Source organism: Herbaspirillum sp. Sphag64 (assembly GCF_014192645.1).
Taxonomy (GTDB): domain Bacteria; phylum Pseudomonadota; class Gammaproteobacteria; order Burkholderiales; family Burkholderiaceae_D; genus Herbaspirillum.
The window spans coordinates 1-56,709 of the sequence record NZ_JACHYE010000016.1 but is presented as its reverse complement, the minus strand read 5'-3'; the positions used below and the strand labels follow the sequence as shown (position 1 = coordinate 56,709).

Below are 56,709 nucleotides of genomic sequence, written 5' to 3'. Positions count from 1 at the left end.
TGCAGAGACAGAGCGGCAGGTCGAACAGCACCTGATTGGGCATCTGGAGAAGTTGCCTGCGCAGGATGCTAAATCACGGGCCATTGTGGATCAGATGCGCAGGGATGAGATCGAGCACGCCGAAGCGGCTGTCGAGCTTGGTGCGGCCGACATGCCTTTGCCTCTGCGTGGCCTGATGCAGGCAATGTCGAAAGTCATGACCACTGTGGCATATCGTATTTGAGCAGGTATGTATCTGCAGGCCGGCGGCCTGCAAAGACTATTGTTGCTGCGCGACGACGTCTGCGAGATCATCAATGATCTCGAAGGAGTGTGTTATCTCTGCAGTTTTCTCCAGCATGATGGAGGCCGAGCAATATTTGTCGTGTGACAATTTGATCGCACGTTCTACAACATTTTGTTTGAGGTTGCGGCCGCGCACCGTGAAGTGGAAGTGAATCTTGGTAAATACCTTGGGATCTTGTTCTGCGCGTTCCGACTTTAACGTTACTTCGCAACCGCGAATGTCTTGTCCGCTCTTGCGCAAAATCACCACAACATCATAAGCGGTGCAGCCGCCAGTACCTAGTAGTACCACTTCCATCGGACGTGGCGCCAGGTTGCGGCCTCCACCATCGGGGGCGCCATCCATTGCGATGACGTGGCCTGAGCCGGTTTCAGCCAAAAAAGTCATGCCGGACAGACCAGTCCAGCGCACTGTGCATTCCATATTGCATTCTCATTGGGTAAGTGGGACGAAGCAGCTATTGTAGCTTTTTCGCCAAACTGATTAGTGATTGTCTGTACAAGGAACTGACGATGGGCGATCAAATTGGCAAAAAATTTCATATTGCATAGCAGCAAACTGTAGGTGTTTTGAGGCAATTTTCCTCTAATCCAATAGGGGTAAATAAAATCTTGCATCGCACAATTTCGTTTGCTATATTGGTTCCAAGGACTTCTTACGCCAACGCGGCGGTCCACCAATGTCTCCTCCACCCTCCTCCTTTGGTGTGGATTTAAGCCCGAAACGTCTGTTTCGGGTTTTTTTTGCCTATTTTGTTTGTGGATTTCAGGGTTGCAAGAAGGAAAGGTGTATTGATCGTCACAGGGCGCTACTCATGGACATAAATAAATTGACCGTAAGTCCTTGAAAAGGCTATACTAATCGGCTTTTCCGTGCGCTCTGGAAAAGATAACAAGGAAGAGTCTGCATTTTTGCCAGGTAAAGTGGGTTGTTAACGCTGCGCCAGCAAAAGCCGGCAAGCACATCCGGATTGGTTTTCGGGCTGTCTTGAATGGGTTTGACTGCGGCAGAACCGCCAAATTGAGCGTTTATATTTACTTAGGAAGTCAACATGAAAACCTTTTCCGCTAAAGCCCATGAGGTAAAGCGCGAGTGGTTCGTGATTGACGCGACGGACAAAGTCCTCGGACGTGTTGCCAGCGAAGTGGCACTCCGACTGCGCGGCAAGCACAAACCAGAATTTACTCCGCACGTCGACACCGGCGATTTCATCGTCGTGATCAATGCAGGCAAGCTGCGCGTGACTGGTACCAAAGCTACTGAAAAGACGTACTACCGTCACAGCGGCTATCCAGGCGGTATCTACGAAACCAATTTCCTGAAAATGCAACAGCGTTTTCCAGGTCGCGCACTCGAGAAGGCGGTCAAGGGCATGTTGCCTAAGGGCCCACTCGGCTACGCGATGATCAAGAAGCTGAAGGTGTATGCAGATGGCAACCATCCGCACGCAGCTCAGCAACCTAAAGCCCTCGAACTCTAAGGAACAGACATGATCGGTAACTACAATTACGGAACCGGCCGTCGCAAGAGTGCTGTGGCCCGTGTTTTCATCAAGTCCGGTTCGGGCAAGATCGTCGTCAACGGCAAGCCAGCGGCTGAATACTTTTCCCGCGAAACTGGCCTGATGGTGATTCGTCAGCCGCTGGAACTGACCAACAACGTTGAGCGCTTTGACATTATGGTCAATGTTCACGGTGGCGGTGAATCTGGTCAGGCTGGTGCTGTTCGTCATGGCATCACACGTGCTCTGATCGACTACGATGCAACACTGAAGTCGGAACTGTCCAAGGCAGGCTTCGTCACACGTGATGCACGTGAAGTCGAGCGTAAGAAGGTTGGTCTGCGCAAGGCACGTCGCGCAAAGCAATTCTCGAAGCGTTAATCTGTACTTTCAGAAGTCCGAAAAAGCCGCCAGCTTCTGCTTGGCGGCTTTTTTGCATTTTGCATTCTCTCGTCCGATCTCACAGTGAGCAGAATCTGTTATCTACGGGTAATGTGATGGCAATATTCTCCTGTTAAAATTGGCCGCTCTCGGATACGTTTTTCAGCAAGGAATAAACATGATCAAGGTAGGCATTGTCGGCGGCACCGGTTACACCGGGGTGGAATTGCTGCGTCTTTTTGCATCGCATCCAGAAGTGCAACTGCAGGCGGTAACGTCACGCAAGGAAGATGGCATGCCCGTCGCCGAGATGTACCCCTCGCTACGTGGACGTGTCGATATTGCTTTTTCCTCGCCGGACAAGGCTAGGCTGACAGATTGTGATGTGGTGTTCTTTGCGACCCCACATGGCGTGGCAATGGCGCAGGCTGCTGAGTTGCTGGCTGCCGGTGTGAAGGTCATTGACCTGGCTGCGGATTTCCGTTTGCAGGACGTTGCCGTTTTTGAAAAATGGTACAAACTGCCGCACAGCTGCCCTGATCTGCTCAAGGAAGCAGCCTACGGTCTGGTCGAGCTCAATCGTGATGCGATTCGCAAGGCGCGCATCGTTGGCAACCCTGGCTGCTATCCGACCACCATGCAACTGGGCTATGCGCCACTGCTCAAGGCTGGCGTGATCGATGCATCGCACCTAATTGCGGATTGCAAGTCAGGCGTCTCTGGTGCGGGCCGTAAGGCAGAGTTGCCTTTGCTGTTCTCTGAAGCGTCTGACAATTTCAAGGCATACGGTGTATCAGGTCACCGCCATTTGCCCGAGACGCTCGAGCAGCTTGGCAAGTTGACTGACGACAAACTTGGCTTGTTATTCACCCCGCATCTGGTTCCAATGATTCGCGGCATGCACTCGACCTTGTACGCGCGTCTGACAAAAGAGATCGACAATGCAGCATTGCAGGCGCTGTTTGAAGATGCTTACAAGAATGAGCCATTCGTTGATGTAATGCCGTTTGGATCTCATCCGGAGACGCGCACAACACGTGCATCGAACATGTTACGCATCGCGTTGCATCGTCCGGGCGATGGTGACACTGTCGTTGTACTGGTGGTACAGGACAATCTGGTCAAGGGCGCCGCAGGACAGGCCGTGCAGTGTATGAATCTGATGTTTGGTCTGGAAGAGACAATGGGACTGTTGCACGTCCCTGTACTGCCGTGAAATACCGACTCTGGGTTCGGCGCATGTCGATTTCTGCGCCGAAGATGACGATCAAGACACATCTGCCATGGCCGCTGCGCGCCATGTTTTTAGTGCTTGTGATTGGTCTCGGCGGTGCGCTGGCAATGTGGGCTTACGATCTCGGGCGAAATTTCGCAGGTCTGAATCCGAATGCCGGTCGTGATCAGGTTGCCAGCTTGTCTGACGAAGTCAAGAAACTGAGCAGCGAGCGAGACAAGTTCTCCAGTACTGCCATGGCTGCCGAAAGCCAGCTCAACATTGAGCGCTCGGCGCAGACACAGCTAGGAAACCAGATTAAGACATTGGAGGCAGAAAATGCTAAATTGAAGGAAGACCTGTCTTTCTTTCAAAGTTTGCTGCCTACCAACATTGGGGCACAAGGAATTACAATTCAGCGGCTGAAGGCGGAAATCGTTCAGCCCAATCAGGTGCATTATCAATTGCTGGCAATGCAGGGTGAGAAAGTGCCTCGCGAGTTTGTCGGCAATTTGCAGTTGAGTATCACAGTGTTGCAGGGCGGCAAAAGTGTTATCATCAACTTCCCCGAGCAAAACGCGACCGATCTAGCGCGTTACAGACTGTCTTTCAAGTACTATCAGCGGGTGGAGGGGGTGGTAACTTTGCCTGAGGGCGCCATTATCAAGGCCATTCAGGCGCGCGTACTTGACCGCGGTCAAATGCGTGCTCAGCAGTCAGTGAATTTGTGAGGTGAAATCATGTTGGGACGTAAATCAAAAAGCACTATTGACAGCCTTATCGGCGCCTCCACGAATATCCAGGGTGATGTCAATTTCAAGGGTGGTCTGCGTATTGATGGTCAGATCAAGGGCAACATCAATGCAGAGCAGGGGCAACCGAGTGTGCTGGTGATTTCCGAGCATGCCAAAATCATTGGTGAGATTCGCGCAGTGCACGTTATTGTCAATGGTGAAATCGTCGGCGATGTGCATTCTGTGGAGTTGCTGGAATTGCAGCCCAAAGCTCGAATTACTGGCAATGTTTATTACAAGGCGCTCGAAATGCATGGTGGTGCCTTGGTCTCAGGCAAACTCAGTCACGATCAAAACGAAGAGCTGCCATTGCTCAAGCTGGCAGTTTCGAGTGGCGATGCATGAATTTTCCAGACCCCTTATAATGTGGGCATTGTCCGCTGATGCAGGAGCTCCAAAATGAACGCCGTTGCCGAAATTCAAGAAACAACCATTCCCGTACCTATCAATTTTTCTGACAGCGCAGCTGCAAAAGTTGCGCAACTGATCGAGGAAGAAGGTAATCCTGATCTGAAGCTGCGCGTCTTTGTTCAAGGCGGTGGCTGCTCAGGCTTCCAGTACGGTTTTACCTTCGATGAAATTGTCAACGAAGACGACACGACCATGACTAAAAATGGTGTGCATTTGTTGATCGACTCGATGAGTTATCAGTATCTGGTTGGTGCTGAGATTGATTATAAAGATGACCTCGAAGGCGCACAGTTCGTCATCAAGAATCCTAATGCGACTACGACATGTGGCTGCGGTTCTTCTTTTTCAGTTTGACCCGATCCGTATAGTCTGCCCAATAAAAAAGGACGCTTTAGCGTCCTTTTTTATTGACTAATACATTTTTCAATACACGCAGTATAGTTAAGCGCCACCCCATACAGTTTGCAGTCGCCGCGAAACCGGCAACTGCGTGACGGGTCTTCTCAAGCAATGGTGGCAAAGGCCTTCTTCGCTACCTCGAGCGTTTCTGCAATCACGTTGTCATCATGTTGTGCAGAGACAAAGCCTGCCTCAAATGCCGACGGTGCCAGGTAGACGCCGTTGCTCAGCATTGCATGGAAAAAACGATTGAAGCAGTCTTTGTCTGCTTGCATGACTTCGGCATAGCTGTCTGGAACAATTGGGGCGAAATACAAGCCAAACATGCCGCCCAGGCTGTCGGCAGCAAATGTCATGTTCGCTGCGCTGGCCGCTGCGCGCAGTCCAGCAACCAGTTTTGCGGTTTGTTCGCTTAAGTTTGTATAGAAATTGGGCTCTTGAATCAGTTTCAAGGTGGTCAATCCAGCCGCAACGGCAATAGGATTGCCTGAAAGCGTCCCTGCCTGGTAAACCCCGCCAAGTGGTGCAAGATGTTTCATGATGTCTGCGCGTCCACCGAAGGCTGCCACTGGCAAGCCGCCACCAATGACTTTGCCCAGTGCGGTGAGGTCGGGAATGATGCCATACAAAGACTGAGCACCACCGAGTGCCACCCGGAAACCGGACATGACTTCATCAAAAATCAGGATTGTGCCGTATTCGGTACAGAGTCGGCGCATGGTCTGCAAGAACTCTGGCGTTGCGCGCACCAGATTCATATTGCCGGCCACAGGTTCAACGATGACGCAGGCAATTTCATGTCCCGCAGCCTTGAACGCCTCTTCCAGCTGCTGCGTATTGTTGTAATCCAGTACCAAGGTATGTTTGACGAAATCCTCGGGGACGCCGGACGAGGTTGGGTTGCCAAAGGTCAGCAGGCCACTGCCAGCCTTCACCAGCAACGAATCTGCGTGGCCGTGGTAGCAGCCTTCAAACTTTACAATCTTGTCTCGTTTGGTCGCTCCCCGCGCTAACCGCAGTGCGCTCATGGTTGCTTCCGTACCGCTTGATACCAGTCGCACCTGTTCAATGGATGGCACCAGTTTGCAGATTTCTTCTGCCATCTCGATTTCGCCTTCGGTCGGTGCACCAAAGCTCAGACCGCGGGTAGCCGCTTCCTGTACTGCGTGGACTACCTTGGGATGCGCGTGGCCGACAATCGCTGGGCCCCAGGAGCCGATGTAGTCGATGTAGCGACGCTCTTCTGCGTCCCAGAAATAAGGGCCTTGAGCACGGGTAATGAAGCGCGGTGTGCCGCCAACGGAGCGAAAGGCGCGGACCGGCGAGTTGACGCCACCAGGTGTCGTCCGTTGCGCACGGGCAAACAAGGAGTCATTGGAGGGCGCGGATTGGTCAGAGTGTTGTGCAGTCATGAAGGTAAGAACAGTGTTGTTGAAAGGAGCGCTATAACGGCAATGATGATGATAAGGATGGCGATAGCGGCTACTTAGCTACTTAATTGGGTTCGTCGTTTTCGCGTGCCCAGAAATAGCGGTCAGGAATGAGCTTGCCCATGCCTAGGCGTTGCGCATGAGCCAGTGCCGCCAGCGTAAACTCTTGTGCCTCGGATACTGCTTCTGGAATTTCAAGGCCATTGGCGAGCATGGCGCAAATAGCCGCCGAGAGGGTTGTGCCTGCGCCGGTAAATGAGCCCGGCAGACGTTGCCAGGCATCGCGCCGCAACAGGCCGGATTCATTGAACAGGCTGTTGGCGACTTCATGCCCGTCGGCCGGGGTGCCAGTAACAAACAGATATTCGCATCCCATCTCAATGATGCGCATGGCGTCCAGCTGGAGGGTGTCCGCCAGCACAGGCTCACGCCAGGTTTCTGCGAGCCGGTTAAGTTCTACTGCCGAAGCCAGCATCAGCGTGGTCTGAGGTATCAGCAGCTCACGTACGGCGATCAAATTATCATCGTCGTCACCTTCCTGATTCGGCATGGCGGTAATGAAAGGATCAAGAATCAGCGGGATGTCTGGATAATCTGACACGATTTCGGCAATCGCAGAGACATTTTCGATGCTGCCCACGACACCAACCTTAAAGGCTGCTACTGGCATATCTTCAAGAATCACGCGTGCCTGATCAGCCATCCAGTCGACATCAATGATTTGCACGTCTTCGATGCGCGCGGTATCACTGACCAGAATGGAAGTGATGATGGACAAGCCATGACAGCCCATGGCGGCAAATGTGGCCAGGTCAGCCTGAACGCCTGTTGCTCCGACAGGGTCCGCAGCGCCGAAGGTCAAGATGAGGGGGGGAGTTTGGTTTTGCACGTCGAGTAGATTAGAATAGCTGGCTTACCATTCTACTTGATTGAATTGAGGGATAGTCAGCCGTGAGCGATAGCAAACAAGATTACAAGACCTGGATGTGCCTGATCTGTGGTTGGGTTTATGACGAAAAGGATGGCTTGCCGGATGAAGGTATTCCAGCAGGTACCCGCTGGGATGATGTGCCAATGAACTGGACCTGTCCGGAATGTGGCGCGCGCAAGGAAGATTTTGAGATGGTTACCATCTAAATAGCGTTGATCAATTTGATTTCAACTGTTCATCAGTTGTTATCGACGCGTTAATACCGCAGTACCCGGCACGCGCTGGCGGCTACTAGCAATTCTGGTGGTCGGTGTTGCACTTTTGCCCTCCTGTAATTTGGGAGGGCTGCCACTCATCAGAACTCTGCTCTCATGTTTGTGAGCTTGGTGACATCGCGGTAGTGCAAAACAGCAAGTTTCTGTTGTTCTTCAGTGCAATCCAACCCTCGTTTTCCTCCACGCTAGCTGCGCTAAGACTAGTACGCGATATGCGTTTTTTGGCATTGCTGCAAGCAACTGCCGGCTTGCCCTCGGACTCCAATACGAGTTTTGTTCAACAATAACTCGTCGTGCACTCTCCAAGACATCTACAACAATCGCTACCGCGACCTGACATTCCTGCATCTACAGCAATCATGCGTAGGGCTGTTGCATGAAGAGCCGGCCGCATATCGAATTGCCATCAGGACAGGGCAAGTCGTATCCGCAGGCGCGGCAGTGGAGCGTCTTCCAGATTGAGTTGCAATGTTTCATTGACGATATCAGCATGGTGGCCGTGCATCTTCATCACAGCTTCCGCAATCCAGCATCACTGCAACGCTTGCTCCGCCAGCTACAAGTATTCGAAGAGGTTTGCGCATCGTTGCAGCTGCATTGCAGCAGCGCTGAAGTTGCCATGTTGCAGCACTGGTTGCACCACTCGGCGACCGAAAACAATCAGGGAATGCAAAATCCGCTACCCATTGTGACCAGAATCGAGCGCGATCTACGTCTCTGGTTTGAGAAGCAACAGGAGCGCTTTCATCTGACACAGGCTGAAAATACGCCGGATTGTATGCTGCAAGACATTTTCCTGAGGGAGGCAGGAGAATTGTTATCGCAACTGGCAGCTACGCTGGTGCAACTGCATCAGCAGCCGGACAACTCCGACATGCTGCATAGTCATTTGCGCGCAATGCATACCTTGAAGGGTAGTGCCGGGATGGCGGATGCGCTGATGTTGGCGCATCATCTGCATGATGTAGAAGCGCAGATTGCTGAGATGCGAAGTCTGGGCATGGCGGCATCGGAGATAGTCTCGGAAATCGCAGTACGTCATGATTTCACACGCCGACTGATCGAGGCACTCTCTGTGGCGCTGCCGCTCACTTGGGAGCAAGCAAATTCGACAGTCACATCGACGTCGGGTCGGCAAAGCGGCAAGCGAGATACTAGTCTGACGAAAAAAATGCTTGAGTTGACTGCGTGTTTTCCGACTTCGCAGCATTTAATGGGGCAAGGAATTGCGGCGTTTCAGTCTTACTTGCAAACTCTGGTAAAAGAAGTTTCCGTACTTTCATTGTTATTGGAAGCCGGAAGCCCGCCATCAGGTCTTGGTCTGCCCGTATCCGGTGATCATGCACGGGATAGCTCAGCCGGGCGCCGCGATCAAAGCATGTGTCTGGTGCACAAGCAATCTGTTGAATCCTTGCGGAGTCTGCGTTGCAAGCTGCTCAATTCGGCAAGGCAAATTGAGCAGAATCTAACGACCCAGGCTGGTTTGGTTCATCAACTGGAGCGTGAGTTGGTGTTGTCTGGCATGGTGTGTTTCGTCGAGATAGAGTCGCGATTACAGCAACTTGTTCAGCATCTGGCGCGGGCAACCGGCAAGCCGCTGGTACTTCACCTTTCTGGAGGAGCGACGGCTGTCGAGCGCGGTCTGCTGGAACAGTTGGTAGCACCGCTGGAGCACCTGTTGCGCAATGCGGCAGTACACGGTATTGAGTCATGCCATCAGCGATCTACACGGGGTAAACCATTGATTGGGCAGTTGCATCTCGATATTCAACAGTACGGCTGTGAGCTCAGAATTACTCTGTCTGACGATGGGCGCGGCTTGGACTTGGAGCGTATCCGTGCAGTTTCCATCGAAAAAGGCTGGTTCGACCAAGCGCAGCGCATGTCGTCAGAGGCACTTGCTGAACTGATCTTTCATCCTGGCTTTTCTACTAGTGCAGAGCCGACGGTCTTGGCTGGTCGTGGTGTTGGCCTTGATGTTGTGCGCACCGAGGTACGTGCTCTTGATGGCGAGATTAGTGTCGCAAGCAGCTGCGGAGTGGGTACTACTTTCTGTATGCGCCTGCCTCAATCTGCTGCGCTTGCCTCGGTGCTGCTAATACAGCTGGCAGGACAGTCCTACGCCATTGATGTTGCCCTGGTTGAGCAAATACTACCGGTGGCGGAGGAAGATCGGGAGCGCTTGCTGCAGCGTGGTAGCCTGCTTTGGCGTGATTCCACTCTGGAGTTGCACAGTTTGTCGACACTCCTTGATGTATCGTCGTCCCTACCCAAGGGGGAGATGAATATTCTCGTGCTCAGGGACACACCAGTCTCGCGTGCCATTGTCGTCGAGCACATTGTGGCGTGCCATGAAATTGTCGTCAGAAAATGCCATCTACCATGGCGGCAATGCCTTGGTTTTACAGGTACTACCTTGTTGGCAGATGGCACGGTGACGTTCATCGTCGATCCCGTTCAACTCATCTCGCAAGTATCTGGATCAGGGCAGGGGACCAGTTGCGACAGGACGTGAAGGTTCTGCGCACCACTCACTCCAGGATCCGGGGTACAGTTTTGCTCCTGACAAGCCGGCAATCTCCAATGCCAGCAGATTATGGCAAGCCGTAACGCCTGAGCCGCACTGCATGATGGCCTGTTGCGGATGCTCCAGCAGGGTATTCCATTCGGAGCGTAATGCGGCAGCCGGCTTGAAGCGGCCATCGCTTTCCAGATTGTCCAGGAAGAATCGGTTTTTGGCACCGGGGATATGCCCGCCAACCGGATCAATCGTTTCATTCTCGCCGCGATAGCGATCTGCAGAGCGGGCATCAACCAGCGTCATTTTCTTCTCGCTGATGTTATTCAGCACAATCGCCGCATCAACCGACTCAACCAGTGGTGGATGCGCTTCCAGATTGCCGGTAGCCACTTCGGGGATGCTGGTGTCGATCGCACCTCCGTGTGTCTGCCAGGCCTGCAGGCCACCGTCGAGAACCGCGATCTGCGCATGACCGACCCAGCGCAGCAGCCACCACAAGCGCGCCGCGTATCTGCCGTCGACGGCATCATAGGCAATCACCTGAGTATCGTTATTGATCCCAAGAGATTGCATGGCGGCGATAAAGTCCTGGCGTTGCGGCAACGGATGGCGACCCTTGAATTGGCCATCGATACCGATTTTTGTCCCGGAGAGCAGCTTGTCCAGGTGGGCAAAGCGGGCGCCGGCAATGTGGCCTGCGCTATATGCTGCAGGTCCGACGTCCGGGTTGAGCAAATCGTGGCGACAATCAACGATCACAAAGCGGGAATCATTGCTGTGGGTTGCCAGTTCTGCCGCAGATATCAGCGTTGTATAGGCCATGGGTTCTCCTCAAGATCGATGGTGGCGGGATGGGAATCGGATAGTTTTTGTGACTCGCTCGGCGGTATTGGATCATTGGCCGGCTGTAACGCGGATTCAGTTGCCTGATGATAGAAAGTGGATGCAACGCCACTGAGCAAGATGATGGCCAGGCCAGTCCAGCCCATCCAGCCTAATGCGTCGTGCCAGATGACCAGCCCCAGCAGACTGGAGAAGACAATGCCGCTGTATTGCAGATTGGCGGTTACCAGCGTATTACCAAGCCGGTAGGCGCGCGTCATTGCGATTTGTGCGAGCGTTGCCGTTAGCCCGATGGTGATGACTAGAGCCAGACCTTGTGCCGAAACCGGGTGATAGAAAGGTATTTCACCGCTGCTCAGGCAGCCACCCAGGCCCGCCAGAAAACCCGTCAGCGAGAAATAGAAGACCACACGATATTCAGGCTCACCAAGCAACCCGAGCTTGCGCACTTGCAGATAAACGATGGCAGACAGCACGCCGGACACCAGTGCGACAATGCCGCCCGCAATCTGGCTGGCATCAATGGAGGGGCGCAGCAATAGCGCCACGCCGATAAAGCTAAAGATGACGGCCGCTGCCAGACCCCATTCGAAGCGTTTCTTTCCTTGCCACCATGCAGCACAAAACAGAATCGCCGCCATCCAGATCGAGGACATGTAGTTCAGTGTCGTCGCAGTCGCCACTGGCAGTAGTCGAAATGAATAAAACCACATCCAGAGAGAAATGACGCCAATGCCACCGCGGATCAGATGATCGCGCGGGAAGGCTGTACGCAATGTGCCGCCACGGATTTTGATAAGGCCGATGATGAAAATGACGCCGACCAATCCCCGGCAGAGAACGACTTCGGAAGTGGAGAAATGGCTGGCGCTGAGTTTGACGCATACGCCCATGATGGAAAACAGCAGTGAGGCAACGAGCATCCAGAGCGATTGCATGGCGAATGAAATGGGTGGGCTGGACAAAAAAACAGGCAGTGCTTCCGGTGGGAGGCACTGCCTGCTCGCGATTCATGTTATCGACAACATGCGCATACATGGGTTTTTTGTTGCATCACAGCGCAATCTGCGATCGATACCATTCATGGAAATGTTGCATACCGTCTTCCATTGGTGATTGATAGGGGCCGACTTCGCTGGTGCCGCGGTCCATCAGAATGCGGCGTCCGGCATCCATGCGCAAGGCGATCTCGTCATCTTCGATGCAGGTTTCCATATAGGCAGCCCGCTCGGCTTCGACCAGTTCGCGTTCAAAAAGCGCGATCTCTTCCGGATAATAGAATTCGACCACATTGGTCGTCTTTTGTGGACCATTGGGCCACAAGGTCGATACCACCAGCACATGTGGATACCACTCCACCATGATGTTGGGATACAGCGTGAGCCAGATGGCGCCGAATGCGGGCGGCTTGCCATTGCCCATGCGCAATACCTGCTCCTGCCATTTCTTGTAGGCCGGTGAGCCAGACTTGGCCAGGCCATGATTGACCCCTACAGTTTGCACGCTGTAATTGGCGCCAAACTCCCAGCGCAGGTCGTCGCAGCTGACAAAGCTGCCTAGGCCGGGATGGAAAGGCTCGACATGATAATCCTCCAGATAGACTTCAATGAAAGTCTTCCAGTTGTAATTACACTCGTGCACTTCCACGTGATCGAACAGATAGCCAGAAAAATCCAGTTCCCTGGTCACGCCAAGCTGTTTCAGTTGCGCAGCAACATCGACACCGTTTTGTTCAAACAGCAAGCCATTCCAGCGCTGCAATTCAGTCTTGGACAGGTTCATGCAGGGCGTTTCGCCAAAATGCGGCGCACCGACCAGTTCGCCTTTGAGGTCGTAGGTCCAGCGATGCAACGGGCACACAATATTGCGCGCATTACCACGCCCGTCGAGCATTTTGGCTTGACGATGACGACAGACGTTAGAAAGCAACTCGATGCCCTGCGCATTGCGCACCAGCATACGGCCTTCGTTTTCCCATGGCAGCGTTGCATAGTCGCCGACATTGGGAACCATCAATTCATGACCGACATAACGTGGGCCATGTTGGAATAATTGGTGGAATTCGCGCTTGCAAAGCGCTTCGTCAAAATAGACGTTTACTGGAAGTTGCGCGTTAGAGCGCGCCAGTTTGGCAAAAGTAGCAAGATCGGACATCCCCGCCCCCAAATTAATTTGCACCAACCTAAGAGAGAAAGAATCCGCAAAAACCTATGTTCAAATAATATGAAGAGGAAATTTTGGACAGAACGTCAAATTATGCCACAAATAGTCTTCTTGCGGGCGGTTTGCGTGGATCAATCTACCCTTTGCCAGTGCTTTGAGGCCCTATTGCGGCCAACTGTGGCGCGCTTTGTTCTAAAATAACGGGCTATATTCAGAAATAATCACTATGCCCAAGAATCCTGTCAAAGCCAGTCAGCCAGCCTCGTTCGAAGAGGCGATGCAAGAGCTGGAACAACTGGTAATCCAGATGGAAGCCGGTGAGTTGCCATTGGAAGCCTCGGTTGAGGCCTACAAGCGTGGTGCCGAACTGGTCAAGTTCTGCTCAGTGCAGCTGGACAAGGTCGACGTCCAGGTCAAGGTGCTTGATGGCGACATGCTCAAGCCGCTGGTAGCTGAGCGTCCGGAGGATCTGGCATGAATGCGCGTGCTCAGGAAGACCTGTCATTTATTGATTGGATGCAAACCATCCAGTTGGAGTTGGAAGTCGTGCTGGACCGCTTTCTGCCGTCTGCCAGCGAGATGCCGACGCGCCTGCATGAGGCCATGCGCTACACGGCGCTCGACGGCGGCAAGCGTGTGCGTCCTTTGCTGGTCTATGCTGCCGGAGCACTATTTGATGCGCCTGCGGAACTGTTGGCGCGTGCTGCTGCTGCCGTGGAAATGATCCACGTCTATTCACTGGTGCATGATGACATGCCCTGTATGGATGATGATGCTTTGCGACGTGGTAAGCCAACGGTCCATGTCAAGTATGACGAACCGACGGCACTGCTGGTTGGCGATGCGTTGCAGACGCAGGCCTTTGCGGTCCTGTCGGGAGTGGATGATCCTGCCTGTCTGCCACGCCAGATGGCAATGGTGCAGTTGTTGGCACAGGCGGCTGGCTCAGTGGGCATGTGTGGTGGACAGGCAATTGATCTTGCCAGTGTTGGCATGACGTTATCACTGGCCGAGCTGGAGCAAATGCACCGCCTGAAAACAGGGGCACTGCTGCGAGCGGCAATTCTATTGGGCGCAGGTGCCGGTCAAGAGCTGTCCGAGGCACAGAGCAGTGCCTTGCATGCGTATGCTGATGCTATCGGTCTGGCCTTTCAGGTGGTCGATGACATTCTCGATGCGACCGCCGACTCAGTCACATTGGGCAAGACTGCAGGCAAGGATGCGGCCGACAACAAACCAACCTATGTCTCTATTCTCGGTTTGTCGCAGTCTCAGGCACTGGCAGAAAAATTGCGGGCCGATGCGCATCTGGCGTTAGAGCAGTTTGGTTCTTCGGCACGTCGTCTGCGTGAGCTGGCGGATTTGATTGTGCGCCGCAAGGCATAGACTTACTTTAGTGAAGACATGGCAACGACCAGATAAACGGCGTAAATTTCAATGAAATCGTGCAACAGGAAAGGGTAGCGATGTGCGCCTTGATTGATTGCATCGGCTGCAATGCAGCAAATAAACGGTAACTAGATCCAGCATGCTTAACACGATAAACAGCCCGGCCGATTTGCGGCAACTTCCTCGTACCCAGCTCAAGCCGCTGGCAGACGAATTGCGTGCATTTGTGATCGACTCAGTGGCGCAAACCGGCGGCCATCTCTCGTCCAATCTTGGGACAGTTGAGCTTACGCTGGCGCTACACTATGTTTTCAATACACCGGAAGATCGTATCGTCTGGGACGTTGGTCATCAGACATATCCGCACAAGATACTCACAGGTCGACGTGATCTGATGAGCACGCTACGCCAGTTCAATGGCATTTCCGGTTTCCCGCGTCGCGCTGAAAGTGATTACGACACCTTTGGTACCGCGCACTCATCGACCTCGATTTCTGCTGCGCTCGGGATGGCACTCGCCGCCAAAACACAGGGTGAAGACCGGCATGCGATAGCGGTCATCGGTGATGGCGCCATGACCGCCGGAATGGCATTTGAAGCGCTCAACAATGCCGGGATTTGCGAAGACATCAATCTGCTGGTGATTCTCAACGATAACGACATGTCGATTTCGCCGCCGGTCGGCGCGCTCAACCGTTATCTGGCCCGCCTGATGTCAGGACAGTTCTATGCCAAGGCCAAGAATGTCGGCAAGTCGATGTTGCCAGCGCCGATGCTTGAGCTGGCCAAACGTCTGGAAGAGCATGCCAAGGGCATGGTCGTGCCAGCGACCATGTTTGAGGAATTCGGCTTCAACTATATTGGCCCGATCGATGGCCATGATCTGGATTCGCTGATTCCAACGCTGCAAAATCTGAAGAATCTCAAGGGGCCGCAGTTCCTGCATGTGGTTACCAAGAAAGGTCAAGGCTATAAGCTGGCCGAAGCTGATCCGGTGTTGTATCACGGTCCGGGCAAGTTCAATCCGGCCGAAGGCATCAAGCCGGTTAAATCAAGCAAGCAAACCTACACCCAAGTGTTCGGCGACTGGTTGTGTGATATGGCGCGCGAGGATAAGGCGCTGGTTGGTATTACACCAGCCATGCGCGAAGGGTCCGGTATGGTGCAGTTTGAGCAACAGTTTCCGGGGCGTTACTATGATGTCGGTATCGCAGAGCAGCACGCCGTGACGTTTGCGGCGGGGATGGCCTGTGAGGGTATGAAGCCTGTGGTAGCGATTTATTCGACGTTCCTGCAGCGCGCCTACGACCAGCTCATTCATGACGTGGCGCTGCAAAATCTCGACGTCACCTTTGCCCTGGACCGCGCCGGTCTGGTGGGAGCCGATGGTGCCACGCATGCGGGTAACTACGATTTAGCGTTTTTACGCTGCATTCCCAACATGGTCGTGATGGCGGCTTCGGACGAAAACGAATGTCGTCAGATGCTCTCAACTGCCTACGCGTACCAAGGCCCGGCTGCGGTGCGGTATCCACGTGGCGCCGGTACTGGCGTGGCAGTACAAAAGACACTGGACACACTGCCGCTGGGCAAAGGCGAGGTGCGGCGTGAAGGTAAGGGCATCGCGATTCTGGCTTTCGGCACCATGGTCGCGCCAAGTCTGGCTGCGGCCGAGAAGCTCAATGCCAGCGTTGCCAACATGCGCTTCATCAAGCCACTGGATGTGGAACTGGTCAAGCAACTGGCCGCCAGTCATGACGCGTTGGTGACGGTGGAAGAGGGGTGTGTCATGGGCGGTGCTGGTTCAGCCGTGGCCGAGGCGCTGGCGGCTGCCGGTATCGTCAAGCCCCTGCTGCAACTGGGCTTGCCAGACCGGTTCATTGATCACGGTGAAGTTGGTCACTTGCTGGCTGCTTGCGGTCTGGATGGTGACGGCATTGCGGCTTCCATCGTTCAACGTTTCGGCAATGAGCAACCACGACTGGTCGTCAACAACAGTTGAGGTTTGCTTGCAGTATGCAGAAACTAAAAAAGCGGCTGAGGCCGCTTTTTTCTTGTCCGGAATGTTGCGGGCTCACTGATCGCGCTGACGACCTTTTTGCCACAAGACGTCGCTGCCACCGGCGTAACGGTTAAGGACGCGGGATAGCACAAAGCACAGGTCCGACAGTCGATTCAGATACTGCCGTGGTTGCGCATTAATCACCTCGATCTGAGACAAGCTGACAACACTGCGCTCAGCGCGCCTGCATACCGTGCGACATACATGCATCAAAGCTGCCGAGCGCGCACCGCCGGGCAGGATGAACTCCTTCAGTGGTGGCAACTCGGCATTGTATTTTTCCAGCAACCCGTCAAGCCGTGCAATCTGGGCATCGGTGATCATGGTGTAGCCGGGAATGCACAGTTCACCACCAAGATCAAACAGGTCGTGTTGCACAGACAGCAATTCTTCACGTAGTGTCGACGGCAGTTCTTCACAGAGCAGCACCCCGAAATGTGAGTTCAATTCATCGATGTCGCCCAAGGCGTGAATACGCAGGCTGTCTTTGCCAGTGCGGCTGCCATCACCCAGGCCGGTCGTACCGTCGTCACCGGTGCGGGTGGTAATTTTTGAAAGTCGGTTCCCCATGGAAATAGTTTTCTCTGTCTGAATGCGAAGTGTGAAGCATAGGCTAAAAAGCGGATACGCGTTGTTGGTGCCAAAGTCTGCATTGCCTTGCGAAGGCGATATGAGTCTGTCACAAGGGAGTAAAATTCAGCAACAAGCCGATGCGACGCGCCCGCGCCCGCATCAGGACAATTCAATCCAAGAGACAAACATAGCAAAGATTAACGAAAGAGAATCGCAATGAATCACATCGTGGATGCCCAGAAGCTGCGCAAGCCTCTGCCTGAAGAACTCAAAATCGCGTTGCAGTCTATATTGGCAGAACGTTTTTCCACCAGTCAGGCGATGCGCGAGCACCATGGTCGCGATGAATCCTCCTACGATCCGATGTTGCCGGATGCGGTCGTCTTCGCTCACACCACGGCAGAAGTTGCGAGCGTCATCAAGCTATGCAGTCAATATCAGGTGCCTGTCATCCCTTACGGTTCGGGCACTTCGCTGGAAGGGCATGTGCTGGCACTGCAAGGTGGGATTACGATTGATCTATCGCAGATGAACCATATGCTAGCCGTTAATCCGGAAGACCTGACTGCCACCGTTCAGGCGGGTGTTACGCGCAAGCAGCTGAATCAGGAAATCAAGGACAGTGGTTTGTTTTTCCCGATTGATCCGGGCGCTGATGCCTCCATCGGTGGCATGGTGTCGACCCGCGCTTCAGGAACCAATGCGGTACGCTACGGTACCATGCGCGAAAACACGCTGGCACTGACGGTGGTCACCGCGGACGGTAACATCATCAAGACCGGTACCCGTGCCAAGAAGTCCTCGGCTGGCTACGATCTGACTCGCTTGTTTGTCGGCAGCGAAGGTACGCTAGGGATCATCACCGAAATTACGGTAAGGCTGTACCCGCAGCCAGAAGCCGTATCCGCAGCCATTTGTTCCTTTCCGACGGTCGGTGATGCGGTCAAGACCGTGATCCAGACGATTCAGGTTGGCGTACCGCTGGCGCGCGTGGAATTGCTCGATGAGAACGGGGTCAAGGCCATCAATGCCTACGACAAAATGACGTTGCCTGAGAATCCATTGCTGCTGTTTGAATTCCACGGTAGCGAGAGCAGCGTCAAGGAACAGGCTGAGATTGTGCAGGAAATTGCCGGTGATAATCAGGCGCGCGGATTTGAATGGGCCACCCGGCCAGAGGATCGTACTCGTCTGTGGGCGGCGCGTCACAATGCCTATTTTGCCACGCTGCAATTGCGGCCTGGATCGCGGGCGATTTCAACCGACTGTTGCGTACCCATTTCGCGTCTCGCCGAATGTGTACTGGAAACCAAGGCCGACTGCGAAGCGAATGGTTTGATTCACGCCATTATCGGTCATGTCGGAGATGGAAATTTCCATGTGCAAATGCTGGTTGACCCTAACGATCCGGCCGATGTGGCGCGGGCTGAGGCAGTCAATGCCCGGATGGTGGCGCGGGCGCTTGCGATGGATGGTACTTGCACCGGTGAGCATGGGGTGGGATTGCACAAGATGGATTTTCTGGTGCAAGAGCACGGTGAAGGTGCCATCGATGTCATGCGGTCCATCAAGCATGCGCTGGATCCGGGCAATATCATGAACCCGGGAAAAATCGTTCGCTGGCAATAAGCTGTGGTGACTGCGCTCACCAGGTAATGTGCCAATAACAGTAAAACAACAGCAAAACAATAACCGTAACGGTAACGATTTAATTATGGCCACACGCCTTCCTCCGGTACATGCCTTGTCGGCCTTTGAGGCCGCAGCGCGGCTCAATTCTTTCGCCGTTGCTGCGGAAGAGCTTTGCATCACGCCGTCAGCCTTGTCGCACCGGATCCGACTGCTCGAAGAATTTGTTGGTGAACGCTTGTTCTATCGCGACGGACGTTCTATCGTCCTCTCCGAGTTTGGGCGCCGGTATCTGGATGTCGTGCGTGCAGCCTTGCGCACCTTGATGGATTTTCCCATGCCACATCGTCAGGCGACGGTGCAGCCGAGAATCAAGGTCATGCTGCCGCCGACTTTTGCACGTCACCTGCTGATGCCAAGGATTACTGAATTTACCGAGCGCTATCCCGACATCACTGTGGAGATGTATCTATCGGTGCCTCTGTATGACTTGAGCCTGTCTGAAAGTGATGTGGAAATTCGCTTTGGTGCCGGTAACTATCCCAATATCGTTACCGAAAAGCTGTTCGAAGAACCTGCCTTTGCGGTTGCCAGTCCGGCCTATCTGAAGACCATTCCTGCACTCAAGAAGCCTCAGGACCTGCAGCACGCCAATTTGCTGCGCTCCGCACTCGAACCCTGGCAGCCATGGTTCGAAGCAGCCGGGCTGCCTGACTGGAGTGAGCCATCGACAGGACTGCGCGTCGATGATCTGGGTTTGTTGCTGGAGGCGGTACGTCACGGTTATGGCATTGGGCTCACGCGCCAGCATTTTGCAGAAGAATTGCTGGCCCGGGGCGAGATTGTCGAATTGTTTGATATACGCCTGCGTACTCCACCGCATGCCTACTACGTTGTTTTTGAACAGCAGGTGCGTGAGCGCCCCGAGGTCGATCTGTTTATCAACTGGATGCATGAAACATTTGATAAAAGCTACGCCGAGGTTGTGGCGCAGCGCTGAAAATTATTCAATCAAGGGCGTGAATTCTTTTCAGTGTGGTTTTGCCATGCTTTTCGCCCTGAAGAGTTGAAATTCGCTACACTGCAAAGATTGCGGAGACAGCGGCCAGCACCGACGTGCGGTCGCACCCACCCAGCCAAAGCCCAAGCGAGGTCTAGCATGAATGCCCCAGTAGCCCCTTTGTTCGCACCTGCACGTCAGCGCGAGGTCGTCGCTGCGCTCGCTGCGGTCGTGCCTTCTCATTGCATCCTGTTTGATACCGAAGACACCCGGCCCTACGAATGTGATGGTCTGGCTGCCTATCGCCAGCTACCGATGGTCGTGGTGCTGCCGGAGAATGAGCAACAGGTAGTGGCGATTCTCAAGGTCTGCCAGGCGCTACAAGTGCAGATTGTTCCGCGTGGCGCTGGTACGGGTTTGTCTGGCGGCGCCATGCCGATTGCGGATGGGGTAGTGCTTTCAACGGCCAAACTCAACCGGATTGTCAGTCTCGACAAATATTCCCGTACCGCAGTGGTTCAGCCCGGGGTGCGCAATTTAGCCATTTCCGAGGCTGCCGCGCCGCATGGTCTGTATTACGCACCCGATCCCTCGTCCCAGATCGCCTGCAGCATTGGCGGCAATGTCGCAGAGAACTCCGGTGGTGTGCATTGCCTGAAATATGGGTTGACTGTCCATAATGTGCTGCGTGTGCGCATGGTCACCATCGAGGGCGATGTCGTCGAATTGGGCGGTACTGCACTGGATGCCCCGGGGCTGGACTTGCTGTCGGTATTCATTGGGTCCGAAGGCATGCTGGGAGTGGTCACTGAAGTCACCGTCAAGCTGATTCCTAAACCACAGCAGGCGCGCGTGATCATGGCGTCCTTCGATGATGTGGTCAAAGGTGGCAATGCCGTTGCCAATGTGATCGCTGCGGGGATTATTCCTGCCGGGCTGGAAATGATGGATCAGACCAGTTCGCGCATGGTTGAGCCATTTGTGAAGGCGGGTTACGACGTCGATGCCGCTGCGATTCTGCTGTGCGAGTCGGATGGCACGATCGAAGAGGTGGAAGAAGAAATTGGTCGCATGCGCGATGTGCTCAATGCCAGTGGAGCCACTGCTATCACCGTCTCGCAGTCGGAGGCCGAGCGTCTGCGTTTCTGGTCAGGACGCAAGAATGCATTCCCGGCAGCGGGGCGTATTTCGCCGGATTACTACTGCATGGATGGCACCATTCCGCGCAAGAAACTGGCGCAGGTATTGCTCGGGATTGCCGAGATGGAAAGTAAATATGGCCTGCGCTGTGCGAACGTGTTCCACGCCGGCGACGGCAATCTGCACCCGTTGATTCTGTTCGATGCCAACCTGGCCGATGAATTTCACCGCGCCGAGTTGTTTGGCGCCGAGATTCTTGAGCTCTGCGTGGAAGTGGGTGGCACCATTACCGGTGAGCATGGGGTAGGCATCGAAAAGATCAACTCCATGTGCGTACAGTTTTCGCCAGAGGAGCGAGACGCCTTCTTCAAGGTCAAGCGTGCCTTCGATACGGCCTTTCTGCTCAATCCCGACAAGGCGATTCCGACCCTGCACCGCTGTGCCGAGTACGGCAAGATGCACGTGCAGCGCGGTGCCATCAAATTCCCTGATTTACCAAGGTTTTAATCAATACATGGAACAGACACTGCAATCATTCCGGGACCGTATTCTCGCCGCCGGTCAGCAAGCGCGCCCGCTGCAAATTCGTGGAGCTGGTACCAAGCAATGGTATGGTCAGGCGGCACAAGGTGATGTACTGGAAACGCTGGTCTACAGTGGGATCGTCGACTATGAACCGACCGAACTGGTAATCACCGCACGTTGCGGCACGCCATTGGCGGAGATTGACGCCGCACTGGCTGCCAATGGCCAGATGCTGGCTTTCGAGCCTCCCCGTTTTGGCGGAGCGGCGACGGTTGGCGGTATGGTCGCAACTGGCTTGTCCGGTCCCGGGCGTCAGTGGTTTGGTGCAGCGCGTGATTTCGTATTGGGTGCTGACCTGATGGATGCGCAGGGCCAGATACTGCATTTCGGTGGTCAGGTCATGAAGAATGTCGCCGGTTACGACGTCTCGCGGTTGCTGACAGGATCGCTCGGTACGCTGGGTTTGATCTTGCAGGTCTCTTTGAAAATACTGCCGGTGCCATTTGCGTCGAGTACCAGAGTGTTCGAAGCCGGGCAGGCCGATGCCATCCGTCTGCTCAATGAATGGGGTGGTCAGCCATTGCCTTTGTCGGCTAGCGCCTGGGTCAATAATGTACTGACGATCCGCTTGTCCGGGGCACAAGCCGCGGTCGATGCCGCGGTAAAGAAGCTGGGCGGTAGTGAGTTGAGCAATGGCGACGATTTCTGGCGCGACCTGCGCGAGCAACAGCATGCTTTTTTTGCACAGACTGCCGATGCCGATACGCCGTTGTGGCGTTTGTCATTGCCTTCGGTGACGCCACCGGTCGCGCTGGATGGTCAGCAGTTGATCGAATGGGGTGGGGCACAACGCTGGTATCGCGGAACCGCTGACTGCAACACCATTCGTGCGGTAGCGCAGGCAGCTGGTGGTCATGCCAGCCTCTATCGCGGTGGCGACAAAAGTGTTGGTGTATTCCAGCCACTGGCACCGGCTCTGGCGAAAATTCACCACAATCTGAAAGCTGCTTTCGATCCTTCCGGCATTTTTAATCCGGGCCGACTCTACCCGGACTTCTGAGCACATCATGCAAACCAATCTGGCCGATTTTATTCGTGACACCAATGAAGGCAAAGAAGCCGAGTCAATCCTGCGTGCCTGTGTGCACTGCGGCTTTTGTACGGCTACCTGTCCTACTTACCAGCTGCTGGGCGACGAACTGGATGGTCCGCGAGGACGTATTTATCTGATCAAGCAAGTCCTTGAGGGAAAACCAGCAACCGCTGCAACACAGTCCCATCTTGATCGTTGCCTCACTTGCCGTAATTGCGAATCCACCTGCCCATCGGGTGTGCATTACAGCAGACTCGTCGATATCGGTCGTAAGGTGGTCGAAGATCAGGTGCCAAGGCCATTGGCACAACGCATGGTACGCACCACACTGAAGACACTCCTGCCCAACAAGTGGCTATTTAACCCGGCAATGCGGGCGGGGCAGATGGTACGGCCCTTACTGCCGCAAAAGCTCAAGAACAAGGTGCCGCTGAAGCAGTCTGCCGGGCTGTGGCCCGTTGCGACGCAGGCGCGCAAGATGCTGCTACTTGAGGGTTGCGTGCAGCCAGCCATGTCGCCCAATATCAACAGTGCCACCGCACGCGTGCTTGATGCACTCGGCGTGGAATTGCTCACGCCGCCAAAGGCAGGCTGCTGCGGTGCGATTCGCTATCACCTCAATGATCATGATGGTGGTCGGGATGATATGCGGCGCAACATTGATGCCTGGTGGCCGTATGTCGATGGATCAGCCGGATTCAAGGTTGAAGCGATCGTCATGAATGCTTCCGGCTGTGGCGCTACCGTCAAGGAATATGGTCATCTGTTGCAGCACGACACGGCCTATGCGGAGAAGGCTGCGACCATTTCTGCACTCACCCGCGATATCAGCGAAATACTCCCGGACTTCGAGGCCGAACTGCAGCAAAAGCTGCAAGGCAAGGTCAAGAAGCGGGTTGCCTATCATCCGCCGTGCACTTTGCAACACGGACAGAAAATTCGTGGCAAGGTAGAGCAGATTCTTGCCAGCGCTGGCGTTGACGTCAAACTATGTACCGATAGCCATCTGTGCTGTGGCTCTGCAGGTACTTACTCGGTGTTGCAGCCGGAACTGTCGTACCGCTTGCGTGACAACAAGCTGCGGCAGTTGCAGGAGAGTGAGCCGGAGATGATTGTCTCAGGCAACATTGGCTGTCTGACGCATTTGCAATCGGGTACCGATACGCCGGTCAGACATTGGGTCGAGTTGCTCGACGACGCTTTGCAGACCTGAGCAACCGACATGAATAGGTACTAATGTTTGCTGGTTTGCAGCACCTTGATTGGCTGCCACTTCAGATTGCTGACCTGATAAACAGTAAACGTGGGCGACAACAGGTCGCCCGTTTCATCAAAGCTGATATTCCCGCTGACGCCCTTGTATTTGATGTTGTGCAACTGTTCGACGATCTTTTTACGGTCTGTTGAGTTGGCTTCCCGAACGGCCTCAATAAGCAAGTTGGTCGCATCGTAACTACAGACGGTAAATGGGTTGATGCCGTCCGCATAGGCCGTATTGAAGCTGCTGTAAAATTTTTTCCAGCCTGTCATTTTGTCAGGTGGCACGCCGTATTCCAGCGCAATGACGCCTTCGCTGGCAGTGCCGGCAACCTTGAGAAAATTGTCCCCCGCCGTACCAGCCATGGCACTGATCAAACGGGCAGTGACGCCTTTGCGTTGCATACTGCGTGCGAGCATGGCAGCTTGCTCCGCGTTGCCGCCAAAGAAGAGATAATCGACGCCAGCTTCCTGAATATGATCTAGTACTGCATTGAAATCATAGGTGCGCCCGCTGATGTTTTCCCGCATGAATGCCGGCTTCTGGAAGTCCTGCAGCGCCTTCTCAAACTTGCCACTGATGCCCATGCCAAACAGTGTCTCGTTGCTGATAATGGCGATTTTCTTGGCGTGCATGTCGCCGAGCAAATAGGGGACCAGGCTGTAAATTGCCTGTTCGTCGTGTCCAACCACGCGAAATGCACTGCGATGTCCCATGCGGGTGTAGTTTCGACCCGAGCTTGCTGGTGAGATATGGGCGAGATGCGCTTCATCAAATATTGCCGAGGTCGCCAGGCTATTGGTTGTATTGGTGTTGCCAATGACACCGACCACCCCAGACTGCACAAAATATTTGGCGACCAGAATCGACATGTTCATATCTTGTTTGTCATCCAGCGCGGCGAGCACAAACCGAACGCTCTTGCCATCGATCACATTGAGTGGCGCATTTGCCGGACTGTTGGCCTGGTCAACCGCCAGTTGTGCTGCATGAAACAAGCTTCGGCCGTAGGCCTCCGACATGCCACTCAATGGGCCACTGAAACCTATCTGCACCACCACGCTGTCCTCAGCCTTGGATAACGGTGCGGCCAGTGCAAGCGCGAGAGATAGCACCTTCAGGTAGCATCTGGCCCGATTCATACAATCTCTCCGGCAGCGTAGATGGATTGGATTGGTGCAACAACGTAATGATGGCGCATCAATTCGCTTTGGTGCATCAAGTATATCGCCGTTGCCAGTATGGAAAGTGTGTTCCGCTTGGGCTGTGTGTAAGCTGCGACAGCGTCTGTGCGGTCTGTTTTTGGACTTGTGTCAATTTCATGAATCTCGGCATTTTTGGCTCGTGGTTGTGCTGTATTGAAAATAAATCATCAAAGAGCGCTGGCGATATCTTGTCGGACAGCTGGGTTATCGCTCAGAATGTGCGTTCAACGCTGTGCTTATGGTCAGACTGGTCATATTCACAGTACAACAACACTCTGGAGACAAGCAGATGGGACACCCAGCTGGTAATATTTCACGCCGTCATTTCTTGAAAACCGTGTCAGTCGCCTCTGCGGCGGCAGCAACAGGTATGCTCAGCAGCGAAGCGCTGGCAGCCCCCGAATTCACGTTGAAATTCGCCAATAACCTGCCGCTGACGCATCCCATGAATGTGCGCGCCAAGGAAATGGCCGCCAAAATTGCCGCCGAATCCAAGGGCCGTATCGACTTTCAGCTCTATCCCAACAACCAGCTCGGTAACGATACCGATACCCTGGGTCAGGTCCGTTCGGGCGCGGTCGACTTCTTCAGCCTGTCACCATTGATTTTGGGGACGCTGGTTCCGGCTGCACAGATCAGCGGCATTGGTTTCGCTTTCAAGGATTACAACCAGGTCTGGGCCGCGATGGACGGCGACCTTGGTGCTCATGTGCGCAAGCAGATTCAGGACAAGACCTCGGTCTTTGCCTTCGACAAGATCTGGGATAACGGCTACCGTCAGGTCACCAGTAGTACGCGCGCCATCATCAAGCCTGAAGACCTCAAGGGAATGAAGCTGCGGGTGCCGCCAAGTCCGTTGTGGACCTCCATGTTCCGCGCCTTCGATGCAGCCCCGGCCAGTATTAATTTTGCCGAGACCTATTCTGCACTGCAAACCAAGATCGTCGAAGCGCAGGAAAACCCACTGGTTGTCATTTCCACCGCCAAACTCTATGAAGTGCAGAAATTCTGCTCGATGACTAACCACATGTGGGATGGCTTCTGGATTCTTGGCAACAAGAAGTCTTTTGAGCGTCTGCCCAAGGATCTGCAGGACATCGTGAGCCGGAACATCAATGAAGCTGCGACCAAACAGCGCATTGACGTCAAGCAACTCAATGACTCACTGGTCGCCGAGATGAAGAGCAAAGGTCTGCAATTCAACGATACCGATAATGAATTGTTCCGCGCCAAGCTGCGCAGCGCTGGCTTTTACGCCGACTGGCACAAGAAATTCGGCGATGACGCCTGGGCCATACTGGAAAAATACACCGGGAAGCTGGCCTGAATGAAAGCGGTAATGACTTATTCACCGGTCAAGGCCAGCAATCCGCTGGCCCGCCTTCTGATCGGACTTAATCGCGCGGTCATGCATGTTGTTGCTGCACTGGCAGCGTCGCTGGTCGTGATCGAAACGGGTGTGTTGCTGGCTGGCGTCATCAGTCGTTATGCCTTGCATGATCCCTTGATCTGGTCGGATGAACTGGCCTCGATATTGTTCATCTGGCTGTCAATGTTGGGCGCGGTATTGGCGTTGGACCGTGGTGAACATATGCGTCTGACGGCGATTGTGAACCGGCTCTCCGACAAATGGCGTGTCTGGCTGGAGACGGTAGCGGCGCTGGTAGTTTGTCTTTTCGTGCTAATGATTATCGGTCCGGCTTTGGAGCATGCCACTGAGCAGATGGATATCACCACACCGGCGTTGGAAATCCCCGATGGACTGCGTGCGGCTGCCCTGCCGGTTGGCGCCGTACTGATGTTCCTGGCTGCAGTCGCCAGAATGACGGCGCGCTCCACGCTACGTCAGGTGTTATCGGCCTTGGCGGTCGTGGCATTGATCGGCGCCGCACTGTGGTTCGCCAAGCCTGCGCTGGTCGCGATGGGCAATGCGAATCTGCTGGTGTTCTTCGTCCTGATCATTGGCCTCTGTGTGGCAGGTGGCATACCGATTGCCTTTGCGTTTGGCACGGCCACAATGGCGTATCTCACACTGGTCACCTCCGCGCCGTTGATGATTGTTGTTGGCCGTATGGATGAGGGCATGTCCAGCCTGATTTTGCTGTCGGTACCGTTGTTCGTGCTGCTGGGTTCACTGCTGGAAATCAGCGGTCTGGCACGGACCCTGATTGACTTCATGGCAGCGCTGGTCGGGCATGTGCGCGGTGGTCTGCAATACGTATTGCTGGGGGCAATGTTCCTCGTCTCCGGTATCTCTGGCTCAAAGGCTGCTGATATGGCCGCGATTGCACCAGCTTTATTTCCCGAGATGAAAAAGCGTGGTTCACGACCAGAAGATCTGGTCGCGCTGCTCTCATCTTCCGGTGCGATGACCGAAACCATTCCTCCCAGTCTGGTCCTTATTACCATTGGCGCAGTGTGCAGTGTCTCGATCACTGCACTGTTCATTGGCGGCTTGATGCCGGCCGTGATTGCGACCATCGCTATCGCAGCGGTCTGCTGGTATCAGGCAAGGCGTGCGCCAAAGCCCACTGTTGCGCGGGCATCCATGAAAGTGGTTGGTAAAACTTTATTATTCGCGTTGCCAGCACTGGCGTTGCCGATATTGATCCGGGTTGCCGTCATAGAAGGCGTTGCCACCGCGACCGAAGTTGCAACTATTGGAGTGGCCTACACCGTCATCGTCGGGCTCATCATGCACGTCTTCCTGAAACACCTCGACTTCAGGCGGCTGTATCCGATGCTGGTAGAAGCGGCAGCCTTGTCAGGGGCGATTCTGCTGATCATCGGCCTGGCCACGTCTATGGCCTGGGCATTGACACAATCCGGCTTTTCAGCACGGCTGGTAGCGTTGATGCAGGGCGTACCGGGAGGCAGTCTTGGCTTCCTGCTGATCACGATTGTTATTTTTATCGTGCTGGGAAGCATCCTGGAAGGCATCCCAGCGATTGTATTGTTTGGTCCCTTGCTGTTCCCGGTTGCGCGTTCACTGGGTATCGCTGATGTGCATTATGCGATGGTCGTGATTCTGGCCATGGGCATTGGCTTGTTTGCACCGCCATTCGGCGTCGGTTTTTATGCCGCCTGTGCGATTGGCAAGGTATCTCCGGATCAGGTTTTCAAGCGCGTCTGGGGGTATCTGGCGGCACTGGTGGTTGCGCTGCTGATTGTCGCTGCAATCCCTTGGCTGTCGATTGGCTTTTTGCCGTCCTGATTGTTCTCGATGAGTCGATGATGCCAGCACCTGTAAAGTCTCAGGTGCTGGTAGCCACTGATGATGCTATCGTTGCGAACTGAGTACTCCTCTTTTCATTCATCCTCCCCCTCCCACACACACTGACAAGGAGATAATTGTGCAACTGATCGGTATGCTTGACTCACCCTACGTGCGCCGTGTCGCTATTTCGCTGCAATTGCTTGGCTTGCCGTTTACGCACGAATCAGTCTCCGTGTTCCGCGGTTTTGATCGTTTCCGGAGTATCAACCCCGTGGTGAAAGCACCATCGTTGATCTGTGAGGATGGCAGTGTGCTGATGGACTCGATCCTGATTCTGGAATATGCCGAAGCGCACGCTGACAAGACGCGCTCGCTGGTGCCTGCTGATCTGCCGGGTCTAAGGCACTCCCTGTACCTGATCGGGCTTGCCATGGCCGCCAATGAAAAGAGTGTGCAAATCGTCTACGAGCAAAAGCTGCGTCCTGCAGACAAGCTGCATCAGCCATGGTTGTCACGCATTACCGGACAATTGTCGGCGGCCTATGATGCACTGGAAGTAGAATTCGCAAAACGCCGGGAGACCGTGACCAGCGAGAACATTGATCAGGCTACTGTAAGTACAGCAGTAGCCTGGAATTTCACCCGTGAGATGTTACCGGAGCTAGTCTCCGAGCAGACGTATCCTGCGCTGGCTGCCTTGTCGAAGGTCGCTGAGGCGCTGCCAGAATTCAAGGCGGCACCGTTTGGTGATGGAACGTATGTGTCGCGATAACCTAAGGTTACCGAACTGGCATTGATCATTCTGAAAGCAATTTTTCGATGTCAGCGGCGAGATCTTCCGGCTTGGTGGTGGGCGCATAGCGCTTGAACACCGTACCGTCCTTGCGGACCAGGAACTTGGTGAAGTTCCATTTGATTGCTTTGCTACCGAGTACACCCGGGGCAGCGGCCTTGAGGTAGTGATACAGCGGATCGGCCTGATTGCCGTTGACATTGATTTTGGCGAACAGCGGGAAGCTCACGCCATAGTTCTTTTCACAAAACGCACCAATCTCTTCGGCAGTTCCTGGCTCCTGACTTCCAAACTGGTTGCAGGGGAAGCCCAGTACCACCAGTCCACGCTCCCTGAATTGGGTATGTAGTTGTTCCAGCCCCTGATATTGCGGCGTAAAACCGCATTTGCTCGCGGTATTCACAATCAGCGCCACCTTGCCGCGAACCTGTTCCAGGGAATACGGTGTCTGATCTGATAAGGCGGGTTGAAAGTCGTAAATGCTTGGCATGATGGTCCCGAGAGAAAAAGAGTAAAAATACAGTAAGTTGCCATCATAGCTGCAAGCAGCGGGTTTGGTTATGGGACCAGGTTTTCAGGCTGGCGCGCCACCGCACGTGCGCTGTCGATGCTGATCAATTTCTCTCGCAGCAACTCGCTCAGACTTTGGTCCATGGTCTGCATGCCTGCCGCGGCAGAGGTTTGCATGACCGAAGTCATTTGTGCCACCTTGCCTTCTCGGATCAGATTGCGGATAGCCGATGTGCCCAGCAGTACTTCGTAAGCTGCAAGGCGGCAGTTTTCGCTCGCGTGCCGGAGCAGGGTTTGCGAAATGACGGCACTTAGCGACTCCGACAGCATGGACCGAACTAAATCTTTCTCATCTCCCGGGAACACATCAACGAGGCGGTCGATGCTTTTGGCAGCAGAGGAAGTATGCAGTGTCGCCAATACCAGATGGCCGGTTTCGGCGGCGCTCAGTGCCAGTCGTACGGTTTCCAGATCGCGTAGTTCACCAATCATGATCACATCGGGATCCTCGCGCAGCGCCGCGCGCAGGGCGTTGGTGAAGGAGTGGGTATGGCTGCCGACCGCGCGCTGGTTGATCAGACATTTGTCTGCCACATGGATGAATTCGATCGGATCTTCAATGGTCAGGATATGGGCCTGGCGCTGCTGGTTGATGTGTTGAATCAGTGCCGCCAGGGTGGTGGATTTGCCAGATCCAGTCGGACCTGTGATCAGGATCAGTCCCTGCTTGCGCAGTGCCAGCTCAGCCAGCACAGGTGGTGCGCGCAACTGGGTCAGGCTGGGAATGGTGTCACTGATGGTTCTGATCACTGCCGCTGGGCCGTGCGCCTGCTGAAACACATTGACCCGGAAGCGTCCCAGTGCTGGAACGGCAAAGGCAAAATCACATTCCAGCGTGGTCTCCCAGCCGGTCCGTTGCTGGGTATCCATGATGGCTTCGAGCATGCTGCGCAGTGCCGCAGCCGTGAGCGCGGGCAGATTGATCTTGCAGATGTCGCCATGAATGCGCAGCATCGGCGGCAACCCTGCTGACAGATGCAGGTCCGAGGCTTGCTTCTTGACGGAAAAAGAGAGTAGTCCGGGAATGTCCATTTATAATCGCTAGCAATAAAAACTGCGTTATCCCTCCCTGGTGCCAAGGATTATGTCGTCAATCGCTACTCAGTTGCAACTTGTTAACACCCGTATCGCTGCTGCCGCGCATGCCGTTGGTCGTCAACCCCAGGATGTTCAGTTGCTGGCCGTCTCCAAGTTCTTTGATGCGCAAGCGGTGCTGGAGGCGGTGCAGGCCGGGCAGCTGGCGTTTGGCGAAAATTATGTCCAGGAAGGCATCGACAAGATTGCGGCACTGCGGGCGCTGTTGCCAGAAACGACGCTGATATGGCATTTCATCGGCCCGATCCAGAGCAACAAGACAAAACCAATTGCCGAGCACTTTGACTGGGTGCATTCCGTCGATCGTGAAAAAATTGCCCGGCGACTGTCCGAGCAGCGCCCGGCGCATCTGCCGCCGCTCAATATTTGCCTGCAGGTCAATATCAGCGACGAAGACAGTAAAAGCGGTCTGGCGCCCGACGAGTTGCTGTCGGTCGCTCGCGTCGTAGTCACGCTGCCAGGCTTGCATCTGCGTGGTTTGATGGCCATCCCGGCACCGACCGAGATTGTCGAGGATCAGCATGCCGCTTTCCGGCGCTTGAACCAGCTCGCGCAGATGTTGGGTGAGCACGGTATTGCTTGCGATACCTTGTCGATGGGCATGTCGGCAGATATGGATGCAGCGATTGCTGAAGGCGCTACCATGGTGCGTGTCGGTACTGCCATTTTCGGGCAACGTAAAACCAACCAGATTTGAGTGAATTCAGGAAGAGAGCATATTGTGAAGATAGGTTTCATTGGTGGCGGCAATATGGCGACCGCATTAATTGGTGGACTGGCAGGGCAACTCACGGCGGGGGCGAATATCCACGTGGTCGATCTCAATCCCGATTCGCTGGCAGCGCTGCAGCAGCAATTTGGAGTTACCACCGCGTTGCAGCCGGATGCCATTTTGGATCAGTGTGACGTCATCGTCCTGGCGGTTAAGCCGCAACAACTGCGGACCGTTGCTGCCGCCATTGCGCCCTTCGTTCAGCAGCAGCTGATTATTTCGATCGTTGCAGGTATTCGCAGCGATGATCTGTCGCGCTGGCTTAACGGTCATCAGGCGATTGTGCGTACCATGCCGAATACGCCGGCATTGATCGGCAAAGGTATTACCGGCGTGTTCCCGACCAGCGGCGTGAGTCAGCCGCAGCGTGAGGTTGCCGACCAGATTTTGCGCGCGGTTGGCAGCACCGTGTGGCTTGACGACGAAAATCTCATCGATGCGGTCACCGCCGTTTCCGGCAGCGGGCCAGCCTACGTGTTTTATTTCATGGAAGCGATGCAACAGGCGGCGGTTGAGTTGGGGCTGAGCCCGGAGCAGGGGATTGCGCTAGCCAAGGCGACTTTCGCGGGTGCGACCGAGCTGGCAGTACGTTCACCGGACCCGGTTAGCGTATTACGTGAGCGTGTGACTTCCAAAGGCGGTACCACTTATGCCGCGCTGACCAGCATGAATAGCGATGCCGTTGGTCCACATATCGTCAAAGCGTTACATTGTGCCGCCGCCCGTGGCAAAGAATTGGGCGAGGAGTTTGGCAAGGATTAGCGTGAAGTTTTTTTCGACTATGCTGGTGAGGATTGCGCTCGCACTACCGCTGTTGTTGCTTGGTTGCGCAGGGCAGCCGACCGCGAATGGTGACTTTTATACGGTCAGAAGCGGTGACACGCTGTACTCACTGGGCCGTGCGTTTGGTCAGAGTTATCACGATATCGCTGCCTGGAACAAAATTTCCGACAAGGATGAGATCCAGGTCGGTCAGGTTCTGCGCATCCGGCCATCGGCGACAGCACCGGTAACCAGCGGTACCGGTGATACGCGTGTAGCCGCACGCAAGTCAGCTCCGGCTAAACGCAAGGCGGCGCAAGATGGTGATGGCGCGAGTGATCCACAACCGCCCGAAGCACCGGCCGCCGGCGAGCTGGCGAGCATGAACTGGATGTGGCCGGCACAAGGACGCGCCACCGCCGCCAGTGGTCACAATCTCAAGGGAATCGATATTGCCGGTAGTGCCGGACAGCCAGTCTGGGCTTCGGCCGCTGGCAAAGTCACCTATGCCGGTCATGGTATTCGCGGTTATGGCAACCTGATCATCATCAAGCATAGTCGCAGCCTGTTGTCCGTATATGCTCACAACAAGGCGATCATGGTCACCGAGGGGCAGACTGTCAATCGTGGCCAACAGATTGCCCAGATGGGCGATACCGACAGTAGTACGGTCAAGTTGTACTTTGAAATTCGCGGTAATGGCAAGCCGCTTAATACCTTGGCCATTCTGCCCAAGCAATAAGCGGCTCCTGCTGCGGTTGCAGCTGGGAACTCTCAGCGCAATGCGTACTCCAGTGCCATGCCGCCAAACATGGCAGCACCGAGCCAATTATTATGCATAAAGGCGGCAAAGCACTTGGCGCGGTCGCGGTCCCGGATCAAGGTGTAGTGATACAGCGCGCAGGCGACCGCCAGCAACATTCCCAGGCTAAACCAGGTGCGCAGCCCGTAGTGCCAGCCGACCGCCCAGAACAGACTCAGCGCGCCAACATAGCACAGCATGATGGCTAGCACGTCGTAGCGACCGAAGGTGATGGCTGAGGTTTTCATGCCGAGCTTGAGGTCATCATCGCGATCGACGATCGCGTATGCCGTATCGTAAGCGACAGCCCAGAATATGTTGCCGATTAACATCAGCCAGGCGGCTGCCGGCACGCTACCGGTAATCGCCGCAAATCCCATGGGAATGCCGAAGCCAAAGGCAATCCCCAGATAGGCCTGTGGAATGGCAAAAAAGCGTTTGAAGTATGGATAGCTACCAGCCACAATCAGCGCCAGCGCGGATAATTGTTTGGTCAGGCCGTTGAGTGGCAGGATCAGCAGGAAGGATACCAGCGCCAACACCATCGCCACCATCAGCGCTTCCCAGGCTTGGATTTTGCCCGCAGTCAAGGGGCGATCGACTGTGCGTTTGACGTGACGGTCGAAGTCACGATCAGCGAAATCGTTGATGGCACAGCCAGCTGAGCGCATCAAGATCGTGCCAAGTGTAAAAATCCCGACGACATGCCAGTCTGGTCGACCATTACCGGCCAGCCATAGCGCCATCAATGTCGGCCAGAGTAGCAGCAGAATGCCGATCGGTTTATGCAGGCGCACCAGACGGGCGTATAGAGCGAGGCGATTCATGGTCTTTCGAGGTGTCGAGAATGATAAACACCGGATTATGACGGTTTTTTTTGATAGGTCGGGTACTCGCCGTCGCCTGCGTTGTGCATTGCATGAATGATTTTAAGATGTAATTCTGTTAAAAAAGCGTACGTAACGTGCTTTTTTCGTTAGATAAAATCATTTGCGGTTACGAGAATTAGACGCTAATGTACCGCCCGTGTAACGTGGTCGTCATATTGCATTGATACCATCGCTCAACTTTTTTTAGGAATCGCGTAATGAACTTGCCCTTCAAGACCCTCGTTGCAGCGGCTGCGCTGGCAACCATGACCAGTTCTGCCTATGCAGTGACTGAAATTTCTTTTTGGCATTCCATGACCGGTGCGCTCAATGACCGTGTCAATGTCATGGCCGATGAATTCAACAAAGGCCAATCCGAGTTCAAGGTCGTTCCGGTCTTCAAGGGCACCTACGATGAGTCGATGGCTGCTGCCATTGCTGCCTATCGTGCTGGCAATGCTCCCGATATCCTGCAGATCTTTGAAGTCGGTACTGCCACCATGATTTACTCCAAGGGCGCGGTCAAGCCGGTCTACGAAGTCATGCAGCAAGCTGGCGAGAAGTTTGATCAAAATGCCTACGTCCCAGCTGTTGCAGGTTACTACTCCACGCCTAAAGGCTTGATGTCGTTCCCGTTCAACAGCTCGACGACTATCATGTTTTACAACAAGGATCTGTTCGTCAAGGCAGGCCTCGATCCAAACAAACCACCGGTAACCTGGCAGGATTTCGTTGGTATGGCTGCCAAGCTCAAGGCGAGCGGCACAACCTGTCCTTACACCACAACCTGGCAATCATGGGTACAGCTGGAGTCGTTCTCAGCCTGGCACAATACTGAGTCTGCCTCCAAGAACAACGGCTTCGGTGGTCTGGATGCACGACTGAAGATCAATGGCCCACTGCAAGTGCGCCATATCGAAAACCTGGCGAACTGGGCCAAGCAAGGTTACTTCGTCTACGCCGGTCGCAAGGATGAAGCCAATGCCAAGTTCAATGCTGGTGAATGCGCAATCATCACAGGGTCTTCTTCGGCTTACGCTGATATCCGCAAGAATGCCAAGTTCAAGTTTGGCGTCGCACCACTGCCGTACTACAGCGACGTTCCAGGAGCGCCGCAAAATACCATCATTGGTGGTGCTTCGCTGTGGGTCATGGGTGGTAAAAAGGCAGAGGAATACAAGGGTGTCGCCAAGTTCCTGACCTATCTGTCCAAGCCAGAAGTGCAAGCCAAATGGCATCAGGAAACCGGCTATCTGCCTGTGACCAAGGCGGCTTATGAATTGACCAAGAAGTCTGGCTTCTATGAGCAAAACCCTGGCACCGATGTTGCAGTCAAGCAAATGATTGTCAAGACCACTGACAAATCGCGCGGTTTGCGTTTGGGTAACTATGCGCAGATTCGGACCGTGATTGACGAAGAACTGGAAAACGTCTGGTCCGGCAAGAAGACCGCCAAGGAAGCGCTTGATAGTGCAACCAAACGTGGCGATGAACTGTTGACGCGTTTCGAAAAAGCCAACAAGTAAGCCCTGTCACCAGTGCTTTGCATGAAGTGTTTTTGCCCCGGACTGGTTCCGGGGCGATTCGTTTTCTGACCTCCAGTCTGCAAGACTGAGACTGTGTGTAATCGTTTGCATCGCTGACAACGGATGCAGGCCATCAACGCGCAGTATTTTCAAGGACCTGATTTATCGTGGAAAAACGCGCACGTTTTACCTCACGCTGGCTACCCTATGCTCTGGTTGCGCCGCAAATCCTGATTACGATACTGTTTTTCTTCTGGCCGGCGATACAGGCCCTGTATCAATCGATGCTGCTGCAGGATGCCTTTGGCGGGTATTCGGAGTTTGTCTGGTTTGACAACTTCATGACCCTGTTTCGGGATCCTACCTATCTCGCCGCGTTCGAGACCACTGCTGTGTTCTCGTTGCTGGTGGCTGGCTTTGGCATGCTGCTGGCATTGATACTGGCTGTCTTTGCCGATCGCGTCAGCAAGGGGGCTTCGCTATACAAGACCTTCCTGATCTGGCCCTATGCCGTCTCGCCGGTAGTTGTCGGTGTCTTGTGGATGTTCCTGCTGAGCCCGTCGCTGGGGCTGATCTCGCATGTGCTGGCCTGGCTTGGTATCTCCTGGGACTACATGATCAATGGCAATCAGGCCATGATCCTGATCGTTATTGCCGCCATCTGGAAGCAGATCAGTTATAACTTCCTGTTTTTTCTGGCGGGCCTGCAATCGATTCCGAAGTCGCTCATTGAAGCCGCTGCCATCGACGGCGCCGGTCCGGTCAAGCGCTTCTTCACCATCGTGCTACCCCTGATCTCGCCCACCACCTTCTTCCTGATGGTGGTCAACATTGTCTATGCCTTCTTCGATACGTTTGCCATCGTCGAAGCGACCACCCATGGCGGTCCGGGCAAGGATACCGAGATTCTGGTCTACCGCGTCTTTACCGATGGTTTCAAGGGCGGCGATCTGGGTGGTTCGGCGGCACAGTCGGTGGTGCTGATGGTCGTGGTGATTCTGTTGACCGTGGTGCAATTCAAATACGTTGAAAAGAAGGTGCAGTATGCATAACCCACACATTCTCATTGCCCGGGAGGATCGCGCATGATTGAGCGTCGCCCCATTCTTGATGCGATTAGTCACCTGGTCTTGATACTGGGTGTGATCGTGGTGATTTTCCCGTTATACGTCGCTTTTGTGGCCAGTACCCAGACGGCCGAGCAGTCTGCGATGTCGCCGTTGTCGCTGGTGCCCGGTAGCGAAATGATCAACAACTACAGCAATGTGCTGACCCATGGCGCGTCTGGTCAGGTCTCGGCACCGCCGGTGGCACGTATGCTGTGGGTGAGTCTGGTCACCGCACTGACGATTGCGATTGGCAAGATCACCATTTCCATGCTGTCTGCGTTTGCCATGGTGTACTTCCGTTTTCGTGGACGTGCACTGTTTTTCTGGATGATCTTTGTCACGTTGATGCTACCGGTGGAAGTGCGGATCACACCGACCTATCAGGTTGTCTCTGACTTTGGCATGCTCAACAGCTATGCCGGTTTGACGGTGCCGCTGATTGCATCGGCTACCGCGACCTTCCTGTTCCGTCAGTTCTTCCTGACGGTGCCCGATGAGCTGGCCGAGGCAGCGCGGATCGATGGTGCTGGTCCATTGCGCTTTCTTAAGGATGTTCTGTGGCCATTGTCGCGCACTAATGTCATTGCGTTGTTCGTGATCATGTTCATCTACGGCTGGAATCAATATCTGTGGCCGCTGATGATCGCTACCGATCAGAGCATGTATCCGATCGGTATTGGCATCAAGACACTGATCTCCGGCGGTGACTCTGCAGTCGAATGGAACATGGTCATGGCCACAATGGTGCTGGCGATGCTGCCGCCCGGACTGGTGGTGGTGGTCATGCAAAAATGGTTTGTAAAAGGTTTGGTTGATTCCGAAAAGTAAAACTATGGCAAAAATTCATCTGAAACAGGTCAAGAAGACCTACGGTAAAGCACCCAAGGCAGTGGATGTGATTCACGGTATTGACATCGACATCGCTGACGGCGAATTCATTGTCATGGTCGGCCCGTCCGGTTGCGGCAAATCGACCCTGCTGCGCATGGTGGCGGGGCTGGAAGAGATCAGCTCCGGTGAAATCGTCATTGGCGACAGAGTCGTCAATGACCTGGAGCCGAAAGAGCGCGATATCGCCATGGTGTTCCAGAACTACGCACTCTATCCGCACATGAGTGTGTATGAAAACATGGCCTACGGGCTCAAGATCCAGGGCTTGCCCAAGGCGGAGATCGATACCCGCGTGCAGCGTGCGGCCGAGATTCTGGAACTCGGCGCCTTGCTGCAACGTACCCCGCGGCAATTGTCGGGCGGTCAACGTCAGCGTGTGGCAATGGGGCGTGCCATCGTGCGCAAACCGGCAGTATTCCTGTTTGACGAGCCACTGTCGAATCTGGACGCCAAGCTGCGGGTGCAGATGCGTCTGGAGATCCAGAAGCTGCATACGGCGCTGCGTACCACCAGCCTGTACGTCACCCATGACCAGGTGGAAGCGATGACACTGGGACAGCGGATGATTGTCATGAACAAGGGACGCGCAGAACAGATTGGTACCCCTGCTGAGGTCTATGGTCGTCCGGCAACGACCTTTGTCGCCAGTTTCATTGGTTCACCGCCAATGAACCTGTTGAATGGTCAACTCAATGCCGATGGCAGCAGTTTCACCTTCGATGATGGCTCGCAACTGAGCTTGCCTGCCACAGCCTTGGCCGCTCAGGCGGGTGCCGGTGCGCGTATTCTGGGAATTCGCCCGGAACACCTGCAACTCGGGCGTCCGGGTCTGTCGATGCAGGTCGAACTGGTCGAGGCATTGGGAGCGGAATTGCTGGTGCATACCCGCTGTGGTGGGCAGAGTATGGTCATTCGTTGTGCGGCCGGGACGGAGGTTGCCAGTGGTCAGTCGGTCACTGCTGGTTTCGATGCCGCTACGGTACATTGGTTTGATCCGGTGACGACGCATCGCGTTAACTGAATCGGCGAGTCTCATTGCATTGTCAACATGAGATGATGCTGAAGAAAGCGGCGACATTGTCAAAAAACAATGTTGCCGTTTTTTATGGATCAACGATGTAGGGATATCTCGATTATCATTTTTTGCGTCGTAAAATTGTCTTAAGTGAATACCCATTGCTTGACAAGAACCGCGCTCGCAAGCACTGTCCGATTGTCGGCCACGAACCAATTGATTGGGTCGGCTCGCAACAGGAAAAATGATGAGCGCAAATATCGAGCAGTTTGCTTCACATATCTACCACGACCGCAGTTTCAATTGCCACGCGGCAAAAATTCTTCCCGGAGAGTATTACTTCACCCGCGACGACATGATGATCACCACGGTGTTGGGATCCTGCGTCTCAGCCTGCATCCGTGACCGAGTCAGCGGCATTGGCGGCATGAATCATTTCATGTTGCCGGACGGCGGAAATGATGCCGACAGTCCGATTTCTTCCTCGATGCGCTATGGCACCTATGCCATGGAAATTTTGATCAATGAGGTACTCAAGGCGGGGGCCAGGCGTGAAAACCTTGAGGCCAAAGTGTTTGGTGGCGGCGCGGTGCTACGTGGCTTCAATGCCATCAATGTGGGTGAACGCAATGCCAAGTTTGTCCGAGATTACCTGCGCACCGAGAACATCCGTATTACGGCCGAGGATCTCAACGATATCTGGCCGCGCAAGGTCAATTACTTTCCGCGTAGCGGCAAGGTCATGGTGAAAAAGCTCAAGAGCACCGATCCGGCGCTGGAGGTCAAAGAGCGCGATTACGCCGGTAAGCTCGCACAAAAGCCGGTTGGCGGCGATATCGATCTGTTCTGAGTTTTTGCATGGCAGGGCTGACCGGTCTTCCGGTCAGCTTGTCTGCATCTTCGATACATCCCCAGCCGTTATTTATTGTTCCCCTGAGCCGCCTGGCGTGCTTGCTGAACCAATTGTAGCCATTGCTGAACTGCGGGCCTTTGCCACTGACGTTGCGCGTAGTGTGCCAGTTTGGCAGGCAGTGGATCACCATTTCGTAGCAGGCGGTTGAGCATCAGTGCCAGGTCGGTATCAGCGATGCACCAGGTATTGAACAGGTGTTCACGGCCTTCTTCCAGCAAACTGTTGCAGGCCTGAATCAGTTTTTCTGCCGCATTTTGTGCCTGCGCGGACAACGGTGGCTTACTCTCTGCATAGAAAACAACTTCAGTCGGCCGTTCTTGGCGAACAGGCAGCAGATCGCTGCGTAACCATGCCTGTATCTCGCGCGCTCTTGCGCGTTGCCGCAATGCGGAAGGATAGAGTGCCGCGTGCAGTGGTGGTGGAAAACACTCCTCCAGGTATTCCGCAATGGCCGATGACTCCGACAAGCGCAAATCTCCTTGTACCAGCATCGGAATGCGCTGCGTCAGAGACTGCCCGGCATATTCAGGAGCGCGATTTTCGCGTGTTGCCAGATCCACGGTATGCAACGTGAATGGAATCTTTTTCTCGGTCAGCGCGACAAAGGCCGACATGGCATACGGACTGATAAATTGGGCATCGACGTAGAGAGTGATTTGCGGTTCTGACATCTATATTCCTCGTAATGTGGACGTGTCTTTATCTGTCTTAGTTCAGGCGGATAACTGTTAGCCTTCGGTTAGCTCGGCATCATGCAGCATGCTTACGCCGTGCAGGTTACACGACATGACCGCGTGCCGAATCGCTTCGATGGCGGGGCGTCGCGTGAAGCTCTTGCGCCATGCCAGCACAACACGGCGTGACGGTACCGGTTTATTGAACGGCACATAGCGCACCATGCCATCGGTGGTGTGTATATCGGGAACCGATGCCTGCGGCAACACGGTAACGCCGATACCGGATGCGACCATATGCCGGATGGTTTCTAGTGATGAACCTTCAAACGTCCGTGCGATACCGTCACCTGCAGTCGAAAACCGAGACATTTCCGGACATACTTCCAATACCTGATCCCGGAAGCAATGGCCGTTACCCAGTAGCAGCATGGTTTCACTCTTGAGATCCTGCGCGGCGATCTCGCTGCGTTCAGCCCACTTGTGATGTTTCGGCAATGCGACGACAAACTCCTCGTCATACAAAGGCTGGACCATCAGGCCATGCTCAGGGAAGGGCAGTGCCATGATGGCGGCATCAAGCTCGCCCTGGCGCAGCAATTCGATGAGACGGGTTGTAAAATTTTCCTGCAGGATCAGCGGCATTTGCGGCACGGTCGAGATCATGGTCTTGACCAGCGAAGGCAGCAGGTAAGGGCCGATGGTGTAGATAATACCTAGTCGCAGAGGTCCGGCCAGCGGGTCCTTGTTTTGATTGGCAATTTCCTTGATGGCGGCGGTTTGTTCCAATACCCGCTCGGCCTGTGCCACGATTTGAGCGCCCAGCGGCGTCACCGATACCTCGGTACCACCACGCTCGAAGATCACCACACCAAGTTCGTCTTCCAGCTTCTTGATCGCGACCGAGAGTGTCGGTTGCGCGACAAAACACGCCTCGGCAGCATGCCCAAAATGTTTTTGCCGGGCCACGGCAACGATGTACTTGAGTTCGGTAAGAGTCATGGCAATGTGATGAGCGAAATTCTTTTGACTATAGCGCATTTACCCCTGCCATGCAGCGCTGCAAGGGCATGCTAGAGTGCGTGCCAGAATCAGCAAAAGACTTCACTGGAGTGCAACACATGGACCAGCAATTTTCTCTCAGCCTTCCGCTAAAAATGCTGCCAATGATGGCGCTGTGTGCGTTGGCAAATGCGGCCCCGGCGGCGACCGCGGATCCTGTGGCGGGGCAGGCACTGTTCAAGACCTGTGCCAATTGTCATCAGGTTGGCCCTGCAGCACGCGCCGGATTCGGTCCCCAGCTCAATGGCATCCTTGGCCGGGCGGCAGCATCGACCAAGGATTACCACTATTCGGCGGCAATGCAGAATTCCCATATCGTCTGGACTGAAGACAAATTACGCGCTTTTCTCAAGGCACCTGGCGATGTTGTTCCTGGCACCAAAATGCGGCTGTGGGGGTTCAGTAATGATCAGGACATCAGCAATCTGCTGGCTTATTTAAAAACCTTTCACTAGCCCCTATCAGCGCGATTAATGGTGTGTGATTGCGGGCGCCGGTCACACCTTGAGAAAGTCTTCTTTGCCACCGAGCCAGCGTTCCAGGTGGCGATCAACCACCTCCAGATTATTGTGCAACAGTCGCTGCGCCAGATCACGCGCCTTTTCCACCAGCCATTGATCGGTGGCGAGGTCGGCAAAGCGCAGCATGGCTTCACCCGATTGTCGCGCACCAAGGAATTCGCCCGGACCACGGATTTCCAGATCCCGGCGCGCGATCTCAAATCCGTCGGCGGTTTCGCGCATGGTCATCAATCGCTGCTTGGCGGTACCGCCCAATGGACTTTGATATAGCAGGATGCAGGCACTGGCGGCGGCGCCACGGCCAACGCGTCCACGCAGCTGATGCAACTGCGAGAGGCCAAAACGCTCGGCGTGTTCAATCACCATCAGCGAGGCATTCGGCACATCGACACCGACTTCAATCACGGTGGTTGCTACCAGAACCTGAATCTTTCCGGCACTGAAGGCGTCCATCACCGCCTGCTTTTCCGCAGGCTTGAGGCGACCGTGCACCAGTCCGATCTGCAGCTCCGGGAGTGCCTCGGTGAGCATGGCGCAGGTGTCTGTCGCGGTCTGCAACTGCAATGCTTCAGATTCTTCAATCAACGGGCAGACCCAGTAAATCTGACGGCCTTCCTGCGCGGCGGCATGGACGCGGGCGATGACTTCTTCGCGCCGGTTCTGGTCTACCGTGCGGGTCACAATCGGGGTGCGCCCGGGGGGTAACTCATCAATCACGGAGACTTCGAGATCGGCGTAATACGTCATCGCCAGGGTGCGCGGAATCGGCGTGGCGGACATCATCAACTGGTGGGGTACAGTGCCATCAGTGCCGGTTGGGATACCTCCGGATTCGTGTCCATCCGATACATCAAGCGCCTTGTTGCGGAGTGCCAGTCGCTGTCCCACGCCAAAACGATGCTGTTCATCGACAATCACCAGCCCCAGCTTTTGAAACTGCACGCTATCCTGAATCAGCGCATGCGTACCGACTACCAGACGCGCCTGACCGGATTCGATCAAGGCATTGGCTGCCGCCTTTTCCTTTTTCTTCAGGCTGCCGGTGAGCCAGGCAACTTGTACACCAAGTGGCGCCATCCAGGCTGCAATCTTGCGGAAATGCTGTTCGGCCAGAATTTCGGTTGGGGCCATCAGCACAGCCTGGAAGCCACTATCAATCGCTTGCGCAGCGGCCAGTGCGGCGACAACAGTTTTACCGCTGCCGACATCGCCTTGCAGCAGGCGTTGCATCGGAAATGACTCGCGCAGATCGTGACGGATTTCTTCCAGTACGCGTTGCTGGGCCGCTGTCAGCTGGAATGGCAATTGCTGCAGGAAGGCTTGTGAAATTGTGCCTTGATGCGGCAAGGCGCAAGCTGTTCGCGCCCGCCTTGCTGCCTGCGCGCGCTTGAGCGAGAGTTGCTGTGCCAGCAGTTCATCAAATTTCATGCGGATCCAGGCTGGGTGCGAACGTTCGGTCAGCGCATATTCATCGACATCGACAGGTGGGTTGTGCAGCAGTCGCACCGCGCTCTCGAAGCTGCTCAGCTTCAGTTCGGTGAGGTTTTCGGATGGCAGCGTATCGCGCCAGTCGAGGCGACTCAGCGCGGTCGCAATGGCTTTGCGCAGATAAGCCTGAGACAAGCCTTCACCAGCCGGGTAGACCGGTGTTAAGGCAGTTGGCAAGGGCGCGCCTTCGAGTACCACCTTGTAGTTGGGATGGACCATTTCGGCACCAAAAAAGCCGTGACGCAATTCGCCGCGTACCCGAATGCGCACGCCTTCGGCCAGCTGTTTGGCCTGATTGCCATAAAAATTGAGGAAACGCAGCACCAGTTGTCCGCTGTCGTCCTGCATGGTCACTACCAGCTGACGGCGCGGCCGGTATTGAATGTCGCTGATACTGATGACGCCTTCTACCTGTACCATCTGCGTACCGCGCAGGCTGGCCTCATGAATGCTCATGATGCTGGTTTCGTCTTCGTAGCGCATCGGCAGATGCAACGCCAGATCCATGTCAGTGCGCAGGCCCAGTTTGGCGAGTTTTCTGGCACTTTTCTGGGCAGCGCTCAAGGCTGGCGTGCTGGTATCAGCCGGTTTGGTTCGCGCGCGCTGCGTGGCAGCTTTTTGGGTTTGTGCGGGCATGCAAGAGGTTAGCGTGGCGAGAAAGCGTAAAATAACGGGTTCGGCCTTATTTTACTGTGATTATTTACAGTATTGTTAGTATTCAATGCGATGACTGATCGGTTCCGGCAGGCGTCGCTGCTTCTATGTTGATTTTTCCATGTATTCACTCTCCGATTTTGATTTTGAGTTGCCACCCGAGCTGATCGCGCAATTGCCGTTGCCCGAGCGTAGCGCTTCGCGCCTGTTGCAGGTCGATGGCGCCACACTGCACGACCGCCATTTTGCCGATATCGTCGATTTACTGGCACCGGGAGACTTGCTGGTCTTTAATGACACGCGGGTGCTCAAGGCACGTTTTTTCGGCGTCAAGGAAACCGGGGGCAAGGTTGAGGTCCTGGTTGAACGTGTGCTCGATACGCGCTCTGTGCATGCGCAGGTGCGTGCTTCGAAGTCACCGCCAGTCGGCACGCGCATTCGTCTGGCCGAGGCATTTGACGTCGTGGTCGGCGAGCGTTTTGGCGAGTTTTATACCTTGCAGTTTCCAGACGATGTATTCACCTTGCTGGAGCAATATGGCAGCTTGCCTTTGCCGCCTTATATTGAGCATGCAGCCGATGAATTTGATGAAACGCGTTATCAGACCGTCTACGCCAAGGAACCAGGGGCGGTTGCAGCACCAACTGCTGGATTGCATTTTGATCAGCCTCTGCTGGATACGCTCAAGGCACGTGGAATCGATCAAGCCTTTGTGACCTTGCACGTCGGTGCCGGTACCTTTCAACCGGTACGGGTAGAGAATCTGGCTGAGCATAAGATGCACAGCGAGTGGTACACCGTATCGGCAGAAACAGCCGCCCGGGTGCACGCGGTAAAAGCCGCCGGTGGCAAGGTGGTCGCCGTTGGCACGACCAGTATGCGGGCCCTGGAATCGGCGTCGCAGACGGGTAGTTTGCTGGCTGGCAGCGCTGACACGCAACTGTTCATCACGCCCGGCTATCGCTTCAAGACAGTTGACCGTCTGATCACCAATTTCCATCTGCCGAAATCAACCCTGCTGATGCTGGTATCGGCCTTCGCTGGCTACGACCACATTCGCGCCGCTTATGCGCATGCAATTGCGCAGCGCTACCGTTTTTTCAGCTATGGCGATGCCATGCTACTTACCTGTGACCATCATGCTTGAATTTACCCTGCTTAATACCGACGGCAATGCCCGTCGCGGCCGCGTCAGACTGAACCACGGTGTGGTTGAGACGCCGATCTTCATGCCAGTCGGTACCTATGGTTCCGTGAAGGCGATGTCGCCACTGGAACTCAAGGAGATCGACGCTCAGATCATCCTTGGCAATACCTTCCACCTGTGGTTGCGCCCGGGGCTGGAAGTGATGGCCAAGTTTGGTGGCCTGCATGATTTCATGGGGTGGGATAAGCCGATTCTGACCGATTCCGGTGGCTTTCAGGTGTTTTCTCTGGGAGACATGCGCAAGATCACGGAAGAGGGCGTGCATTTTGCGTCGCCGATCAATGGTGACAAGCTGTTCCTCTCGCCAGAAGTATCGATGCAGATTCAGCGTGTGCTCAATTCCGACATTGTGATGCAGTTCGACGAGTGCACTCCTTACGAGATCGACGGTCGCCCGGCGACGCAGGTTGAGGCAGCACAATCGATGCGTATGTCACTGCGCTGGGCCAAGCGCTCGCGCGATGAATTCGCGCGCGGTGAAAATCCGAATGCTCTGTTTGGTATCGTGCAGGGCGGCATGTTCGAAAACCTGCGTGATGAATCGCTGGCGGGCCTGAACGAACTCGGGTTTGACGGGATCGCTATTGGTGGTTTGTCGGTGGGCGAACCCAAGGAAGACATGATGCGGGTGCTGGAGCATATCGGACCGCGTTTGCCAGCCAACAAGCCACACTATTTGATGGGCGTTGGCACGCCGGAAGATCTGGTGGCCGGCGTTGCCAACGGCGTCGATATGTTTGACTGCGTCATGCCGACCCGCAATGCGCGCAATGGCTGGCTATTCACCCGGTTTGGCGACATCAAGATCAAGAACGCCAAATACAAGGAAGACAGCAAGCCACTGGATGAAACCTGTGACTGCTACGCCTGCAAGAATTTCTCGCGTGCCTACCTGCACCATTTGCACCGTACCGGCGAAATCCTCGGCGCGCGTCTGAACACGATTCACAATTTGCATTACTACCTGCAGATCATGAAAGAGATCCGTGGTGCCATTGAAGTCGGCCAGTTCAGTCAGTTTGTTGCCAAGTTCCAGCAGGACCGTGCACGCGGCACCTAAATCTGTTTTAACCCGGCTGCGATGAGGCAGCCGGCGTGCCTCGGTCTTCCAGTACTTCTCTTCTGATCTATCCAGCTCGCGTCATCGGGACGGCTGTGGATGTATTTTTGACGCATCTACAGTTTCATCTGGAATCGCAAGATCGCGCCGGCCCTTTTCGAATTTGAGTTTGGCGAACATGATCAACTGTGAATACAAAAATTCCATCTCGATCTCTACATATCTCTTGGAACTTATTTCCTTATAATCTTGCGGTGCGTTATTGGTTTTGAATGCTTCATTTACATTCATCAAGGTTTCCCGAACGGAAACATATTTAAGATTTTTTTCAACTATTTCAGAAGGCAACATCGCACCCTCATTGCAGGTTTGAGTACTTGAATTGCACTTCACCAAACTTCCTGCCAAAGGGCCTGCTGTTTTGGCGTCATCCTCGGCCTCAGCCGAACGCATCCCCGATGCTTGTGGGCGGGTGGCACCTTCGCATGAATTCATCATTCTGTTGTACTCCTTTAAAACAATCCTCGGATTATTTTGGTGTATTGCGCAAACGCATTCAATTTTCAAGCCCTTGGACGGGCAATCGCATTCCGCCATTGTTCACATGTCTGAAAAATCTCAAATTGGTGGTGCGGAGGGATCGGCTATTGCTCTGTCAGGGACGATGACGTCGCTTGGTTCTCGTTTTTTATTCCCTGGGGCCTAGGGGGGAGATCTATATGCTGGATGGGCTGACTAAAAACACGCTGGATATTCAGCCAGATACATTGCATGGCGACACCCGGCCTCAAGGTACATCGATATGCGGATGAGGCCATCTGCAGCATCAAGTTTTTATTACGCATTCGCAATCAATACAGACGGTAATGCCTGTCTGGTCAAACTGAATCACAACGGTAAGATATCGGTCATCATATATGTTTAACTGCGTGATGCCGATGCGTAGGCGGCTTCTAAGTCTGTTTTAACCCAGCTATGCTTAGGCCGTAGGCGTCCTTTCATCTTCCTGTACTCGCTTTCATTCCAGAATAGCATTTGCCTTCCTCGCAAGCCATTTTTTTGCCATCAAACTCCCATCAACCTTGACTTTCAGGCATTCGAGTGTCAATATTTATACATCAGTCATCAGATAACTGATATCTTGAGAGCGGGGATTCAAGTCCGTGCAAGCGTAGCGTTCCTCCTTGGTCTGACACTGTCGGACTAGGATAGTTATTCAAGCGTCAAGACCGCTGGCAACGTGTCAGCGATTCGATCAAAAAGAGCCGTCCCGCAGAGGGTGGCCTGAAGGTGTGGGAGACCGTCATGAACATACCGCTTAGCCCTCTTTCTGGGGCACATCGCAACTTCCTCTGTCGATTGCGATGCCGACACTAGCTGTCCGGCCTTATCGCAGGCGTCGTTGTTGTGGTGTCTGCCTAGCGTTCTATTGCCGTCTTTATTGCCACTACTTGTGAGGTGAGGGCGCTACTGTGCCTCGTATTGGGCGTGGCATTTGTTGACGTCGTTGATTGCTGATGCGATGGCGTCAATTCAGTGCGGAGTCATACCGCAATTATCAGTGCATCGATCATGACCTGGGTCATGACCTAAAAATGAGGGAAAAATGAAAAAACGACATGGCTGGATGGTGGGAGGACTGCTGGTAACGGCGATGGGAATATCAACGTCGGCATCGGCGCAGAGTAATGTAACGATCTACGGCGTGGTCGACGATGCGCTGGTGTACACCAATAATCAGGGTGGGCTGAGCAATGTTTACTTGCGCACAGGTAATCTGTCGTCGAGCAAGCTCGGCTTCAAGGGCGTTGAGGACCTGGGCGGTGGATTGCAGGCAATTTTTACGCTGGAAAACGGATTTGATACCAATACCGGTGCATTTAGTTCGTCCAATGTGCTATTCAACCGGCAAGCCTTTGTCGGGCTCAACAGCCAGAGCGCGGGTACGCTTACTGTGGGACGTCAGTACACTCCTTACTACCTCTATGTTGGAGCGATCGGGCCGACCACGGTGCTCACCGGTGCAACCGGTGCCCATCCTGGCGATGTGGATGATCTCGATACCAGCGTGCGCAGTAGTAATTCAGTGACGTACAGTACGCCGGTGTTTGGTGGCGCGCAGGTCAGTGCCCTGTATGGGTTTGGTGAAACTGCGGGTAGTACATCGACCGGTAATGCCTACAGTCTGGCAGGCAAGTACGACGTGAACGCCTGGAACTTTGCGCTGGGCTATCAGCATTTCAATATCGGTACCGGTAGCACCACCTGGAGTTCATCGACGGCAACTGCCAATATTCCAAGCTCGGCGATTAATGCAGGCTATCAAACTGCCAACAATGTGCAGATGATTGCGGCTGCGGCACGTTATACCATCAACAAACTGATGGTGGGTGTGAACTATAGCAATGCGCAATATCGTCCCGGCACTGGTTCATTGTTCACGCAACCAGTCAAATTCCAGACCGCGGGGCTGATTTCGACTTATCAGTGGTCGCCACAGATGGTACTTGCCGCTGGCTACAGCTATACCTATGCCAATGCGGGCAATGGCATCAGCAATGCAGCCAACTACCATCAGGTATCGTTCGAAGAAACCTATTCATTCTCGCCACGTACCGCGATCTACTTCTTGCAGGCTTACCAATTGGCCGGCGGTCAGACGCTTTCTTCGACCGGCAGCATCATCAATGCGGTGGCTGCGGTGGGCGATTCCCAGAATAGTTCTGCCTCTTCCGGCAAGGGCCAGGCAGTGGTGATGTTGGGCATACGTCATTCTTTCTAAACTCTGGCCCATCAAGGCGCTGGCAAGTCACTTACGTTGATGCTCTGTCCTGAGCTTGCCTCCGGTGGCGTTTGTCATCGGAGGCTTTTTTCAGACGGTCTGAGACTGGGCGCGCCACTGCTGGACCTGATCGCGTAGCGTACGGCGAATCACTTTTCCGGTTGTGGTCATTGGTAAGTCATCCACAAAGTAGATTTCACGCGGATATTCATGCGCGGCCAGACGTAACTTGACGTGCTCCTGCAACTCCCGCTTGAGCGCATCGTCTCCACGATAGCCGTCGTTGAGGACTACGATAGCGACCACGATTTCGGTGCGCTGTGGATCCGGTGCTCCGATCACGGCAACCATTCTGACCGCGGCGTGCTGCAGAATATTGTCTTCAATTTCGCCGGGACCGATACGGTAGCCTGCGGAGGTGATGACATCGTCGTCGCGCCCCACGAAGCGGATATAACCAGTTTCGTCCATGCGGCCGGTATCGCCGGTGAGCAGCCAGTCGCCGACAAATTTGTCGGCAGTGGCCTGGGGATTGTTCCAGTAGCCGAGGAACATGACCGGATCCGGGCGTCGCACGGCAATATTGCCGTCACTGCCGTGGGGCACAGGTTGTCCTTGCGTATCCACAATCGCGATCTCATGACCGATCGCTGCACGGCCAATAGCGCCGGGTTGGCACGTCATGATGGCGGCACAGGATGACACCGTCATGTTGCATTCGGTCTGACCATAAAATTCATTGATGGTCAGGCCAAAGGTCTGCCGTCCCCAATCGAGTAATTCCATTCCCAACGATTCTCCACCACTGGCGACTGACCGCAGTTGAAACTTCCAGCGTGTTTGTGGATCGCGCACCGTGCGCATCATCTTGAGCGCCGTTGGCGGCAGAAAGCTGTTGCGAATACCGTAGTCTTGCAATAACTGAAAGGCAGCTTCCCCGGTAAATTTTTCGAAACGATGGGCAACCACGGCGACGCCGTGATGCCAGGCCGGCAACAAGACATCCAGCAAGCCGCCAATCCATGCCCAGTCGGCAGGGGTCCAGATGCGATCCGCTTCCTGCGGGAACAGGTTGTGCGACATTTCAACCCCGGGCAGGTGTCCCAGCAAGACGCGGTGCGCGTGCAAGGCGCCCTTGGGCTGGCCGGTGGTGCCGGATGTGTAGATGATGACGGCCGGATCATCAGCGCGGGTATTAACTGGGCTCAGGTCACTGCTGCTGCGCGCAAGCGCTTGATGCAGGTCCAGCGTGCCCGGTGCTGCACCGTCCATGTTCAGGATTGCCCGCAGTGCTGGCAGACGCTCGCGGATTTGTGCCAGTTTGGCAGCGCCGCTGTTATTGGTGATGACGACCCGGGTGCCACTATCGCGCAGCCGATATTCCAGTGCTTCCACGCCAAACAGGGCGAACAGAGGGATCGCAATGGCGCCTATTTTATAGGCGGCCACATGGGCAATGGCAGTTTCCGGTGCCTGCGGCAACAGGATTCCGATGCGCTCTCCCGGTTGTACATCAAGGCTACGCAACAACGTACCCAAGCGATCCGACTGTTCCTTGATCTCGGCAAAGCTGTAATCGCGGCGGCTACCATCTGCGCTGACATGGATCAACGCCAGGCGCTGAGGCTCACGCAGTGCCCATTTGTCGCAGACATCGATGCCGATGTTGTACTGGGTCGGAATATTCCAGTGGAAATTCGTCTGTAGTGCGGCATAGGAATCGGCAATTGTTGACAGCATGATAAGACGGGTCTCCTGATCTGTTTTTATGGTGTTGCCTGCGCTTGTTAATGTAGCGCGCTGCCCCGATATTGGCCATGTTTGCCCTAAAAATTTCCACCGGGCATGGGCTTTTGGCCAGACCTTGTTTCCTGGCTGATGATCCGGTTTCGCGGAAATAGGGATAAGCGCCCCGCCAATGCTAAAATGCGTGGCTAATTTTTTAAACAACCATTTTGGAGCGACACGTGTTTATTTCCGATGCAATTGCACAAACCACTGGTGCAGCTGGTCCTGCAGGCTTGCTGGGTAATCTGGGCAGCTTCCTGCCGATCATCCTGATGTTCGTGGTGCTCTATTTCCTGATGATTCGTCCCCAGATGAAACGTCAAAAAGAACAAAAGGCGATGATGGATGCCTTGGCCAAGGGCGATGAAGTCGTTACTTCCGGCGGTATGCTGGGTAAGGTCGTCAAGGTGACTGACGCCTACATCACTGTTGAATTCTCGGAAGGCAATGAAGTCGTCGTGCAAAAGTCGGCGATTGCCACGCTGCTGCCAAAGGGCACGCTCAAGGGCCTGTAATTGGTCAAGGTCAGGTCGGTTCACCCCGACTGACATGAGCGCATCCGCTTCCGTATGGGGCGGATGCGTTCTTGCTTTATGTATCATCGCCCAGGAGGCGTGTGTCTCCTGTGTACCCTGATTTGCCCCGATGTGTTCCCATGTCGTCTACCGGACTCCATCCTCAACGCTGAATCAATATGAATCGTTATCCTCTCTGGAAGTACGCCCTAATCGTCATAGCCCTGTTGTTTGGCACGCTCTACACGCTGCCCAACTTCTTTGGCGAATCGCCTGCCGTGCAGATCAGCAGCGCCAAGTCCACCGTCAAGGTTGATAGCGCCATTGCCGAGCGCGTGCAGCAATTGCTGCAACAAGGCGGTATCGCGCCAGAGAGCATCATATTTGACAACAGCGGTATTCAGCCGTCGGTACGTGCCCGCTTTGCCAATACCGATATCCAGTTCAAGGCCAAGACGCTGCTCGAAAGCGGCCTGAATCCGGATGCCACTGATCCGACCTATGTGGTGGCCTTCAATCTCTTGCCCAATACACCGGGCTGGCTGCAAAGCCTGCATGCCTTCCCGATGTATCTTGGGCTGGACTTGCGCGGCGGTGTGCACTTTCTGATGCAAGTTGACACACAGGCTGTGCTGAACAAGCGCCTGCAAGGTTTGCAATCGAGCGTGCGCAGCATTTTGCGCGACAAGAATATTCGTCACAACGGTATCAACCGTGATGGTGACAAGATCGTGATCCTGTTCCACGACGCTGCAACGCTGGGTCAGGCACGCGATGCACTGGCGTCGCAGCTGGCAGAGTTGTCCTTGCAGCAGGCTGGTAGCGATGATGCCTTGCAGCTCATTGCAACGCTACGTCCAGAGTCGCTCAAGCAAACACTGGAAGATGGCGTCAAACAGAATATTTCGACACTCTCCAAGCGCGTCAACGAACTTGGCGTAGCCGAGCCGATCATCCAGCGTCAGGGTGCTGACCGTATCGTGGTGCAGTTGCCAGGCGTACAAGACGTCTCGCGCGCCAAGGACATCATTGGTCGTACCGCTACGCTGGAAGTGCGTATGGTCGATGAATCGGTTGTCCGTGGTACCGAAGGAACTGCCGCCGTGCCATTTGGTTCGGAACTGTTCAAGGTCGGCAAGAGCGCGCCGGTGGTGTTGTACAAGGATCCTGTCATCACAGGTGACTATATCTCCAATGCGTCGGCCAGCTTCGACCAGAACCATCAGCCTTCCGTGAGCATCGATCTCAACGGCGATGGTGGTCGCAAGATGCGTGATGCCACACGCGACAAGATTGGCAAGGCAATGGCCATTGTCCTGTTTGAAAAAGGCAAGGGCGAAGTGCTGACCGTGGCGACCATCCGTGACGAACTGGGCTCGCGCTTCCAGATCACCGGTATGGGTTCGGCCGAAGCGGCGAGCGATCTGGCCTTGTTGCTGCGTGCAGGTTCGCTGGCAGCGCCGATGGAAATCATCGAAGAACGTACTATCGGCCCACAACTCGGCGCCGAGAATATTCGCAAGGGCTTTGACGCGACACTGTACGGTTTTGCGGCGATGGCCGTCTTCATGATCGTTTATTACCAATTGTTTGGCTTGTTCAGCGCGCTGGCGCTGTCGGTCAACGTGCTGCTGCTGATCGCTGTGCTGTCGACCATGCAGGCCACGCTGACTCTACCCGGTATCGCGGCGATTGCACTGGCATTGGGGATGGCGATTGACTCCAACGTGCTTATCAACGAACGGATTCGCGAAGAGCTGCGCAACGGCAATTCACCGCAGGCAGCGATTGCAGTCGGTTTTGAGCGTGCATGGGCAACCATTGTGGACTCCAACGTGACCACGCTGATCGCCGGTCTGGCATTGCTGATCTTTGGTTCCGGCGCAATCCGCGGCTTTGCCGTGGTGCACTGCCTGGGTATTCTGACGTCAATGTTCTCTGCCGTGTTCTTCTCGCGTGGCGTGGTTAACCTCTGGTACGGCCGCAAGAAGAAGTTGAGCAGTCTGGCGATTGGTCAGATCTGGAAGGGTGCTGCCGATAACGCAACCCCGGCCAAGAACGAAGTGACCAAGGCTGGCAAGGGCAAATAAGACTGCTGCAGGCAAAACGATTTCAGGCATCTGTCGCTTTGGCTGACAGATGTCGTACAGAAAGGTAAGCGATGGAATTTTTCCGGATTAAAAAAGATATTCCCTTCATGCGCCACGCGTTGATATTCAATATCATCTCGGCGCTGACATTTGTGCTGGCGGTGTTCTTCCTGTTCACCAAGGGTTTGCATCTGTCGATTGAATTCACCGGTGGCACCGTGATGGAAGTCGCGTACTCCAAGCCGGCCAACCTCGATAACGTGCGCAAGGCAGTTGAAGGTCTCGGTTTCACCGATACCCAGGTACAGAGCTTTGGTACGGCGCAGGACGTGATGATTCGTCTGCCGGCGCAACGCGGTGTGAATGCGACCCAGCAAAGCGAACAGGTGCTCAACGCCCTCAAGAGTGATGACCCGGACGTGAGGCTGCAACGAGTTGAGTTTGTCGGTCCGCAGGTCGGTGATGAGCTGGCCCATGATGGTCTCATGGCCTTGGCCATGGTGGTCATCGGTATCGTGATCTATCTGGCTTTCCGATTCGAATGGAAGTTTGCTGTCGCAGCCGTGATCGCTAACTTGCATGACGTGGTGATCATTCTCGGGTTCTTTGCTTTCTTTCAGTGGGAATTCTCGCTCACAGTGCTGGCGGCGGTGCTGGCGGTGCTGGGTTATTCGGTCAACGAATCGGTGGTGGTGTTTGACCGGGTGCGTGAAGCCTTCCGTGACCGTCGCTTCGGCAAGCTGAGTCCGCCAGAAGTATTGAATCATGCAATCACCAGCACTATCTCGCGTACCATCATCACCCACGGCAGTACTGAAATGATGGTGTTGTCGATGTTGATTTTTGGCGGTCCGACACTGCATTACTTTGCCGTTGCGCTGACCATTGGTATCTTGTTCGGTATCTATTCCTCGGTGTTCGTTGCGGCAGCCATTGCCATGTGGCTGGGCGTCAAGCGCGAAGACCTGATCAAGCCGGTCAAGCCCAAGGATGACACTGACGGTGCAGTAGTCTAAGCACTTGCAACGAATCTGGATGACCCTCACAGGCTGTTTCTTCGGAAACAGCCTGTTTTACTTTGTTCCGATAATGATCATGACCACTACATCCGACGAGATTGACTTTGAACGCCGCTTTGGCGGTATTGCGCGCCTGTATGGTGCAGCCGGGCTGGCGCGCTTTCGCCAGGCGCATGTTTGTGTGGTCGGTGTCGGCGGTGTTGGCTCCTGGATCGTCGAGGCGCTGGCGCGTAGTGCCATTGGCAAGCTCACCATGATCGATCTCGACAATCTGGCGGAGTCTAATGTTAATCGGCAGATTCACGCCTTGACTGATACCTTGGGTAAAGCCAAGGTCACGGCGTTGCATGAGCGTATCCGGCAAATCAATCCGACCTGCGAAGTCACCGAAGTTGAGGACTTTCTGACGCCCGACAATGTCGCTGAGATGATCGGTACGAGCCGCTTCGACTACGTGATTGATGCCATCGATAATGTACGTGCCAAGGTGGCGTTGATTGCCTATTGTCGCGAACATCAGGTGCCGCTGGTGACGATCGGTGGCGCTGGTGGACAGATTGACCCGACTAAAATCGAGATCCGCGATCTATGTCGTACCGAGCAGGAACCGTTGCTGGCGAAAGTGCGCAAGCGTCTGCGCGCCTGGCATCGCTTCCCGCGAGGTACCAAGACCAAATTTGGTATCGATGCGGTCTTCTCAACCGAACCATTGCGCTTTCCGGAAGGCGAGACTTGCGAAATCGATACCGAAGATGCTGCCGATGGTCTGGATGGTGTTAATGCTGATGGCTACCGGCAAGATGCCGGTGTCACTGGACTCAATTGCGCCGGCTTTGGTTCGGCGATGGTGGTGACTGCTTCATTCGGTCTGGTCGCTGCAGGATTTGTCTTGAGAAAAATTGCTGAAAAGACATGAAGTAGTAAGCACGCCGATTTTATGCAGGTTTCTGGATGGTTTTGAATATTTATCCTATAATCCATTCAATAATCTATTCAAAAATCCATTCTTGTCATGACTGATTATGTCGATCAGGTCCGTTTACATCTCGGTAGAGAGCCGCTAGGTGCACGCCAACTCATTGAAAAGATTGGAATTAGTCAGCCAACGCTCTCTCGCACTATCACTGCCATGGGTAATGAGCTGGTGCGTATTGGTGCAGCAAGATCTATTCAATATGCCTTGCGTGATCAGCATCGCGGTATTGGCGACATCGTTATCTATCGGGTCGCCATTGATGGTCGTCTGTCCAGGCTGGGGATACTGATGCCGGTCTGTCCTGAGGGCTTCGTGATGCAGCAGGAGGATGGCCGGACACTGCATAGTCACAGCTTGCCGTGGTGGCTGCTGGATATGCGGCCGCAGGGTTTTTTGGGGCGCGCCTATGTATCTCGTCATGCAGCAACGCTGGGTTTGCCGAAGCAGCTCTCTGAATGGAATGACACGCATATTCTGCGTGCAATGGTGGCGCATGGTCACGATGCTGTTGGCAATCTGCTCCTCGGTGAGCTGGGGCGAGAGCGCTTCCTCGATATGTCCTTGCCAGCGCCCATTGCTAACAGTGCACGGGCAGAGGTGTATGTACATATGGCTCTCCAGGCCAGCAGCGGCGAGCTGCCGGGGTCATCGGCCGGTGGCGAGCAGCCCAAGTTCGTTGCTTTTGTCGATAGCAGCGAGGGGCCACGTCACGTTCTGGTCAAGTTCAGTCAGCCGGAGTCTGATGCGCATGCGGCTGCAAATCCGGTTAGCCAGCGCTGGCGGGATTTGCTGCTGGCCGAACATCATGCCTTGACGACATTGAGAGAGGGCGGAGTCGCTGCGGCGCGCACCAGTATTGTTGATCACGATGGACAGCGTTTTCTGGAAGTCGAGCGCTTCGACCGGGTTGGTGTGCTGGGACGACGCGGTCTGTTTTCTCTGGCGGCAGTGGAGGCTGAGTTTGTCGGCAATGCCAGTGCGCCCTGGCCGGAGATCACACAACGTCTGGTCAAGGATGGTCAACTCAATTCGGAGTGTGCCGAGGGTGTCGCATTGCTGTACGCGTTTGGCAGTTTGATTGGCAACACCGACATGCATCACGGTAATCTTTCATTTACCACGGAGGAAGGTCGCCCGTATAGGCTGGCACCAGCCTATGACATGTTGCCGATGGGTTTTGCGCCGCGCGCCAGCGGTGCCTTGCCGGATCAATTGATGACGATCAATCTGCGTGCTGCCGTATCAACGTCAAACTGGCACAAGGGATTGGCACTGGCCAAAGACTTTCTTCTGAGGATTGAAGCGGAAGTGCGTTTTTCTGCTGATTTTCAGCGCTGTATTGCCAGCCTTCAGCAACATATTGCTCAAGCCGAAAGCAAGCTGTCACGGCTTGCTTGAGGTGCGTAAAAAATGCCGCTCATGATGAACTGACCCCATAAAGTTGGACGGTTTAATTGCTAGGCAGCCAAAGGCTGAGTTCTGTATTGCACAGGACTCAGCCCTTTTAATTTGGTCTT

53 protein-coding genes (1 of these 53 only partly in view) are annotated in these 56,709 nt (G+C 54.6%); 37 read left to right on the top strand and 16 right to left on the bottom strand.

What is annotated here, in order from left to right; translation table 11 throughout:
* Positions 1-223 carry the 3' portion of a 2-polyprenyl-3-methyl-6-methoxy-1,4-benzoquinone monooxygenase gene (coq7, locus tag FHW66_RS18705; protein ID WP_183381345.1) on the top strand. The gene continues 404 nt to the left of window position 1, outside the view, so only the last 223 of its 627 coding nucleotides appear in the window; its start codon lies beyond the left edge, outside the window; it ends in the stop codon at positions 221-223.
* A 36-nt stretch (positions 224-259) separates the two neighbouring features.
* Here the strand turns inward: coq7 and FHW66_RS18700 are convergent, their stop codons facing one another.
* Positions 260-709, bottom strand: a complete 450-nt coding sequence (locus FHW66_RS18700; protein WP_183381344.1) for an OsmC family protein — start codon at positions 707-709, stop codon at positions 260-262.
* Between the two features lie 628 nt (positions 710-1,337).
* Here FHW66_RS18700 and rplM point away from each other — a divergent pair.
* The 6 genes from rplM (at position 1,338) to erpA (ending at position 4,940) form a co-directional block, all read left to right on the top strand.
* Positions 1,338-1,766, top strand: a complete 429-nt coding sequence (rplM, locus tag FHW66_RS18695) for a 50S ribosomal protein L13 (protein ID WP_007877931.1) — start codon at positions 1,338-1,340, stop codon at positions 1,764-1,766.
* Between the two features lie 9 nt (positions 1,767-1,775).
* Positions 1,776-2,168 (top strand): 30S ribosomal protein S9, encoded by a 393-nt coding sequence (gene rpsI / locus FHW66_RS18690; protein WP_183381343.1) that lies wholly within the window; start codon positions 1,776-1,778, stop codon positions 2,166-2,168.
* A gap of 178 nt (positions 2,169-2,346) precedes the next feature.
* Complete coding sequence (argC, locus tag FHW66_RS18685) at positions 2,347-3,384, top strand: N-acetyl-gamma-glutamyl-phosphate reductase (RefSeq protein ID WP_183381342.1); 1,038 nt, start codon at positions 2,347-2,349, stop codon at positions 3,382-3,384.
* 23 nt (positions 3,385-3,407) lie between these two features.
* The gene (locus tag FHW66_RS18680) at positions 3,408-4,112 is read left to right on the top strand and encodes a DUF6776 family protein (RefSeq protein ID WP_183381341.1); all 705 of its coding nucleotides are present in this window, start codon (positions 3,408-3,410) and stop codon (positions 4,110-4,112) included.
* Between the two features lie 9 nt (positions 4,113-4,121).
* On the top strand, positions 4,122-4,520 hold the full coding sequence (locus tag FHW66_RS18675; RefSeq protein WP_183381340.1) for a polymer-forming cytoskeletal protein: 399 nt from the start codon (positions 4,122-4,124) through the stop codon (positions 4,518-4,520).
* Positions 4,521-4,574: 54 nt separating this feature from the next.
* Positions 4,575-4,940: an iron-sulfur cluster insertion protein ErpA gene (gene erpA / locus FHW66_RS18670; protein ID WP_183381339.1), complete on the top strand. Its 366-nt coding sequence runs from the start codon at positions 4,575-4,577 to the stop codon at positions 4,938-4,940.
* A 149-nt stretch (positions 4,941-5,089) separates the two neighbouring features.
* Here the strand turns inward: erpA and hemL are convergent, their stop codons facing one another.
* Both hemL and FHW66_RS18660 read right to left on the bottom strand, forming a co-directional pair.
* A complete protein-coding gene (hemL, locus tag FHW66_RS18665; protein WP_183381338.1) occupies positions 5,090-6,397 on the bottom strand; it encodes a glutamate-1-semialdehyde 2,1-aminomutase in 1,308 nt (435 codons plus the stop codon).
* An 82-nt stretch (positions 6,398-6,479) separates the two neighbouring features.
* Entirely contained in the window at positions 6,480-7,304 is an 825-nt protein-coding gene (locus FHW66_RS18660) for a hydroxymethylpyrimidine/phosphomethylpyrimidine kinase (protein ID WP_183381337.1), read from the bottom strand.
* A gap of 95 nt (positions 7,305-7,399) precedes the next feature.
* Between FHW66_RS18660 and FHW66_RS18655 the strand changes: the two genes are divergently transcribed.
* Positions 7,400-7,552, top strand: coding sequence for a rubredoxin (locus FHW66_RS18655; RefSeq protein WP_183381375.1), 153 nt, complete (start codon positions 7,400-7,402; stop codon positions 7,550-7,552).
* A gap of 445 nt (positions 7,553-7,997) precedes the next feature.
* Positions 7,998-10,136: a chemotaxis protein CheA gene (locus FHW66_RS18650; RefSeq protein WP_183381336.1), complete on the top strand. Its 2,139-nt coding sequence runs from the start codon at positions 7,998-8,000 to the stop codon at positions 10,134-10,136.
* On the opposite strand, the gene FHW66_RS18645 is transcribed toward FHW66_RS18650, so the two are convergent.
* The 3 genes from FHW66_RS18645 to FHW66_RS18635 all read right to left on the bottom strand — a co-directional run bounded on the left by FHW66_RS18645 (position 10,104) and on the right by FHW66_RS18635 (position 13,139).
* Positions 10,104-10,964, bottom strand: coding sequence for a sulfurtransferase (locus FHW66_RS18645; protein ID WP_183381335.1), 861 nt, complete (start codon positions 10,962-10,964; stop codon positions 10,104-10,106). The genes FHW66_RS18650 and FHW66_RS18645 overlap by 33 nt on opposite strands.
* Positions 10,946-11,923: a DMT family transporter gene (locus FHW66_RS18640; protein WP_183381334.1), complete on the bottom strand. Its 978-nt coding sequence runs from the start codon at positions 11,921-11,923 to the stop codon at positions 10,946-10,948. The genes FHW66_RS18645 and FHW66_RS18640 overlap by 19 nt, the downstream gene beginning before the upstream one ends.
* A gap of 115 nt (positions 11,924-12,038) precedes the next feature.
* A complete protein-coding gene (locus tag FHW66_RS18635) occupies positions 12,039-13,139 on the bottom strand; it encodes an SRPBCC family protein (RefSeq protein WP_183381333.1) in 1,101 nt (366 codons plus the stop codon).
* Between the two features lie 235 nt (positions 13,140-13,374).
* Here FHW66_RS18635 and FHW66_RS18630 point away from each other — a divergent pair, with 235 nt between their 5' ends.
* The 3 genes from FHW66_RS18630 (at position 13,375) to dxs (ending at position 16,539) form a co-directional block, all read left to right on the top strand.
* The gene (locus tag FHW66_RS18630) at positions 13,375-13,626 is read left to right on the top strand and encodes an exodeoxyribonuclease VII small subunit (RefSeq protein WP_183381332.1); all 252 of its coding nucleotides are present in this window, start codon (positions 13,375-13,377) and stop codon (positions 13,624-13,626) included.
* The gene (locus FHW66_RS18625; RefSeq protein ID WP_183381331.1) at positions 13,623-14,534 is read left to right on the top strand and encodes a polyprenyl synthetase family protein; all 912 of its coding nucleotides are present in this window, start codon (positions 13,623-13,625) and stop codon (positions 14,532-14,534) included. The genes FHW66_RS18630 and FHW66_RS18625 overlap by 4 nt, the downstream gene beginning before the upstream one ends.
* Before the next feature lie 142 nt (positions 14,535-14,676).
* Entirely contained in the window at positions 14,677-16,539 is a 1,863-nt protein-coding gene (gene dxs / locus FHW66_RS18620) for a 1-deoxy-D-xylulose-5-phosphate synthase (RefSeq protein WP_183381330.1), read from the top strand.
* Between the two features lie 72 nt (positions 16,540-16,611).
* Here dxs and FHW66_RS18615 read toward each other — a convergent pair whose 3' ends face one another.
* A complete protein-coding gene (locus tag FHW66_RS18615; protein ID WP_183381329.1) occupies positions 16,612-17,169 on the bottom strand; it encodes a cob(I)yrinic acid a,c-diamide adenosyltransferase in 558 nt (185 codons plus the stop codon).
* A 219-nt stretch (positions 17,170-17,388) separates the two neighbouring features.
* On the opposite strand from FHW66_RS18615, the gene FHW66_RS18610 reads away from it, so the two are divergent.
* The 5 genes from FHW66_RS18610 (at position 17,389) to glcF (ending at position 23,772) form a co-directional block, all read left to right on the top strand.
* Positions 17,389-18,801 (top strand): FAD-binding oxidoreductase, encoded by a 1,413-nt coding sequence (locus tag FHW66_RS18610; RefSeq protein WP_183381328.1) that lies wholly within the window; start codon positions 17,389-17,391, stop codon positions 18,799-18,801.
* Positions 18,802-18,886: 85 nt separating this feature from the next.
* Entirely contained in the window at positions 18,887-19,801 is a 915-nt protein-coding gene (locus FHW66_RS18605) for a LysR substrate-binding domain-containing protein (protein WP_183381327.1), read from the top strand.
* 159 nt (positions 19,802-19,960) lie between these two features.
* Positions 19,961-21,448 carry an FAD-linked oxidase C-terminal domain-containing protein gene (locus tag FHW66_RS18600; RefSeq protein ID WP_183381326.1) on the top strand — a complete coding sequence of 496 codons (1,488 nt, stop codon included), beginning with the start codon at positions 19,961-19,963 and terminating at the stop codon, positions 21,446-21,448.
* A gap of 7 nt (positions 21,449-21,455) precedes the next feature.
* Complete coding sequence (gene glcE, locus FHW66_RS18595; RefSeq protein ID WP_183381325.1) at positions 21,456-22,526, top strand: glycolate oxidase subunit GlcE; 1,071 nt, start codon at positions 21,456-21,458, stop codon at positions 22,524-22,526.
* A 7-nt stretch (positions 22,527-22,533) separates the two neighbouring features.
* On the top strand, positions 22,534-23,772 hold the full coding sequence (glcF, locus tag FHW66_RS18590) for a glycolate oxidase subunit GlcF (protein WP_183381324.1): 1,239 nt from the start codon (positions 22,534-22,536) through the stop codon (positions 23,770-23,772).
* A 20-nt stretch (positions 23,773-23,792) separates the two neighbouring features.
* Here glcF and FHW66_RS18585 read toward each other — a convergent pair whose 3' ends face one another.
* Complete coding sequence (locus tag FHW66_RS18585; protein ID WP_183381323.1) at positions 23,793-24,959, bottom strand: branched-chain amino acid ABC transporter substrate-binding protein; 1,167 nt, start codon at positions 24,957-24,959, stop codon at positions 23,793-23,795.
* Between the two features lie 352 nt (positions 24,960-25,311).
* On the opposite strand from FHW66_RS18585, the gene FHW66_RS18580 reads away from it, so the two are divergent.
* The 3 genes from FHW66_RS18580 to FHW66_RS18570 all read left to right on the top strand — a co-directional run bounded on the left by FHW66_RS18580 (position 25,312) and on the right by FHW66_RS18570 (position 29,011).
* On the top strand, positions 25,312-26,349 hold the full coding sequence (locus FHW66_RS18580; RefSeq protein ID WP_183381322.1) for a TRAP transporter substrate-binding protein: 1,038 nt from the start codon (positions 25,312-25,314) through the stop codon (positions 26,347-26,349).
* A gap of 12 nt (positions 26,350-26,361) precedes the next feature.
* Positions 26,362-28,236: a TRAP transporter large permease subunit gene (locus FHW66_RS18575; RefSeq protein ID WP_255459059.1), complete on the top strand. Its 1,875-nt coding sequence runs from the start codon at positions 26,362-26,364 to the stop codon at positions 28,234-28,236.
* Positions 28,237-28,375: 139 nt separating this feature from the next.
* The gene (locus tag FHW66_RS18570) at positions 28,376-29,011 is read left to right on the top strand and encodes a glutathione S-transferase (protein WP_183381320.1); all 636 of its coding nucleotides are present in this window, start codon (positions 28,376-28,378) and stop codon (positions 29,009-29,011) included.
* Positions 29,012-29,036: 25 nt separating this feature from the next.
* On the opposite strand, the gene FHW66_RS18565 is transcribed toward FHW66_RS18570, so the two are convergent.
* Both FHW66_RS18565 and FHW66_RS18560 read right to left on the bottom strand, forming a co-directional pair.
* Positions 29,037-29,522, bottom strand: coding sequence for a glutathione peroxidase (locus FHW66_RS18565; RefSeq protein WP_183381319.1), 486 nt, complete (start codon positions 29,520-29,522; stop codon positions 29,037-29,039).
* Positions 29,523-29,590: 68 nt separating this feature from the next.
* Positions 29,591-30,634, bottom strand: a complete 1,044-nt coding sequence (locus FHW66_RS18560) for a type IV pilus twitching motility protein PilT (protein WP_183381318.1) — start codon at positions 30,632-30,634, stop codon at positions 29,591-29,593.
* 52 nt (positions 30,635-30,686) lie between these two features.
* Here FHW66_RS18560 and FHW66_RS18555 point away from each other — a divergent pair, with 52 nt between their 5' ends.
* From FHW66_RS18555 to FHW66_RS18545, 3 genes are read left to right on the top strand one after another with little or no spacing between them, the layout of a single operon-like run.
* Positions 30,687-31,394 (top strand): YggS family pyridoxal phosphate-dependent enzyme, encoded by a 708-nt coding sequence (locus FHW66_RS18555; RefSeq protein WP_183381317.1) that lies wholly within the window; start codon positions 30,687-30,689, stop codon positions 31,392-31,394.
* Between the two features lie 21 nt (positions 31,395-31,415).
* Entirely contained in the window at positions 31,416-32,231 is an 816-nt protein-coding gene (gene proC / locus FHW66_RS18550) for a pyrroline-5-carboxylate reductase (RefSeq protein ID WP_183381374.1), read from the top strand.
* 1 nt (position 32,232) lies between these two features.
* Positions 32,233-32,973: a peptidoglycan DD-metalloendopeptidase family protein gene (locus FHW66_RS18545; protein ID WP_370543501.1), complete on the top strand. Its 741-nt coding sequence runs from the start codon at positions 32,233-32,235 to the stop codon at positions 32,971-32,973.
* Positions 32,974-33,005: 32 nt separating this feature from the next.
* On the opposite strand, the gene ubiA is transcribed toward FHW66_RS18545, so the two are convergent.
* The gene (gene ubiA, locus FHW66_RS18540) at positions 33,006-33,860 is read right to left on the bottom strand and encodes a 4-hydroxybenzoate octaprenyltransferase (protein ID WP_183381316.1); all 855 of its coding nucleotides are present in this window, start codon (positions 33,858-33,860) and stop codon (positions 33,006-33,008) included.
* Positions 33,861-34,120: 260 nt separating this feature from the next.
* On the opposite strand from ubiA, the gene ugpB reads away from it, so the two are divergent.
* The 5 genes from ugpB (at position 34,121) to cheD (ending at position 39,293) form a co-directional block, all read left to right on the top strand.
* Positions 34,121-35,428 carry a sn-glycerol-3-phosphate ABC transporter substrate-binding protein UgpB gene (ugpB, locus tag FHW66_RS18535; protein ID WP_183381315.1) on the top strand — a complete coding sequence of 436 codons (1,308 nt, stop codon included), beginning with the start codon at positions 34,121-34,123 and terminating at the stop codon, positions 35,426-35,428.
* 167 nt (positions 35,429-35,595) lie between these two features.
* Positions 35,596-36,480, top strand: coding sequence for a sn-glycerol-3-phosphate ABC transporter permease UgpA (gene ugpA, locus FHW66_RS18530; protein ID WP_183381314.1), 885 nt, complete (start codon positions 35,596-35,598; stop codon positions 36,478-36,480).
* Positions 36,481-36,513: 33 nt separating this feature from the next.
* Positions 36,514-37,365 (top strand): sn-glycerol-3-phosphate ABC transporter permease UgpE, encoded by an 852-nt coding sequence (ugpE, locus tag FHW66_RS18525; protein ID WP_183381313.1) that lies wholly within the window; start codon positions 36,514-36,516, stop codon positions 37,363-37,365.
* A gap of 4 nt (positions 37,366-37,369) precedes the next feature.
* Positions 37,370-38,449 carry a sn-glycerol-3-phosphate import ATP-binding protein UgpC gene (locus tag FHW66_RS18520; protein ID WP_183381312.1) on the top strand — a complete coding sequence of 360 codons (1,080 nt, stop codon included), beginning with the start codon at positions 37,370-37,372 and terminating at the stop codon, positions 38,447-38,449.
* Between the two features lie 241 nt (positions 38,450-38,690).
* Positions 38,691-39,293, top strand: a complete 603-nt coding sequence (gene cheD / locus FHW66_RS18515; RefSeq protein ID WP_183381311.1) for a chemoreceptor glutamine deamidase CheD — start codon at positions 38,691-38,693, stop codon at positions 39,291-39,293.
* Positions 39,294-39,361: 68 nt separating this feature from the next.
* Here the strand turns inward: cheD and yfcF are convergent, their stop codons facing one another.
* Together yfcF and FHW66_RS18505 are read right to left on the bottom strand one after the other, a co-directional pair.
* A complete protein-coding gene (gene yfcF, locus FHW66_RS18510; RefSeq protein WP_183381310.1) occupies positions 39,362-40,027 on the bottom strand; it encodes a glutathione transferase in 666 nt (221 codons plus the stop codon).
* Positions 40,028-40,084: 57 nt separating this feature from the next.
* On the bottom strand, positions 40,085-41,032 hold the full coding sequence (locus FHW66_RS18505) for a LysR substrate-binding domain-containing protein (protein ID WP_183381372.1): 948 nt from the start codon (positions 41,030-41,032) through the stop codon (positions 40,085-40,087).
* A gap of 155 nt (positions 41,033-41,187) precedes the next feature.
* Here FHW66_RS18505 and FHW66_RS18500 point away from each other — a divergent pair, with 155 nt between their 5' ends.
* The gene (locus tag FHW66_RS18500) at positions 41,188-41,547 is read left to right on the top strand and encodes a cytochrome c family protein (RefSeq protein ID WP_221197064.1); all 360 of its coding nucleotides are present in this window, start codon (positions 41,188-41,190) and stop codon (positions 41,545-41,547) included.
* A 42-nt stretch (positions 41,548-41,589) separates the two neighbouring features.
* On the opposite strand, the gene recG is transcribed toward FHW66_RS18500, so the two are convergent.
* The gene (gene recG / locus FHW66_RS18495) at positions 41,590-43,737 is read right to left on the bottom strand and encodes an ATP-dependent DNA helicase RecG (RefSeq protein ID WP_183381308.1); all 2,148 of its coding nucleotides are present in this window, start codon (positions 43,735-43,737) and stop codon (positions 41,590-41,592) included.
* A 139-nt stretch (positions 43,738-43,876) separates the two neighbouring features.
* Here recG and queA point away from each other — a divergent pair, with 139 nt between their 5' ends.
* On the top strand, positions 43,877-44,902 hold the full coding sequence (gene queA, locus FHW66_RS18490) for a tRNA preQ1(34) S-adenosylmethionine ribosyltransferase-isomerase QueA (RefSeq protein ID WP_183381307.1): 1,026 nt from the start codon (positions 43,877-43,879) through the stop codon (positions 44,900-44,902).
* Positions 44,895-46,022: a tRNA guanosine(34) transglycosylase Tgt gene (tgt, locus tag FHW66_RS18485; RefSeq protein ID WP_183381306.1), complete on the top strand. Its 1,128-nt coding sequence runs from the start codon at positions 44,895-44,897 to the stop codon at positions 46,020-46,022. Before queA ends, tgt begins: the two co-directional genes overlap by 8 nt.
* Positions 46,023-46,103: 81 nt before the next feature.
* Here tgt and FHW66_RS18480 read toward each other — a convergent pair whose 3' ends face one another.
* Positions 46,104-46,520: a hypothetical protein gene (locus FHW66_RS18480; protein WP_183381305.1), complete on the bottom strand. Its 417-nt coding sequence runs from the start codon at positions 46,518-46,520 to the stop codon at positions 46,104-46,106.
* Between the two features lie 1,108 nt (positions 46,521-47,628).
* Between FHW66_RS18480 and FHW66_RS18475 the strand changes: the two genes are divergently transcribed.
* The gene (locus FHW66_RS18475) at positions 47,629-48,804 is read left to right on the top strand and encodes a porin (protein WP_255459057.1); all 1,176 of its coding nucleotides are present in this window, start codon (positions 47,629-47,631) and stop codon (positions 48,802-48,804) included.
* A 90-nt stretch (positions 48,805-48,894) separates the two neighbouring features.
* Here FHW66_RS18475 and FHW66_RS18470 read toward each other — a convergent pair whose 3' ends face one another.
* Positions 48,895-50,544: an acyl-CoA synthetase gene (locus tag FHW66_RS18470; protein ID WP_183381304.1), complete on the bottom strand. Its 1,650-nt coding sequence runs from the start codon at positions 50,542-50,544 to the stop codon at positions 48,895-48,897.
* A 227-nt stretch (positions 50,545-50,771) separates the two neighbouring features.
* Here FHW66_RS18470 and yajC point away from each other — a divergent pair, with 227 nt between their 5' ends.
* The 5 genes from yajC to yjjJ all read left to right on the top strand — a co-directional run bounded on the left by yajC (position 50,772) and on the right by yjjJ (position 56,590).
* Positions 50,772-51,107: a preprotein translocase subunit YajC gene (yajC, locus tag FHW66_RS18465; protein WP_183381303.1), complete on the top strand. Its 336-nt coding sequence runs from the start codon at positions 50,772-50,774 to the stop codon at positions 51,105-51,107.
* A 179-nt stretch (positions 51,108-51,286) separates the two neighbouring features.
* The gene (secD, locus tag FHW66_RS18460; RefSeq protein WP_183381302.1) at positions 51,287-53,197 is read left to right on the top strand and encodes a protein translocase subunit SecD; all 1,911 of its coding nucleotides are present in this window, start codon (positions 51,287-51,289) and stop codon (positions 53,195-53,197) included.
* A gap of 71 nt (positions 53,198-53,268) precedes the next feature.
* Complete coding sequence (gene secF, locus FHW66_RS18455) at positions 53,269-54,213, top strand: protein translocase subunit SecF (protein WP_183381301.1); 945 nt, start codon at positions 53,269-53,271, stop codon at positions 54,211-54,213.
* Positions 54,214-54,292: 79 nt separating this feature from the next.
* Positions 54,293-55,132 (top strand): tRNA cyclic N6-threonylcarbamoyladenosine(37) synthase TcdA, encoded by an 840-nt coding sequence (tcdA, locus tag FHW66_RS18450; protein ID WP_183381300.1) that lies wholly within the window; start codon positions 54,293-54,295, stop codon positions 55,130-55,132.
* A 96-nt stretch (positions 55,133-55,228) separates the two neighbouring features.
* Positions 55,229-56,590, top strand: coding sequence for a type II toxin-antitoxin system HipA family toxin YjjJ (gene yjjJ, locus FHW66_RS18445; protein ID WP_183381299.1), 1,362 nt, complete (start codon positions 55,229-55,231; stop codon positions 56,588-56,590).
* The last annotated feature ends 119 nt before the right edge of the window (positions 56,591-56,709 follow it).

Excerpts from the sequence above, each read along its gene's own strand:
- FHW66_RS18700 (WP_183381344.1), bottom strand. The coding sequence starts at position 709 with ATGGAATGCACAGTGCGCTGGACTGGTCTGTCCGGCATGACTTTTTTG.
- rplM (WP_007877931.1), top strand. The coding sequence starts at position 1,338 with ATGAAAACCTTTTCCGCTAAAGCCCATGAGGTAAAGCGCGAGTGGTTC.
- rpsI (WP_183381343.1), top strand. The coding sequence starts at position 1,776 with ATGATCGGTAACTACAATTACGGAACCGGCCGTCGCAAGAGTGCTGTG.
- argC (WP_183381342.1), top strand. The coding sequence starts at position 2,347 with ATGATCAAGGTAGGCATTGTCGGCGGCACCGGTTACACCGGGGTGGAA.
- FHW66_RS18680 (WP_183381341.1), top strand. The coding sequence starts at position 3,408 with ATGTCGATTTCTGCGCCGAAGATGACGATCAAGACACATCTGCCATGG.
- FHW66_RS18675 (WP_183381340.1), top strand. The coding sequence starts at position 4,122 with ATGTTGGGACGTAAATCAAAAAGCACTATTGACAGCCTTATCGGCGCC.
- erpA (WP_183381339.1), top strand. The coding sequence starts at position 4,575 with ATGAACGCCGTTGCCGAAATTCAAGAAACAACCATTCCCGTACCTATC.
- hemL (WP_183381338.1), bottom strand. The coding sequence starts at position 6,397 with ATGACTGCACAACACTCTGACCAATCCGCGCCCTCCAATGACTCCTTG.
- FHW66_RS18655 (WP_183381375.1), top strand. The coding sequence starts at position 7,400 with ATGTGCCTGATCTGTGGTTGGGTTTATGACGAAAAGGATGGCTTGCCG.
- FHW66_RS18650 (WP_183381336.1), top strand. The coding sequence starts at position 7,998 with ATGAAGAGCCGGCCGCATATCGAATTGCCATCAGGACAGGGCAAGTCG.
- FHW66_RS18645 (WP_183381335.1), bottom strand. The coding sequence starts at position 10,964 with ATGGCCTATACAACGCTGATATCTGCGGCAGAACTGGCAACCCACAGC.
- FHW66_RS18640 (WP_183381334.1), bottom strand. The coding sequence starts at position 11,923 with ATGCAATCGCTCTGGATGCTCGTTGCCTCACTGCTGTTTTCCATCATG.
- FHW66_RS18635 (WP_183381333.1), bottom strand. The coding sequence starts at position 13,139 with ATGTCCGATCTTGCTACTTTTGCCAAACTGGCGCGCTCTAACGCGCAA.
- FHW66_RS18630 (WP_183381332.1), top strand. The coding sequence starts at position 13,375 with ATGCCCAAGAATCCTGTCAAAGCCAGTCAGCCAGCCTCGTTCGAAGAG.
- FHW66_RS18625 (WP_183381331.1), top strand. The coding sequence starts at position 13,623 with ATGAATGCGCGTGCTCAGGAAGACCTGTCATTTATTGATTGGATGCAA.
- dxs (WP_183381330.1), top strand. The coding sequence starts at position 14,677 with ATGCTTAACACGATAAACAGCCCGGCCGATTTGCGGCAACTTCCTCGT.
- FHW66_RS18615 (WP_183381329.1), bottom strand. The coding sequence starts at position 17,169 with ATGGGGAACCGACTTTCAAAAATTACCACCCGCACCGGTGACGACGGT.
- FHW66_RS18610 (WP_183381328.1), top strand. The coding sequence starts at position 17,389 with ATGAATCACATCGTGGATGCCCAGAAGCTGCGCAAGCCTCTGCCTGAA.
- FHW66_RS18605 (WP_183381327.1), top strand. The coding sequence starts at position 18,887 with ATGGCCACACGCCTTCCTCCGGTACATGCCTTGTCGGCCTTTGAGGCC.
- FHW66_RS18600 (WP_183381326.1), top strand. The coding sequence starts at position 19,961 with ATGAATGCCCCAGTAGCCCCTTTGTTCGCACCTGCACGTCAGCGCGAG.
- glcE (WP_183381325.1), top strand. The coding sequence starts at position 21,456 with ATGGAACAGACACTGCAATCATTCCGGGACCGTATTCTCGCCGCCGGT.
- glcF (WP_183381324.1), top strand. The coding sequence starts at position 22,534 with ATGCAAACCAATCTGGCCGATTTTATTCGTGACACCAATGAAGGCAAA.
- FHW66_RS18585 (WP_183381323.1), bottom strand. The coding sequence starts at position 24,959 with ATGAATCGGGCCAGATGCTACCTGAAGGTGCTATCTCTCGCGCTTGCA.
- FHW66_RS18580 (WP_183381322.1), top strand. The coding sequence starts at position 25,312 with ATGGGACACCCAGCTGGTAATATTTCACGCCGTCATTTCTTGAAAACC.
- FHW66_RS18575 (WP_255459059.1), top strand. The coding sequence starts at position 26,362 with ATGACTTATTCACCGGTCAAGGCCAGCAATCCGCTGGCCCGCCTTCTG.
- FHW66_RS18565 (WP_183381319.1), bottom strand. The coding sequence starts at position 29,522 with ATGCCAAGCATTTACGACTTTCAACCCGCCTTATCAGATCAGACACCG.
- FHW66_RS18560 (WP_183381318.1), bottom strand. The coding sequence starts at position 30,634 with ATGGACATTCCCGGACTACTCTCTTTTTCCGTCAAGAAGCAAGCCTCG.
- FHW66_RS18555 (WP_183381317.1), top strand. The coding sequence starts at position 30,687 with ATGTCGTCAATCGCTACTCAGTTGCAACTTGTTAACACCCGTATCGCT.
- ubiA (WP_183381316.1), bottom strand. The coding sequence starts at position 33,860 with ATGAATCGCCTCGCTCTATACGCCCGTCTGGTGCGCCTGCATAAACCG.
- ugpB (WP_183381315.1), top strand. The coding sequence starts at position 34,121 with ATGAACTTGCCCTTCAAGACCCTCGTTGCAGCGGCTGCGCTGGCAACC.
- ugpE (WP_183381313.1), top strand. The coding sequence starts at position 36,514 with ATGATTGAGCGTCGCCCCATTCTTGATGCGATTAGTCACCTGGTCTTG.
- FHW66_RS18520 (WP_183381312.1), top strand. The coding sequence starts at position 37,370 with ATGGCAAAAATTCATCTGAAACAGGTCAAGAAGACCTACGGTAAAGCA.
- cheD (WP_183381311.1), top strand. The coding sequence starts at position 38,691 with ATGAGCGCAAATATCGAGCAGTTTGCTTCACATATCTACCACGACCGC.
- yfcF (WP_183381310.1), bottom strand. The coding sequence starts at position 40,027 with ATGTCAGAACCGCAAATCACTCTCTACGTCGATGCCCAATTTATCAGT.
- FHW66_RS18505 (WP_183381372.1), bottom strand. The coding sequence starts at position 41,032 with ATGACTCTTACCGAACTCAAGTACATCGTTGCCGTGGCCCGGCAAAAA.
- FHW66_RS18500 (WP_221197064.1), top strand. The coding sequence starts at position 41,188 with ATGCTGCCAATGATGGCGCTGTGTGCGTTGGCAAATGCGGCCCCGGCG.
- recG (WP_183381308.1), bottom strand. The coding sequence starts at position 43,737 with ATGCCCGCACAAACCCAAAAAGCTGCCACGCAGCGCGCGCGAACCAAA.
- queA (WP_183381307.1), top strand. The coding sequence starts at position 43,877 with ATGTATTCACTCTCCGATTTTGATTTTGAGTTGCCACCCGAGCTGATC.
- tgt (WP_183381306.1), top strand. The coding sequence starts at position 44,895 with ATGCTTGAATTTACCCTGCTTAATACCGACGGCAATGCCCGTCGCGGC.
- FHW66_RS18480 (WP_183381305.1), bottom strand. The coding sequence starts at position 46,520 with ATGATGAATTCATGCGAAGGTGCCACCCGCCCACAAGCATCGGGGATG.
- FHW66_RS18475 (WP_255459057.1), top strand. The coding sequence starts at position 47,629 with ATGAAAAAACGACATGGCTGGATGGTGGGAGGACTGCTGGTAACGGCG.
- FHW66_RS18470 (WP_183381304.1), bottom strand. The coding sequence starts at position 50,544 with ATGCTGTCAACAATTGCCGATTCCTATGCCGCACTACAGACGAATTTC.
- secD (WP_183381302.1), top strand. The coding sequence starts at position 51,287 with ATGAATCGTTATCCTCTCTGGAAGTACGCCCTAATCGTCATAGCCCTG.
- secF (WP_183381301.1), top strand. The coding sequence starts at position 53,269 with ATGGAATTTTTCCGGATTAAAAAAGATATTCCCTTCATGCGCCACGCG.
- tcdA (WP_183381300.1), top strand. The coding sequence starts at position 54,293 with ATGACCACTACATCCGACGAGATTGACTTTGAACGCCGCTTTGGCGGT.
- yjjJ (WP_183381299.1), top strand. The coding sequence starts at position 55,229 with ATGACTGATTATGTCGATCAGGTCCGTTTACATCTCGGTAGAGAGCCG.